Raw genomic sequence first — 57,671 nt, forward strand, 5'->3', positions numbered from 1 at the left:
ACCGGACTCCGCCTCCCCACCACCCTCATCTTCGACCACCCCACACCCACCGCCCTCGCCACCTACATCCACACCCACATCCCCACCACCACGGAAGAGACCTCACTTTCCGTTCTGGATGAACTGGACAGGCTGGAAAAGGCACTCGCGAAACCCGCGACGGACCAGCAGCAGCAAGAACAGATCACGGCACGCCTCAACGAGCTCGTGCGGCGCTGGAACAGGGCCCACCAGGCGTCGGAGGAATCGCTCGACGACGATCTGACATCCGCGACCGACGAAGAGCTGTTCGAAGCCTTTGACAACAACTTCGCTTGATCCACGCTCCGTCAACGGAACTCCCTACGAGGTGACACGCATGTCAAATGAGGACAAGCTCCGCGATTACCTGCGCCGTTCGATGGCCGAACTGCGCCAGGCCCAACGGCGTCTGCGCGAGTTGGAGGAGGGACAGCAGGAGCCGATAGCCATCGTCGGAATGGCCTGCCGGATGCCGGGAGACGTGTCGTCCCCGGAGGACCTGTGGGACCTGGTCGCGTCCGGGACCGACGCGATCGTCGAATTCCCCGACGACCGCGGCTGGGACCTGGAGGGGATCTACGACCCCGATCCCGAGGTCCCCTGGAAGTCCACCGTCCGGCACGGCGGTTTCATGCGCGACGTCAGCGGATTCGACACCGAGTTCTTCGGGATCAGCCCGCGCGAGGCGCTGGCCATGGACCCCCAGCAGCGCCTGATGCTCGAATGCGCGTGGGAGACCTGCGAGCGCACCGGAATCGACCCGGCCACCCTGCGCGGCAGCCGCACCGGGGTGTTCGCGGGACTCGTCCAGTCGTACGCGCCTCAGATCAGCCGCCCGCCGGAGGAGTTGGAAGGCTTTCTGCTGACGGGCAGCACCGCCAGCGTGGCGTCCGGACGGGTGGCCTATGTGCTCGGGCTCGAAGGCCCGGCGGTGACCATCGACAGCGCCTGCTCGTCCTCCCTGGTCGCCCTCCACCTCGCCGCCCAGGCCCTGCGCAACAACGAGTGCGACCTCGCCCTCGCGGGTGGCGTCGCCGTGCTGTCCGAGCCCGACGGCTTCGCCGAGTTCAGCAGGCAGCGCGGGCTCGCCGCCGACGGCCGCTGCAAGCCGTTCGCGGCGGCCGCCGACGGGACCGGGTTCTCCGAGGGTGTCGGCCTGGTCATGCTGGAGCGCCTCTCGGACGCCCAGCGCAACGGCCGCACCGTGCTGGCCCTCATCCGGGGCAGTGCCGTCAACCAGGACGGCGCCAGCAACGGACTCACCGCGCCCAACGGCCCCTCCCAGGAGCGGGTGATCCGCCAGGCCCTGGCGAGCGCGGGCCTGACCACCGATCAGGTGGACGCCGTCGACGCCCACGGCACCGGAACCCGCCTCGGCGACCCCATCGAGGCCCAGGCGCTCCTCGCCACCTACGGCCAGGACCGCCCCGCCGACCAGCCCCTGCACCTCGGCTCCATCAAGTCGAACATCGGCCACACCGCCGCAGCGGCCGGCGTCGCCAGCGTCATCAAGATGATCCTGGCCATGCAGCACGGCACCCTGCCCCAGTCGCTCCACATCGACGAGCCGACCCCGCACGTCGACTGGACCGCCGGCAACATCAGCCTGCTGACCGAGCAGACCCCGTGGCCGGTCACCGACCACCCACGCCGCGCCGCCGTCTCCTCCTTCGGCATCAGCGGCACCAACGCCCACCTCATCCTCGAACAACCCCCCGCCACCGAGGCCGACACGGCCGACGACACCATCCCGGATCCGGCCGACGACGAGGCGACGGACGGACCGCACGTCTGGCTCGTCTCCGGCAAGTCCGCCGACGCCCTGGCCGACCAGGCGGACCGGCTGCACACCTTCGTCGCCGGTCGTCCCGACGTGGACGCCCGTGACATCGCCCATGCCCTGGCCACCACCCGCACCGCGTTCGAGCACCGCGCCGCCGTCATCGCCCACGACCGTACCGACCTGCTCGACGCACTCGCCGCGCTGAAGGAGGGCCGGCCCTCACCCCACCTGGTGACCGCCGACCAGCGCCCGCAGGCCAACGGCAGGACGGCGTTCGTCTTCCCCGGTCAGGGCTCGCAGTGGGCCGGCATGGGCCGCGACCTGTTCCGGACCAGCACCGTCTTCCGCGACCACATCCATGCCTGCGCCGAGGCCTTGGCCCCGCACGTCGACTGGTCGCTCCTCGACGTCATCCAGGACCACCCCGACGCGGCCTCCCTGGAGCGGATCGACGTCATCCAGCCGGTCCTGTTCGCCACCATGGTCTCCCTCGCCGCCCTCTGGCAGTCCCACGGCGTCCAGCCCCACGCGGTCATCGGTCACTCCCAGGGTGAGATCGCCGCGGCCCACATCGCCGGCATCCTCACCCTGCCCGACGCCGCACGCATCGTCGCGCTGCGCTCCCAGGCCCTGCGCCAGATCTCCGGCGAGGGCGGCATGGTCTCCCTGCCCCTGCCCGCCGACCAGGCCGAAGCCCTCCTTGCCCCTTGGACCGACCGCATCAGCGTCGCCGCGTTCAACGGCCCCGCCACCACCATCGTCTCCGGCGACACCTCCGCCCTCGCCGAGCTCGTAGCCGCCTGCACCGATCAGCACATCGACGCCCGCACCGTCCCTTCGGACGTCCCCGGACACTCCTTCTACCTGGAGAAGTTCCGCGACCGTCTGCTCCATGACCTGCGCGACGTCACCCCCCAGGTCGGTCACACCCCCTTCTACTCGACCGTCACCGGCGCCCTCGTCACCGACACCACCACCCTGGACACCGAGTACTGGTACCGGAACCTCCGCCAGACGGTCCGCTTCACCGACACCGCCAACGCGCTCATCACCGACGGCCACCACCAGCTCATCGAGATCAGCACCCACCCCGTCCTGACCACCAGCATCCAGGACATCCTCGACCACACCGACCACACCGACACCCCCACGCTCACCACCGGCACCCTCCGCCGTCACAAGGGCGACTGGGCCCAGTTCCTCGCCTCCGCCGCCCAACTCCACGCCCACGGTGCGCTCGTCGACTGGAGCACCCACACCGCTCCCGCCACCAAGCACCCCGTCGACCTGCCCACCTACGCGTTCCAGCACCAGCGCTACTGGCTCACCCACACGCCGACCACCTCGGGCGACGCCTCCACGTTCGGGCTCGACACCACCGACCACCCCTTCCTCACCGCGAACCTCGAACTCCCGGACGGCGGCCGCGTCTTCACCGGCACCCTCTCCACGAACACCCACCCCTGGCTGAGCGACCACGCCATCACCACCACCACCCTCCTGCCCGGCACCGCCTTCGTCGACCTCGCCCTCCACACCGGCCACCACACCGGCCACCCCCACCTCGAAGAACTCACCCTCCACGCCCCACTCCTGCTCAACGGCACCCACCCCCTCGACCTCCAGGCCACCCTCTCCCCGCCGCAGGACGAGCGCCGCACCCTCACCATCCGCTCCCGCCCCCACACCACCACTCCCGACGACGCGGTCGCCTGGACCACCCACGCCACCGCCACCCTCACCACCACCGGCCCCGCCGGCGACCAGGCAGCCGACCTGACCACCTGGCCACCCGCCAACACCACCCCGGTCGACGTCACCGACGCCTACCCGCTGCTGGCCGACCACGGCTACACCTACGGCCCCGCCTTCCAAGGCCTCACCGCCGCCTGGCGCGACGAGCACCACACCTACGCCGACATCACCCTCCCCGAGGACCTCGAAGCCGACGCCTTCGACATCCACCCCGCCCTCCTCGACGCCGCCCTCCACGCCATCGGCCTGGACACACTGGACGGCCGGCCGGGATCGATGCGGCTGCCGTTCTCCTGGTCCGGTGTCGACCTGTACTCCACCGGAGCCCGCCGCCTGCGCGCCAGGCTCACCCCGACCGGCCCGGACACCATCCGCATCCACCTCGCCGACGCGGGCGGCGCCCCCGTCGCCGCCATCGAGGCCCTCACCACCCGCCCCCTGCCGGCCGAGCAGCTCGCCGACCTGGCCTCCCGCCAGTCGCCGTCGCAGCCGCTGCTGCTGGTGGACTGGACGACGGTCCCCGTCGCGGCCGAAGCGGCATCGCCCTCCGCCACGTGGGCGGTCCTCGCCGGCCGGGTCAACGGCGCGGACTCCGGCTTCGGGCAGGTCCCCGTGGCGGACCTCGGCGCGGCCGGCTACGCGGACCTCGCCTCGCTGCGTACCGCGATCGAGGCCGGTGCGCCGGTCCCGGACCTGGTGCTGCTGCCCTACGCCTCCGCCCCCGACGGCGACGGCCCGGTCGGCGGGGCGCACACGGCGGTCCGCGAGGTGCTGCCGGTCGTCCAGGAGTGGCTGGCGACAGAGGCGTTCACGGCGTCGCGGCTCGTGGTGGTGACGCGCAACACGGTCTGGGGCCGACCCGGCGGGGACGGGTCGATCTCGCTGGCGGACACCCCGCTGTGGGGGCTGCTGAGGTCGGCGCAGTCGGAGCACCCCGGCCGGTTCGCGCTGCTCGACATCGACGACGCGACCTCCTCCCTCGGCGCCATGACCTCGGCCCTGGCCACCGACGAGCCGCAGCTGGCCCTGCGGGACGGCACCGTGTACGCGCCGCGGCTGACCCGCCTGGACTCCCGGAAGGCGCTGTGGGTGCCTGAAGGGGCCGCGGCGTGGCGGATGGAGCTGAACGGGGAGGGGACGCTGGACCACCTCACCCTGGCGGCGCTGTCCACCGGCGACGACGTCCCGCTCGCGCCGGGCGAGGTGCGGCTCGCGGTGCGGGCGTCCGGGATGAACTTCCGCGACGCCCTCATCGCCCTCGGCATGTACCCGGGCGAGGGGGCCCACCTCGGCAGCGAGGCCGCGGGTGTGGTGCTCCAGGTCGGTCCCGGCGTCGACGAGTTCGTGCCGGGCGACCGGGTGATGGGCCTGGTCCCGCACTCCATGGCCTCCGAGGCGGTCACCGACCACCGGATGCTCGTCCGCGTGCCGGCCGGGTGGTCCTTCGTCGAGGCGGCCGCCGTGCCGGTCGTCTTCCTGACCGCCTACTACGGCCTGGCCGACCTGGCCCGGCTGGCCGCGGGCGAGAAGGTGCTGGTGCACGCCGCGGCCGGTGGCGTGGGCATGGCCGCGGTGCAGCTGGCCCGGCACTGGGGTGCGGAGGTCTTCGCCACCGCCAGTCAGGGCAAGTGGGCCGCGCTGCGGGAGATGGGGCTCGACGACGCCCACATCGCCTCCTCCCGCACCCTCGACTTCGAGGAGCTGTTCCTGACGGCCACCGGCGGCCGGGGTGTCGATGTCGTGCTCAACTCCCTGGCCCGGGAGTTCGTGGACGCGTCGCTGCGGGTGCTGCCGGAAGGCGGCCGATTCGTGGACATGGGCAAGACGGACGTCCGGGACCCCGAGGCGGTCGCCGAGGCGCATCCGGGGGTCGCGTACCGGAACTTCGACCTGTTCGAGGCGGGGCCCGAACGGATCCGGGAGATCCTGACCGAGCTGCTGGGCCTCTTCGAGGCGGGGGTGCTCCGGCCGCTGCCCGTCACGGCCTGGGACATCCGGCAGGCGCCCGAGGCGTTCCGCTTCCTCAGCCAGGCGCGTCACGTCGGCAAGATGGTGCTGACCGTGCCGCGCGCGCCGGCCCCCGAAGGAACCGTGCTGATCACCGGCGGCACCGGCACCCTGGGCAGCCTCCTCGCCCACCACCTGGTCGGCCAGGGGCACACCCGGCTGCTCCTGGTCAGCCGCAGCGGCCTCCGGGCCGAGGGCGCCGAGCAGCTGCGCAAGGAGCTGAACGACCTCGGCGCCGAGGTCACCATCGCCGCCTGCGACACCGCCGACGCCGGCCAACTCGCCACCCTCCTCGCCGGCATCCCCGACGAGCACCCCCTCACCGCCGTCGTCCACACCGCGGGCGCCCTGGCCGACGCCACGGTGGAGAAGATCACCCTGGACAGCCTGGACACCGTCCTGGCGCCGAAGGCCGACGCCGCCTGGAACCTGCACGTCCAGACCCGGCACCTCGACCTCGCCGCCTTCGTCCTCTACTCGTCCGCGGCCGGCTCGCTGGGGAGCCCGGGGCAGGCGAACTACGCGGCCGCCAACACCTTCCTGGACGCCCTGGCCCACCACCGGCAGGCGCTCGGGCTGCCCGCCACCTCCATGGCCTGGGGATTCTGGGAGCAGACGAGCAGCCTGACCGGGCACCTCAACACGACCGACCTCAGCCGCATCAACCGCAACGGCATCGCGCCCATGACCAGCGCCGAGGGACTGGCCCTGTTCGACCGGGCCCTGGCGGCCGGCAACGCCGCCCTGGTCACCGCGCACTTCAACCTCGCCGCGGTGAGGGATGCCGCCGCCGAGCTGCCGCCCTTCTTCCGGAACCTCGTGAAGGGCGGGCGCCGGGCGCTCGCCGCGACCTCGGTCGACGGCGGGGGGCGCAACAGCCTGACCGAGCGGCTCGCTCCGATGAGCGACCGCCAGCGCGACCAGCTGCTGGTCAACCTGATCCGCGACCAGCTCGCCGCCACGCTCGGCCGCATCGACCCGTCCACGATCGAGACGGACAGCGCCTTCAAGGAGCTGGGCATCGACTCGCTGACCGGCGTGGAGCTGCGCAACAAGCTGAGCGCCGACACGGGTATCCGGCTGCCGGCGACCCTGGTCTTCGACCACCCGACCCCGATGGCGCTCGCCCGGTACCTGCGCGAGCAGCTCGCGCCCGGCCTGCCGGAGGCCGAGCCGCCGGTGCTCTCCGAGCTGGCGGGCCTGGAGTCGGCCCTGGCCGGGCTGACCGAGGAGCCCGACGAGCAGACCCACGCCCGGGTCGCCCAGCGGCTGGAGGCGGTCGTGGCGAAGTGGAAGCGGCTGCGGACGAGCGAGGCCGAGCCGGAGCAGGACGTGGCCCGGCGGATGGAGTCGGCGTCGGCCAGCGAGATCCTGGACTTCATCAACAAGGAGCTGCGCGTCCAGCCCTGACGGGCGGCCCCGAGCAGGACGGCGAAGGGCCCCGGTCCAGGAGACCGGGGCCCTTCGCCGTGAGCGGACCGCCCTGTGCGCGCCCGAGGGACGGTGTCAGCTCCGCGGCGCGGCCGGCACGTCGTCCAGGTGCGCGGCGGCCGGCTCCGCGGCGGCCTCGGACCCGAACTCCTCCAGCCGCGTCTTCAGGTCGGTCAGCACGTCCGCCGCCTCCGCGCCGTCGATGACGCGGTGGTCGAAGGCGAGGCTGAGGCGCATCATCGGGGCGACGGTGATCGATCCGTCCCGGACGACCGGGCGGTCGGACATCCGGCCGACGCCGAGCGTGATGGTCGTGCCGCCCACCGAGTGGAAGCCGTCCACGGCCCGGTGCCCCAGCGAGGTGACCGCGAAGGTCCCGACCAGCTGCGGCCGCTTGCCCAGGCCGCGGATGCCCGCGCGGAAGGCCAGCCGTCCCAGCGGGACGGGCAGCCTGCGGAGCGCCCTGACCTTCGCGAACTGCGGCATGGTCTCCGGATCGCCGTCCCGGACGACCTCGATCTGCCGCTGGATGTCCGCCTGGTCGGCCACGTGCACGTCCGGCAGCACGGTGGACAGGACCACCCGCCGGCCGTTGACCGTCTTGTCGAACGTGACCTTGCCCGAGACGCCGGAGAACCTGGCGACCTTCGGCGCGAACGTGCCCCGGACGGCCGCGTTGGCCTCGGGGTGCGCCGCCAGCACGCGTCCCGCGGCGTGGACGATGTAGGAGACGAGGGAGAGGTGCTCCCCCGCCGCGCGTGCGGCGGCCCGGTGCCGCCGCACGGCCGTCATGTCGACCTCCGTGTCCAGGAAGACCGGGGCGAACGATCTGATGTGTTCGAGGAAGTACAGGGTGGGTCGCCGCTCCGGGGCCAGGGGTGCGGCGTTCACTGGGCCACCACGAGGGTGTGGAGCCCGGCGAGGCTGGGGGCCTCCAGCATGTCCGGCAGGGAGAGGCTCTTGCCCGTGCGCTGTTCCAGGATGGTGAGCAGCCACAGCATCTGCACGGAGTCCCAGCCGGGCAGTTCGTCGAAGCTCAGCTCGACGTCCTGTTCCGTGAGGGGGATTCCGAGCTCGTCGCGGACGATCGAGACGAATTCATCGATGTTCATCACATTCCACCTACAGTTCCTCGTGGAGCGACACGTGTTCCGGTCGGTCGGGTATCTGACGAAGGTCGTGGCGGAACACGAGCGCGGCCCCGTCCTCCGCCGCGGGTGTGAATCCGTAGCGCGGATAGAGGTCCTTCACCGCGCCGTTCTTCTTGGTGGGGCGGTAGGTTCCGTACACGGCCTGGACGCCGTCGGCCTTGGCCCGTTCCAGGACGGCGGCGAGGGCGGCCTGTTCGATGCCGCGTGAGAACACCCGGCAGCTCAGGACGAAGTTGTCGATGTGCAGGATGTCCCCGTCCTGCCTGGTGAACACGGCGCCGACGAGGCCGTTGTCGCCGAAGCGGTCCCCGGAGTGGATCGTCAGCACCCGTGCGGCCGGGTCGTCCGCCAGTTCCCGGACCTGGGCCTGCTGGAGGCGGCGGGTCGTGAGGTTGAACTGGTTGGTGCGCAGGGTCAGTTGCGACACGCGCGGGATCTCGGCGTCCTGGACGGCGGCCAGCCGGACGGTGACCTTCAGTTCGCGCAGGAAGTCCTGGACCGAGTCGAAGCTGTCCAGGAAGTCCTTCCGGACGAGTTCCTCCTGGTACCTGACGACCCGCCGGCGGTCCTCGACGGTCAGTACCGGGGTGTCGAACCAGCCGTCCCGCAGGATCTTCCCGACGTGCAGTGCGGGGTCGCCGTCCACCCGTACGACGGCGACGCCGGGCAGTTCGCTCCGGACGAGGCCGCATTCGAGGGCGCTGTCGTCGACGAAGACGAAGCTGTCCACGCCGAGGTTGAGCGTCTGCGCGAGTTCGGTCAGGTTGTCGTGCTTGGGGCGCCAGTTGGCGATGATGCGGACCATGTCGTCCTCGCGCAGCACCGAGTCCTGGCGCTCCCGGAAGGCCTCGCGCACCAGCGTGATCTCGTTCTTGCTCACCACCGCGACCAGGACGCCCTGGGAGCCGATCTGCTTGACCACGCGCTGGACGCCGTTGAACGCCTCGCCCTTGGGGCTGCCGGACAGTTCGACGCCCTCGACGCCGTCGTCGCCGAGCACCCCTCCCCAGAGCGTGCCGTCCAGGTCGAGGACGAGGCACTTCTTGCTCCTCCCCGCGGTGTGCCGCGCCAGGTGGCCGATCTCCCTGGCGTAGCGGGCCAGCAGTTCGGCCGACAGGTGGGCCTTGGCGTAGGTGCTCATCCGCGGGTCGGTGACCGCGATGCCCTCGGCCACCAGCGGGTCCAGGTCGATCACGACGAGGCCGGGCGCCTCGGCCGCCATCCGCAGCAGCCGGGCGTTGGCCTCGCGCCAGACCGCCCCCAGTTCGCTCCTGGAGCGGTGGTCGACGAGTTGGGCGGTGAACCGCCGGGGCAGCGGCATGGTGTTGAGGACGAGCGTCCCGTGGGCGCCGGCCGTGAAGGCGGCCGTGATCCGCTCCAGGGTGCGGAGCTTGTCGTCGAGGACCCGTTCGACGTCGGCCGGCCGCCAGGGGACCGGCACCTCGTCGAAGACGATCATCGGATCGAGCACGCAGAGCGTCAGGTCGGCGCCGCGACGGTAGAGCTCGCTGTCCTGGTCCAGGAGGTCGAAGACATAGCTGTCGAAGTCGCTCACGAACGGGCGCAGGAGCAGTCCGTGCCTGGCCAGCTCGCCGGTGAGCGGCGGTACGAGCGTCGACAGGGTGCCGTGGCCGGTGACGGCGACGGTGACGGCCGTGCTGTCGGGATGGGCCTTCAGCACGTCGTCGGGGTCGAGCCGCGCGAGCTGGTGGCACGCGCGCGCGAAGTCCGCCGGTTCCGCCGCCGAGAGCAGACCGGCCAAGCGTGGATAACTCGCCACCGCCTGGCCGGATGAAAACAGCCGGAGCAGCTCATCTGTGATATCGGGCACGGAGCCCGAGGGCACGACAGGTTCCACCATTCTCCTCATTTCCGCCCGCAACGGAGGAAAACCGGTCGCCCACAGTGAGACCGTCCCGGCCCTTCCAGCGCGGATATCGTAGGTTTCCGCGCTAACAGCCATCTGTCACAAAGCTTCCAGCGGACCGGCCGGCGAGGCGTCCGCGCCTGGTCAAGGGCCGGTCGGCCGGCGCCGCGAGCCGCAAAAGAGACATTCCAGACCGGGAATGCGGACGGCGGCACTCGATGAACGCCCGAGTGCCGCCGATCGACGGTTCGCGGACCCGGCCCGGTGTCCGGTGGCCGGGGCCCCCGCTTTACAATCTCCAGTACTTGTGCGACCGTTCGCGATGTTTGTCCGAAGGGGCACGCTGCGATTGTCCGAAAGGGCAAGCTGCCTGCGGTTTCGGGTGGCGCAACGCGCTCCGCAGCCCCTTCGTGCTTGAATTCCCTTCAGATGTCCCCGAGAGAAGCCCGCCAAAAGCAGCCACGCCCGCTGCCCTGGAAGGTAACGAAGGTTCGTCAAATGCGATATGAGATTCTGGGGTCTTTAAGGATAAAATCGGGAGAGAAAGAGTTCGCTTCCAGCACTCGAAAAGTCGAGATCATACTGGCGACGATGCTCATCAGATCCGATCAGATCGTCCCGACAAAGGATCTCCTCGCAGAACTGTGGGACGAGGACCAGCCGAAGCACGCCTCGGCCAGTCTCTACGCCTACGTCTCACAGTTACGCAAGCTGCTCGCCCAGGCGAGCGAACGCGATGACATGATCGCCACACGGACTTCGGGCTACGTACTCCACCTCGGAGCCGACGAACTCGATCTCCACGTCTTCGAGCAGGCCCTCAAACGGGGCCGCCGCGAACTCGCGTCCGGCAGAGCGAAAGAGGCCAACGCCGCCCTCAAGGAAGCCCTGTCCATCTGGCGCGGGTCTCCGCTCGACGGTCTGCAGGGGGGCCCGACCGTCAACAGCTTCATCCAGCGCATCAACGAACTGCGACTGGAATGCCTGGAGATGCTGATCGTGTCGAACTTCCTCCTCGACCGCCACCGCGAGATGATCAGCCTGCTGTATTCACTGATCGCCGATCACCCGCACCACGAGGTGTTCTACCAGCACCTGATGCTCGCCCTGTACCGGTCCCAGCGACAGGCGGACGCCCTCCACGTCTACGAGCGGGCCCGCGCCCTCACCGACAGTCTCGGACTGCGTCCGGGACGGTCGTTGCGCCAGCTCCACGAGGCCATCCTCAACAAGGACAGGAGAGTCCTCCGCACCTCCTATCCAGCGAGTTGGACGCCCCGCTCCCTGTAGACCGGTTCCGGTTCCGAATCACCCTCACAGCCCTGCAAAGGCCGTACCCCTTCCTCGCGTCGGGCCTCCCCTCCGCCCTCGACATCGCCCGCTGAGGTAATCGTTCGACCATCAGTGTTCCAAACGCTTCTCGCATCATGCTTGCACCTCGCTAACCTCGCCGATCATGGACTCCGCCGGCCCGCCGGCCGGGGCCGTGGGCAACACGGCCCCGACCGGCCAGGAGCGGGATGTGCGACCCCGCGACCGGTGACCGGACGGCGTGCACGTCCGCGGAAAACCGTGCTTGTTCGTGATCGGTGTCCGCTGCTAGCGTGAGAATGCGTGTCGAAAAAGCACCCAGACGCCGCCTCCTCCGCACGCGGCTCCTCCTCCGCCGGCCGGTGTGTCTGATACGCGCCCTCTTTTCGTGAGCCCCCTTGTTGGCGTGGACAAACGGCTGTTTCCCCGGTACTCCGTCGAATTCGACAGGCCGGCCCGGCCGTCGCCTGTCCCAGTTCTCACCGAAATTCGACAGAGAGGTCCGTGATGCAGCACATCATCGAGGCGGTCGAGTCGCCCGAAGCAGTCTCCGAAGACTTCGCCGCACTGGAGATTCCCGAGTCGCACCGGGCGGCCGTACTGTTCCGCAGCGAGCGCGACATGTTCGAGGGCATACCGGCCCCGGAGCGCGACACCCGGAAGTCCATCCACCTGGCCGAAGTCCCCACCCCGGAGCCCGGGGTGGGCGAGGTCCTGGTCGCGGTCATGGCCAGCGCCATCAACTACAACACCGTGTGGAGCGCGCTCGGCTCGCCGGTGTCCACCTTCGCGTTGCTGGAACGCTACGGGCGCACCGGCGGTTCGGCCGCGCGCCACGACCGGGAGTACCACGCGATCGGTTCCGACCTGGCCGGCGTCGTCCTGCGCACCGGCCCCGGCGTCCGGCGGTGGCGGCCCGGCGACCGGGTGGTGGCGCACTGCCTCTCGGTCGACCTGGAGGGTTCGGACGGCCACAACGACTCGATGCTCGACCCCGAGCAGCGGATCTGGGGCTACGAGACCAACTTCGGCGGCCTCGCCGAGATCGCGCTGGTCAGGGCGAACCAGCTAATGCCCAAGCCCGAGCGGCTGACCTGGGAGGAGGCCGCCGGCTCCGGGCTGGTCAACTCGACCGCCTACCGCCAGCTCGTCTCCCGCAACGGCGCGGGCATGAAGCAGGGCGACAACGTCCTCGTCTGGGGCGCCAGCGGCGGCCTGGGGTCGTACGCGACACAGCTCGTCCTGGCCGGCGGCGCCAATCCGATCTGCGTGGTCTCCAGCGCGCGCAAGGCCGAGCTGTGCCGGGCGATGGGCGCCACGGCCGTCATCGACCGCTCCGCGGAGGACTTCCGGTTCTGGAAGGACGAGCGGACGCAGGACCCCAGGGAGTGGAAGCGGTTCGGCTTGCGCATCCGCGAGCTGACCGGCGGCGAGGACGTCGACATCGTCTTCGAGCACCCCGGCCGGGAGACCTTCGGCGCCTCCGTCTACGTGACCCGCAAGGGCGGCACCGTCGTCACCTGCGCCTCCACCTCCGGGTACCTCCACGAGTACGACAACCGGTACCTCTGGATGTCCCTCAAGCGGATCGTCGGCTCGCACTTCGCCAACTACCGCGAGGCGTGGGAGGCCAACCGCCTCATCGTCAAGGGCAGGATCCACCCGACCCTGTCGAGGACGTACCCCCTCAAGGACACCGGCCAGGCGGCGTGGGACGTCCACCACAACGTGCACCAGGGCAAGATCGGCGTCCTCGCCCTCGCGCCCCGGGAGGGTCTGGGGGTGCGCGACCACGCCCTGCGGGCCGAGCACCTCGACGCCGTCAACCGCTTCCGCACGCCCGCCCCGGCCGACGGCGCCGGGGGCGGAGCCGCGCCGAGCGGGCACTGACCGGCCCGCCCACCGTACGCAGGTTGATCGATTCACGAAGCTGAGGGGACTCTGAGCGTGGTTCAGCAACACATGGTGGTCGGCATCGTCGGCCTGGGCTCACTGGGACAGAGCCTGCTGCGCGCACTCGACGCGAGCGGTGTCCGGGTGATCGGTGTCGACAGCGATCCGGACGTCGTCGCGAGAGTGCGCGCGCGGGCCGGCACCGCCGACGTGAGCGGCGAGTTCGGGCGGCTGGGCGGGGCCGACGTGGTCATCGAGGCGGTGTCCCGGCACGCGGACGCCAAGGAGGACGTGCTGCGCCGCCTGGGGGCGCTGCGCCCGGGCGTCACCGCGCTGGTCACGACGACGGCCTCGCTGTCGGTGCCGGCGCTCGCCATCGCGTCCGGCCGCCCCGAGCGGCTGGTGGGGCTGCGCTTCGCCGTCCCGTCGTCCCCGAGGGCGGGGGCACAGGTCGTCGGCACCACGATGACCGCGCCCGAGGCGGTCGCGGCGGTCGAGGAACTCCTGTCGCTGCTCGGGCACGCGGTCGCGCCGCGGGGCGCCGACCCGGCCGTCGCCCGGGAACTGCTGCTGCCCTACCTCGGCCGCGCCGTCGCGCTGCACGAGGAGGGGTACGCCTCCTGCGAGGACATCGACACCGCGATGCGGCTCGGGTGCGGCCTGCCCGCCGGCCCGTTCGAGATGCTCGACGCCATCGGCGTCGACACCGTGCACCGGGAACTCGACGACCTGCACCGGCGCACCGGCCTCGCGCACCACCGCCCGCCCGCCTCGCTGGAGCGGATGATCGCGGCCGGACGGCTGGGGCGCCAGAGCGGACGGGGCTTCCACGGCTACGACGAGTCCGGCCGGCGCACCGGGTCCGCGGCGCCGCGCCGTTCGACGGGCGGGGCCCCGGCCGTCGGGCACGTCGGCATCGTCGGCACCGGCACCATGGCCCGCGGCATCGCGCAGTCCCTGGCCCTCGCCGGGGTGGGGACCACGCTGGTGGGCCGGACCCTCGACCGGGCGGAGTTCGCGCGCGCGACCATCGGTTCGTCCCTGGCGCGGTCGGTCGAGCGGGGCCGGCTCGACGCCGACGCCGCGCGCACGGCGCTCGCCCGCGTCCACGCGGACCACGAGCCGTCCGTCCTCTTCGACTGCGACCTGGTCATCGAGGCGGTGGTCGAGGACCTGCCGGTCAAGCGGGCGGTCTTCGAGCAACTCGACAAGGTGTGCCGCCCCGGCGCGGTGCTCGCGACCACCACGTCCAGCCTCTCCGTCGCCGAGTGCGCGGCCTCCACCGGCCGGCCCGAGGACGTGATCGGCATGCACTTCTTCAACCCGGCCCAGGTGATGCGCCTGGTCGAGGTCGTACGCACCGAGGCGACGGGCGACACGGCCCACGCCGCCGTCCACGCCGTCTGCGCCGCCCTCGGCAAGACCGCCGTCGACTGCGCCGACCGGACCGGATTCATCGTCAACTACCTGCTCTTCCCCTACCTGAACCACGCCGTCCAGACACTGGAGAGCAGCCCGTCCCTCGACGTGGCGGAGGTCGACTCCTCCGTCGAGTCGCTGCTGGGCTTCCCCCTGGGCCCGTTCGCCCTCCTCGACACGGTGGGGCTCGACGTGTCCCTCGCCATCCTCCGCCGACTGCACGAGTCCTTCGGCACCGAGGACTTCGCCCCCTCCCCCGCCCTCACCCGCCTGACCGCCCTCGGCCACCTGGGCCGAAAGACCGGCCGCGGCTTCCACACGGTCTGACACCCCACGGCCCCACCGGCGCCTGAACTCCACCACACCCGCGGCGTGGTGGAGTTCAGGCGTCAGGCGGTGAAGTCCTCAGACGTTGAAGCGGAACTCCACGACGTCGCCGTCCTGCATGATGTAGTCCTTGCCCTCGATGCGGGCCTTGCCCTTGGCGCGGGCCTCGGGGAGGGAGCCGGTCTCGACGAGGTCGGTGAAGGAGATGACCTCGGCCTTGATGAAGCCCTTCTGGAAGTCGGTGTGGATCACACCGGCGGCCTCGGGGGCGGTGGCGCCCTTCTTGATGGTCCAGGCGCGGGCTTCCTTGGGGCCGGCGGTGAGGTAGGTCTGCAGGCCGAGGGTGTCGAAGCCGACGCGGGCGAGGGTGGCGAGGCCGGGCTCGTCCTGGCCCATGGACTGGAGGAGCTCCAGGGCCTCGGCGTCCTCCAGCTCGATCAGCTCGGACTCGATCTTGGCGTTGAGGAAGATCGCCTCGGCGGGGGCGACCAGCTCGCGCTGGGCCTGCTTGAAGTCCTCGTCGCCCAGCTCGTCCTCGTCGACGTTGAAGACGTAGAGGAAGGGCTTGGCGGTCAGCAGGTGCAGCTCGCGGATCGGGGCGGTGTCGAAGCCGGCCTCGAAGAGGGTCTTGCCGGTCTCCAGGATCGCCTGGGCGGCCTCGGCGGCGGCCAGGACGGGGGCGGTGTCCTTCTTGAGGCGCGCCTCCTTCTGGAGCCGGGGCAGGACCTTCTCGACGGTCTGGAGGTCGGCCAGGATCAGCTCGGTGTGGATGGTCTCGATGTCGTCCTTGGGGGACACCTTGCCGTCCACGTGGACCACGTCGGGGTCGGTGAAGGCGCGCACGACCTGGCAGATGGCGTCCGACTCGCGGATGTTCGCGAGGAACTTGTTGCCCAGGCCCTCGCCCTCGCTGGCGCCGCGGACGATGCCCGCGATGTCGACGAAGTCGACGGTGGCCGGGAGGATGCGCTGCGAGCCGAAGATCTCGGCGAGCTTGTCCAGCCGCTCGTCCGGGACGCCGACGACGCCGACGTTGGGCTCGATGGTGGCGAACGGGTAGTTGGCCGCCAGCACGTCGTTCTTGGTCAGGGCGTTGAACAGGGTCGACTTGCCGACGTTCGGCAGGCCGACGATTCCGATCGTGAGCGACATGAAGCGCAGTCCCGTGGGCTTGGAGGAGTTGGGCCGGCCCGGACGCCGGACCGGTCCCCCAGTCTACGGGCAGCGGGTCGGGCGTCCGCCGCCCCGGCGACGGCGGCCCGGCCGGGCGGCGGTCACACCAATACGCCGTCCGGAGACACGGACCAAGCCCCGACAGCCCATTACACAGTGTGGCGATGATCGGACCGTACGTTGGGTGGGTGGAGCAGAGCATCCGTACCCAGCCGCCAGGGCCCAGACGCCGATCGCCGAACGGCGCGGCCGGGGCCGCCGTCCCCGGGCCGGGAAGGGCCCGTGAGAGCGCGGGGGAGCCGGCCGAACCGCCCGGGCGGGCCCGCGGGAGGAACGCCGGGAAGTCCGCGGGCAAGGCCGCCGGTCGGGGCGGCGGACCGGGGTCCCGGCTACGCGCCGTGTCCGCGCCGCCCGACCGGCCCCGGCTCGCCGGACGGCTCTACGGGCGGCGGCGCAGCGGCCGGCCGGCCCGGCTGACCGCGGTCGGCGCCGGGGTGGTCGCGCTGGCGGCGACGGTGGCGGTGGCGGGCCTGGACCGGCTGGTCTTCGGCACGCCCGGGGTCCTGTTCGGCGTCGGCTACCTGCTGGTCTGCTTCCAGCTGGCGGTCCGGGTCCGGTACGCCGACCTGCTGGCCGCGCCGATCAGCGGGCCGATCGCCTTCGCCGTGGCGCTGCTGCTGTTCGGGCCGGTCACCTCCACCGGGTTCACCGCGCAGCTGGTGGCGCTGGCGACCAACCTGGCCACCCGTTCCGGCTGGCTGTTCTCGGGGACCGGGCTGGCCGCCGTGATCGCGCTGGCCCGGTTCGTCGCCCAGCGGCGGATCCACCGCGCGCGCTGATCCACCGCCCGCCGGGGAGGGGCGGGACGGAGGGTCAGGCGGTGGCGCGGGCCGCCGCCATGGCCGCGCCGACGATGCCGGCGTCGTTGCGCAGCTCCGCCGGGACCACCCGCGCCGTGCGCTCGCGCAGCAGCGGCAGGAACTTCTCGTGCTTGCGGCTCACCCCGCCGCCGATCACGATCAGCTGCGGCGAGAAGAGCATCTCCACCATGTCCAGGTACTCGTCCACCCGCCCGGCCCACTGCGGCCAGCTCAGCCCGTGCCGCTCCCTGGCCGCCGAGGAGGCGCGCCGTTCGGCGTCCTTTCCGCGCATCTGCAGGTGGCCGAGTTCGGTGTTGGGCACCAGCACGCCGTCCACGAACAGGGCGCTGCCGATGCCTGTGCCGAAGGTGAGCACCAGGACCACCCCGGACTGTCCCCGGCCGGCGCCGTGGGCGGTCTCGGCGAGGCCGGCCGCGTCGGCGTCGTTGAGCACCACGGCCGGCAGGTCGAGCGCCTCGCGGAACAGGCCGGCGGCGTCCAGACCGACCCAGCCCTTGTCGACGTTGGCGGCGGTCGTGGTGCGGCCGTCGACGACCACGCCGGGGAAGGTGAGGCCCACCGGACCCTGGTGGTCGAAGGTGCGGACCACCTCGCGGACGGCGGCGACGACGGCCTCCGGGGCGGAGGGCTGCGGGGTGAGGACCTTGCACCGCTCCTGGGCGAGCACGCCGCGGGCGAGGTCGACGGGGGCGCCCTTGATGCCCGAGCCGCCGATGTCCACACCGAATACCGCCGTCATCACGACCGCCCTCCGCCGAAGTCGTCCACAGGCCTGTGCACGGAACAAAACCTACGAGAACCCGCCCGGCCCCGCACAGCGGAGGACCCGGCACCCGAACGGGCCACCGGGTCCCGCGCCGGGGGTACGGCCGGGAAGGCCCGGCCGGAAGGCCTAGAGCTTGCCCGCGGCCTCGGCGCGCAGGTCGCGGCGGAGCTCCTTGGGCAGCGAGAAGACGAGGTGCTCCTCGGCGGTCTTGACGGTGGAGACGTCGTCGTAGCCGCGCGCGGCCAGCCACTCCAGCACGCCCTCGACCAGGATCTCCGGCACCGAGGCGCCGCTGGTCAGGCCGACCGTGGTGACGCCCTCCAGCCACTCCTCGCGGACCTCCTCGGCGAAGTCCACCAGGTGGGCGGCCTTGGCGCCGTACTCCAGGCCGACCTCGACCAGGCGCACGGAGTTGGAGGAGTTCTTCGAGCCGACCACGATCAGCAGGTCGGTCTCGGGGGCCATCTGCTTGACGGCGACCTGGCGGTTCTGGGTCGCGTAGCAGATGTCGTCGCTGGGCGGGCTGACCAGCAGCGGGAAGCGCTTCTTCAGCTCGCCGACGGTGGCCATGGTCTCGTCCACCGAGAGGGTGGTCTGGGAGAGCCAGACGACCTTGGACTCGTCGCGGACCTGCACGTTCTCGACGTCCTCGGCGCCGTCCACCAGGTGGATCCGGTCCGGGGCCTCGCCCATGGTGCCGATGACCTCCTCGTGGCCCTCGTGGCCCACCAGCAGGATGTCGTAGCCCTCGTCGGCGAAGCGCACGGCCTCCTTGTGCACCTTGGTCACCAGCGGGCAGGTGGCGTCGACGGTGGCGAGCTTGCCGGCCCGGGCCTCGTCGTGCACCGAGGGGGCGACGCCGTGGGCCGAGAAGACCACGATCGAGCCCTCGGGCACCTCCTCCGTCTCGTCGACGAAGATCGCGCCCTTCTTCTCCAGGGTCTGCACCACGTACTTGTTGTGGACGATCTGCTTACGGACGTAGATGGGGGCCCCGTACTGGTCCAGGGCCTTCTCCACGGCGATCACGGCGCGGTCGACGCCCGCGCAGTAGCCCCGGGGGGCGGCGAGCAGGACACGGCGCTGCGCGGTGTTGGAGGACATGGCTCCATCGTACGGGCGGAGCGCGGCCGCGCCGACGGGCGCCGCGTTCCCGCCGGAACCGGTCACAGGTGCTCAAATGTGGAAGCTATGAGCGAGCGAGTCGAACCGGGCGGCCCGGACCGGCCGGACGGGCTGCGGCGCAGCCTGGGTGTGCGCGACCTGATGGTGTACGGGCTGCTGTTCATCGCCCCGATGGCCCCGGTGGGCGTGTTCGGGGTGCTCGACGCCAAGAGCCACGGGGCGGTCGCCGCGGTCTACCTGGCGGCCACCGTGGCGATGGGATTCACCGCCGTCTCGTACGCCCGGATGGTGCGGGCGGTGCCGCGGACCGGTTCGGTCTACGCCTACGCGCGGGCCGGGCTGGGCGACGCGGCCGGGTTCGTGGCCGGCTGGATGGCGATGCTCGACTATCTGCTGATCCCCGCGGTCGCCTACCTGTTCTCGGGGATCGCGCTCAACTCGCTGGTGCCGGACGTCTCGCGCTGGGTGTGGACGGCGCTCGCGGTGGTGCTGACCACCGGCCTCAACCTGGCCGGGGTGCGGACGGCGGCCGTGGTGGGCTTCGCGGTGCTGGTGATGGAGCTCGCGGTGCTGGCGGTGTTCGTGGTCGCGGCGGTGGTGGTGCTGGCGCAGGGCGGCGCGCAGCGCGGCTGGGCGACCCCGTTCACGGCGGTCGGCGGCTTCTCGCTGACGGCGGTGCTCGCGGCGGTCTCCGTGGCGGTGCTGTCCTACCTGGGCTTCGACGCGATCGCGACCTTCGTGGAGGAGGCGGTCGGCGCGTCGGCGGCGGTGGCGCGGGCGGTGCTGTGGTGCCTGGCTCTGGCCGGCGTGCTGTTCGTGGCGCAGACGTACCTGGCGGCGCTGCTGGAGCCGCTCACCCCGCAGCAGCTGGCGGCGGACCCGGCGGCGCAGGGGTCGGCGTTCTACGACACGGTGGAGGACTCGGTCGGGCACTGGCTGCACGTGCTGGTCGCGGCGAGCAAGGCGATCGGCGCGGCGTTCGCGGCGCTGGCCGGGCAGGCGGCGGCCGGGCGGCTGCTGTTCGCGATGGGCCGCGACGGGCGGCTGCCGCGCTTCCTGGGCGCGGTGGACCCGGGCTCGGCGGTGCCCCGCCGGGCGCTGCTGGTGTCGGCGACGGTCACCCTGGTGGCGGCGGTCTGGGCGGCCGGCCGGGACGACGGCCTCGACCGGCTGACCTCGGTGGTGAACATCGGCGCGCTCACCGCGTTCACGCTGCTGCACGCCTCGGTGGTGGGCTGGTACGCGGTGCGGCACCGCTCGCGCAACCGGCTGGCGGACGTGGTGGTGCCGGTGCTGGGCGTGGCGGTGATCGGCGCGGTGGTGGCCGAGGCCTCGGGGACCGCGCAGGTGGTGGGGCTGGTCTGGCTGGCGGTCGGCCTGCTGGTGCTGCTCGGCCGGCGGGCTTCCGCTGTCGGCGGACGCCGATAGCCTCGTACGCATGGCGAATCCCAGTTCCCCCGAAGCTCCGCTCCCGGTCGGCAAGGTCTCCGCGCTGATCGGGGGCTGGGTCGACCGGCTCGGCGCGGTCTGGGTGGAGGGGCAGATCACCCAGCTCAGCCGGCGACCGGGGGCGGGCGTGGTGTTCCTGACGCTGCGCGACCCGCAGGCCGACGTCTCGCTGACCGTGACGTGCTTCCGCTCCGTCTTCGACCAGGTCGCGGACGCGGTGCAGGAGGGCTCGCGGGTGATCGTGCACGCCAAGCCCGAGTGGTACGCGGCGCGCGGCCAGCTCTCGCTGCGGGCCGCCGAGATCCGGCTGGTCGGGCTGGGCGAGTTGCTGGCCCGGCTGGAGCAGCTGAAGCGGCGGCTGGCCGGCGAGGGGCTGTTCGCCGCGGACCGCAAGAAGCCGCTGCCGTTCCTGCCGCAGTGCGTGGGGCTGGTGACCGGCCGGGGTTCGGCGGCCGAGCGGGACGTCCTGGAGAACGCCCGGCGGCGCTGGCCGGCGGTCCGCTTCGAGATCCGCAACGTGCCGGTGCAGGGCGTCAGCGCGGTGGAGCGGGTGAGCGCGGCCGTCCGCGAGCTGGACGAGCACCCCGAGGTGGACGTGATCGTGGTGGCCCGGGGCGGCGGCAGCGTCGAGGACCTGCTGCCGTTCTCGGACGAGGGCCTGGTGCGGCTGGTCGCGGCCGCCCGGACGCCGGTGGTGAGCGCGATCGGCCACGAGCCGGACCAGCCGCTGCTGGACTTCGTCGCCGACCTGCGCGCCTCCACGCCGACCGATGCCGCCAAACGGGTGGTTCCGGACGTCGGCGAGGAGCTGGCCAAGGTCCGCCAGCTGCGCGACCGGGCCCGGCGGCACGTGCAGGCGCGGGTGGAGCGCGAGCAGCACGGGCTGGACGGCGTGCGCAGCCGCCCGGTGCTGGCCGCGCCGCAGCGGATGCTGGACGGGCGCGGGCAGGAGGTGGCCGGGCTGCTGGAGCGGTCCCGGCGCACGCTGCGCCACCGGCTGGACCACGCGCAGAGCGACCTGGGGCACACCCTGGCCCGGGTGGTGGCGCTCTCCCCGGCGGCCACCCTGGAGCGCGGCTACGCGGTGCTCCAGCGGGGCGACGGCACGGTGGTGACCGATCCGGCGCAGGCCGTGGCCGGCGAGGGGCTGCACGCCCGGGTGGCGGGCGGCGGCTTCGACGTCACGGTGGCCGGCGGCTGAGCCGCGGCCGACGGCGGTCGCGCGGGGGCGGTCCGCGCTGTCGGCCCCGGCCCCTACGCTGGCGTCATGGCAGATCAGGAGCAGGACGCGACGGCCGCGGCCGCGCAGACCCCGACGGCGGACGACGCGCTGGGCTACGAGCACGCGCGGGACGCACTGCTGGAGGTGGTCCGGCAGTTGGAGAACGGCGGCACCTCGCTGGAGGAGTCGCTGGCGCTGTGGGAGCGCGGCGAGCAGCTGGCGAAGGTCTGCCAGCGCTGGCTGGACGGTGCCCGGGAGCGGCTGGACGCGGCGCTGGCCGCCGAGGAGGGGGCCGCGCCGCAGGGCTGATCCGGCGGGCCCCGGCCGGAGTGATACAGGTCACATTCAACGGTGGAATAGTTGAATCTTCATTTATGCTGAAACTCAACGATCGGCCGTGGTCGATCACCGACAACAGCCGTACCCCACCGTTTCTTCCTCCCCGAGGTGCATTGATCATGACCACCGACGCGCTGGTTCTCGACGCCGCCGCCCAGGACCTGCTGTTCCGCGAGGCCCGCACCGCCAACACCTTCACCGACGAGCCGGTCTCCGAGGAGCAGGTCAAGGCGATCTACGAGCTGGTGAAGTTCGGCCCGACGGCGATGAACCAGCAGCCGCTGCGCGTCGTGCTGGTCCGCTCGGCCGAGGCGCGCGAGCGCCTGGTCCAGCACCTCGGCGAGGGCAACAAGGCCAAGACCGCCGCCGCCCCGCTGACCGCCATCCTGGCCGTGGACAACGAGTTCCACGAGGAGCTGCCGACCGTCTTCCCGCACTTCCCCGGCGCCAAGGACTACTTCACCGAGCGCCCGGCCCGTGAGCGCTCGGCCGCGATGAACGGCGCTCTGCAGGCCGGCTACTTCATCATCGGCGTGCGCGCCGCCGGCCTGGCCGCCGGCCCGATGACCGGCTACGACGCCGAGGGCATCAACAAGGAGTTCTTCGCCGACGGCGAGCACTCGGTGCTGGCCGTGGTGAACATCGGCAAGCCGGGCGAGAACGCCTGGTACCCGCGCTCGCCGCGCCTGGCCTACGACGAGGTCGTCACCACCGTCTGAGCCTGAGGCCGACGGACGAGGGCCCCGCACACGGCGTGTGCGGGGCCCTTCGCGTTCGCTCCGGCGGGAACGGACTACTTCAGCGCCCGGGCCAGCTCGGCCAGCTCCTCGTAGGAGGCGGTGCCGGTCAGCACGGTCGTCGCCCCGCCGGACTGCACGGTGAGCGCCCGCGCCTTGGGACCCTGCACCCGCTCCCAGGCCTGCCCGGCGATGTCCACGGTGCCGTCCGGCTTCCCGTCGGCCACCGCCGCCTTCACCATGTCCTCGGGCTTGGCGTCGCTCTGCTCCACGGCCGCGTACTGGCCGGAGGGGGTGACGAAGCCCAGGTGCCAGGCGTTGCCCTTGCCGAGGCCCATCGACGCCGGGTTGTACGTCACCGAGGTGGCCCGCCACTGCGCGGGCAGGCCCTCCGGGGAGACCAGCGGATACGGCGCGGCCCGCTTCGCGGAGGCCGCGGCCACCGAGTACTCGACCGTGCGGACCCCGTCGCCGTCCGCGTCGTGCGGCAGGAACAGGTACCCGACCCAGACCACGACGCCGACGGCCAGCATCGACAGGACCATGTCCCGTACGGTCTGCCGGCCCCTCATGCCCTTGCTCTCTCCAGCCACCCCCACATGGTGACTCATGCCGACGCGCAGCCGCGCACCCGGGGTCTGCACGTCCGGGTGAACAGGGGCGGGACCCGCCGCCCGGGCCCCGCGGGGGGACCCGCGCCACAGACACCCGTCCCGGGGGCAGATACGATCGCAACACCCTCACCACGGCGTTCGACCAGGCAGTAGTCGGGCGCTCACTGGCCGTCGCGTACAGAGAGGTAACGACGATGACCACGCAGTACCCGCACCACCTGCCCAGCGCCCTGGAGGTCGCGCCGGAGGCTCCGGACCGGAACCTCGCGCTCGAACTCGTCCGGGTCACCGAGGCCGCCGCGCTCGCCGCCGGCCGCTGGGTCGGGCGCGGCGACAAGAACGGCGCCGACGGCGCGGCCGTCCGCGCCATGCGCACCCTCGTCTCCACCGTCTCGATGAACGGCATCGTCGTCATCGGCGAGGGCGAGAAGGACGAGGCACCGATGCTCTACAACGGCGAGCGGGTCGGCGACGGCACCGGCGCCGAGTGCGATGTCGCGGTGGACCCGGTCGACGGCACCACCCTCACCGCCAAGGGCATGAACAACGCGGTCGCCGTCCTGGCCGTCGCCGACCGCGGCACCATGTTCGACCCGAGCGCGGTCTTCTACATGGACAAGCTGGTCACCGGCCCGGAGGCCGCCGACTTCGTCGACATCACCGCGCCGCCGGCCGTCAACATCCGCCGGGTCGCCAAGGCCAAGGGCGTCGCCGTCGAGGACGTCACCGTCGTCGTCCTCGACCGCCCGCGCCACCAGAACCTGGTCCAGGAGATCCGCGAGGCGGGCGCCCGGATCAAGTACATCTCCGACGGCGACGTCGCCGGCGCCATCATGGCCGCCCGCGAGGGCACCGGCGTCGACCTGCTGATGGGCATCGGCGGCACCCCCGAGGGCATCATCGCCGCCTGCGCGATGAAGTGCATGGGCGGCGTGATCCAGGGCCGGCTCTGGCCCAAGGACGACGCCGAGCGCCAGAAGGCCCTGGACGCCGGGCACGACCTCGACCGGGTGCTCTCCACCGACGACCTGGTCAGCGGCGAGAACGTGTTCTTCGTCGCCACCGGCATCACCGACGGCGAGCTGCTGCGCGGCGTGCACTACCGCCAGGAGACCGCCACCACCAGCTCGCTGGTGATGCGCTCCAAGAGCGGCACCATCCGGGAGATCAACTCCACCCACAAGCTGTCCAAGCTGCGGGCCTACAGCGCGATCGACTTCGACCGCGCCAACTGACCCGGCCGCGGGCGCGCACGACACGGCCCGCGGGCTCGGCGAAATCCCCCTTCGCCGAGCCCGCGGGCTTTCTCGTCACCCGACGGGGCCCGCCCCCGGCGGTCAACCGGCGATCCGGCCCCGCGCTCCCGGCACCCGGGCCGCCTCGCGCAGCTCGGCGTCCCGGCGGCGGCGGCGCGCCAGCACCACCCGGCGCTCGGCCGCCGTCAGCCCGCCCCAGACCCCGTACGGCTCCGGCTGCGCCAGCGCGTGCTCCCGGCAGTCCAGCAGCACCGGGCAGCGGGCACAGACCTGCTTCGCCTGCTCCTCGCGCGACAGCCGGGCCGCGGTCGGCTCCTTGGACGGCGCGAAGAACAGGCCCACCTCGTCCCGCCGGCAGGCCGCGGCGGTGTGCCACGGGTTGTCCTCGCCGGCCGGCTGCGGGGCCGGGCGCCGGTCCAGCAACTGGGCCGCGACCACCGGCGAGGCGGCGGCGGACGGCCGCGCGGCCGGCGACGGGGCGGCCTGCTCAGGGGCGGCGGACGAGGTGGTGCGGGACTCGATCGGATGCAGCACGGCCGTACTCCTGACGAGGCTCTCGGACACGGGGAAGCTCGCTCCCCTGCCCAGCTGCGGGCCCCCGTTCACACCCCCGGGCCGGCCTCAGGCCGCCTCCGGTACGCAGCCGTACAAGAAGCGATGTGCCAGAGGAACTACCCCACGCCCGCGCGATTCATGCACACTGCACGCAACCGACTACAGCGTGCACCCGTCACAACGGCGAGTGCCCGGCCGGGAGTTGCCTCCGGCCGGGCACCGGGCCCGTGATCGGCGCGCGGCTCAGTCGGCGCCGAGCTGCTTGCGCACCCACTCCTTGAGCTTCTTGCCCCGGCGCGGCTTGGCCTCGCAGCCGCCGAACACCGCGGTGCCCTTCACCCGCACCACCGGCGCGTACGGGTCGGCCGCGGTCTGCTCCTTGACGTCGAAGCCGCCGAAGATGCCGACGCCGCCGCCGTGCAGGCTGACGTTCTCCGGCACCTTGATCTCCACCCCGCCGAAGATCGCCACCACGTCGATCACCACCTCGGGCGACTCGAAGACGGCGTCGGTCAGGTCGATCTCCACCCCGCCGAAGATCGCCACCGCCCGCAGGTGGGAGCCCACCCGCCAGCGCCCCTTGCGGGAGGAGCCGCCGAAGACCGCCAGCATGGTCGGCGCCTCGTTGCGGGCCGGCAGCCGCACCGGACCGTCCGGCCGGGGACCGGCCGCCGGGTCCGGGGCGCCCAGCGGGGCCTTCTCGAAGGAGATCTCGCGGTGCACCGGGAGGTCCCGGGTCAGCGGCACGAGCTCGCCCAGCGTCTTGGCCGCGTAGGCCGCCTCGATCCGCTCGGCGTGCTCCTCGACGTCCAGCCGTCCCTCGGCGTAGGCGTCGCGCAGCAGCTCCGCCACCCGTTCGCGGTCCGCGTCCGACGCCCGCATCTCGGCCTGCGCCACCGGGGCGTGCGCGGGCCGCGCGGGCGGCGTCGCCGCGGGCTTGGTCATCGGTACGGGCCCCTGCCCCTGATCGTCCATCTGCTGGTCCTGCGGGTCCTTCGACGGCGTGTTGTCCACGGGGTCAGCCTAGTCAACGGGGCAACCCCCGTACCCACCCGCGGGTGACCCTGGTCACGCAGGCGGACCTTCCCGCGTGCGGGAAATCGCCGGGTCCTACCCTTGAGGGTGGTTTCGCCCCTCCAGGGTGCTTCGCCGACGCAGCCGGAACACCGGCAACACTGGACACCTAAGGACCGCCCCCATGGCTCCCACGCCGGACTTCGAGTACAGCGACCTGCTCCCCCTGGGCGCTGACCCGACCCCCTACCGCAAGCTCACCTCCGAAGGCGTCTCCACCTTCGAGGCCGGCGGACGCACCTTCCTCCAGGTCGAGCCCGAGGCCCTGCGGCTGCTCACCGCCGAGGCGATGCACGACATCTCGCACTACCTGCGCCCGGCCCACCTCGCCCAGCTGCGCCGCATCCTGGACGACCCGGAGGCCAGCCCGAACGACCGCTTCGTGGCGCTGGACCTGCTGAAGAACGTCAACATCTCGGCCGGCGGCATCCTGCCGATGTGCCAGGACACCGGCACCGCCATCGTCATGGGCAAGCGCGGCCAGAACGTGCTCACCCGGGGCGGCGACGAGGCCGCCGTCGCGCGCGGCGTCTTCGACGCGTACACCAGGCTCAACCTGCGGTACTCCCAGATGGCCCCGGTCACCATGTGGGACGAGAAGAACACCGGCAACAACCTGCCGGCGCAGATCGAGCTGTACGCCACCGACGGCGACGCCTACAAGTTCCTCTTCATGGCCAAGGGCGGCGGCTCGGCCAACAAGTCGTACCTGTACCAGGAGACCAAGGCGATCCTGAACGAGGCGAGCATGCTCTCGTTCCTGGAGCAGAAGATCCGCTCGCTGGGCACCGCGGCCTGCCCGCCGTACCACCTGGCGATCGTGATCGGCGGCACCAGCGCGGAGTTCGCGCTGAAGACCGCCAAGTACGCCTCCGCGCACTACCTGGACAACCTGCCGACCTCCGGCGACGCGAAGACCGGCCACGGCTTCCGCGACCTGGAGCTGGAGGCCAAGGTCACCGAGCTGACCCAGAAGATCGGCATCGGCGCCCAGTTCGGCGGCAAGTACTTCTGCCACGACGTGCGCGTGGTCCGCCTGCCGCGCCACGGCGCCTCGCTGCCCGTCGCGATGGCCGTCTCCTGCTCGGCCGACCGCCAGGCGCTCGGCAAGATCACCGCCGAGGGCGTCTTCCTGGAGCAGCTGGAGACCGACCCGGCGAAGTACCTGCCGGACACCACCGACGAACACCTCGACGACGACGTGGTGCGCATCGACCTCGACCAGCCGATGTCCGCGATCCGCGCCGAACTCTCCAAGTACCCGGTGAAGACCCGGCTCTCGCTCACCGGCACCCTGGTCGTCGCCCGCGACATCGCGCACGCCAAGATCAAGGAGCGCCTGGACGCCGGCGAGGGCATGCCCAAGTACCTCCAGGACCACCCGGTCTACTACGCCGGCCCGGCCAAGACCCCCGAGGGCTACGCCTCCGGCTCCTTCGGCCCCACCACTGCCGGCCGGATGGACTCCTACGTCGACCAGTTCCAGGCCGCCGGCGGCTCGATGGTCATGCTCGCCAAGGGCAACCGCTCCAAGCAGGTCACCGACGCCTGCGCCCAGCACGGCGGCTTCTACCTCGGCTCCATCGGCGGCCCCGCCGCCCGCCTCGCCCAGGACTGCATCAAGAAGGTCGAGGTCCTGGAGTACGCCGAACTGGGCATGGAGGCCGTCTGGCGCATCGAGGTCGAGGACTTCCCGGCCTTCATCGTGGTCGACGACAAGGGCAACGACTTCTTCCGCGAGACGACCGAGGGCCCGCTGATCACCAGCCTGCGCGTCCGCTCCAAGGAGTAACCCTCCCCTTGCCCCCGCCCCGCCCCGGCCGCCCCCCGCGCCCGGGGCGGCGGCGTCGGAGGGGGTTCCGTTCCGGGCGGTCAGGCGTCGAAGTCGTACTCCAGGACGTAGGAGGCGGCGTCCAGGGTCATCTCGTTCAGCTCGACGACCTGGCCCTCGTCGGCGAAGGCGGTGCGGCAGATCAGGATGACGGGGGTGCCGGCCGAGAGGTCCAGGCGGGCCGCCTCGTCGGCGCTGGGCATCCGGGAGCGGACCTCCTCGCGGAAGTGCACCGGCTTGGCGCCGATCTCGGCGAGGCGGGCGTAGGTGCCGCCCGGGCCGGTGTCCTCGCGGGTGATGGCGGTGCCCGCGACCAGGCCGGCCGGCAGGTAGGACGTGGAGAGCAGGACCGGCTTGCCGTCCAGGACGAAGCGGCGGTGCCGGACGCACATCGGCTCGCCCGGGTCGACGCCGAGCACCCGGGCGACGTGCTCAGGCGCGCCCTGCTCGGTGACCGCGACCTGGTCGACGACCAGGCTGCGGTGGGCGGTGTCGGCCGACCATATCGAGCGGCCCGAGCCCCACTGGCCCTGGGCGAGCCGCTGGATCCCGCGCCGGCGCAGCGGCCGGAAGTCGCGGACGAAGACGCCCGCCCCGCGGCGGGCCTCGGCGATGCCCTCGCTCTGCAGCACGCCGAGCGCCTGGCGGGCGGTCATCCGGGCCACGCCGTAGGTGTCCATCAGGTCGTTCTCGCCGGGGAGCCGGTCGCCCGCGCGGTACTCGCCGGCGTCGATGGCCGCCTTCAGGGTGTCGGCGATCCGTTGGTACTTGGGCTGCTTCTCGCCGCTACTGCTGCCGACCATCGCCTTCTCCCTCGTCCTTCGCTGGAAATCGTAGGCGCGCCTTCGGTCTGCGGTAAGCCGATAGGACCGGTTCGACCGTTGACATCTCTAGAGATATTAGCTTCTCTAGAGATGCTGGGTAGTCGCCGAGCAGAGCCGAACCAAGCCAAGCCACGACAGCGACCAGGGCCGGCCACCACCGTCGCCGCGCCCGCACCGGAGCAGCAAGGAGCAGCGCGGTGAGCATCCGAAAGCGCGCCGCCGCGGCCTACCGGCCGCGCGTGGGGGAACCCGTCCTCGACACCAGGACCGGACGCACCGGCATCTACATGGACACCATCGGTGGGGAGCACTACCTCCGCCCGCCCGAGGGCGGCCGCGAGTGGACCGCCCGCCCCGAGCACCTGGCCCCCGCGGCCCCGGCCGGCGGGGGCGCCCCGGAGGCCGACCCGGCGGAGCGGAGCGGGCCGGGCGGCCGCGCCGACCCGGGGCCCGCCGCCCCCGCCCACGCGGCCTGAGACAGGCCCGCGGGGCAACCCCACCGGTGAATTCCGGCCACCGGACCCGTCCCGGACGTGCGAGTGCCCCGCACCGCCGGGACGGCGGGGTGCGGGGCACTCGGGTGCTGTGTGGGGCTACGGGTGACCGGCGATGACTCCGGCGGAGGCGCCGGTGGCCGTCACGAGGTAGCCGGTGGTCACCACGATCGTCGAGACGGCGACGACCGTGAGGCGACGAAGCCTGTTCAAGCGTTCCCCCCTGGAACCGCTGATGGGACGGATTACGGGTGGCTGGAGATGACGCCCTGCGGCTCACGACGGGTGCCGGGCTCGTCGACGGCCGGGGTGCCCTGCTCCAGCAGGTACTCACCCTCGTCGCCGAAGAGGTCGTCCTCCAGGTCGGTCTTGCGGTCGGCGGAGGGCTCGGCGTACTCGGTCTGCTCCGAGGTCGCGGCGACCGCGCCCTCGACGGCCTGGCCGGCCTCCGCGGTAACGGCGTCGTCGGCCGGCACGGGGGTCTCGCTCTGGTCGTTGGCCATACGTGGGCCGCCTTTCGGTCACAGGTGTCTTCCGCCCCACCGACTTGGCGCGGGCTCGGGGTCAGTATCGTAGGGTTGATTAAATGTCCGATAAACATCGTGCGGCTGACCGTGCCGTCCGGCAGAGTCGGCCCCCCGCCTAAGCTGAGGCCACCACACAAGGGCGGAACCGCCGAGCGCCCTACCGGGAAATCGACACCAGGCCATCGGGGGACCACATGGAGTTGCGGGAAACGCCGCCTGCACCGGCGCTGCGATTCCAGGTACTCGGTCCGGTCCAGGCCTGGCTCGACGGCAGGCAGCTCGCCCTCGGCTCCCCGCAGCAGCAGGCCGTCCTGACGATGCTCCTGCTGCACGCCGGACGCCCCGTCACCACCCAGGACCTCGTCGACGGCCTCTGGGGCGACCGGCCGCCCACCCAGGCCGTCGCGGCGCTGCGCACCTACGTCTCCCGGCTGCGCACGGTGATCGAGCCCCGCCGCGAGGTGCGGCGGCCCGCCGAGTTCCTCGTCTCCGTCGCCGACGGCTACGCGCTGCACATCCCGGCCGAGGCCCTCGACATGACGGTCTTCGAGCACCTCGCCGCCGAGGCCGCGACCGCCCGCAACGCCGGGGACCTCGACAACGCCCACCAGCTGCTGGTCCGCTCGCTCGCGCTGTTCGCCGGCCGCCCGCTCACCGGCGTTCCCGGCCCGTACGCGGACGCCCAACGGCAGCGGCTGGGCGAGCGGCAGGTCTCGGTCGCCGAGGACCGCTGCGCGCTCGCCCTGGACATCGGCCTGCACGCCGAGGTGGTCGGCGAGTTGAACTCGCTCACCGCCGAGCACCCGCTGCGCGAGCGGCTGCGCGAACTGCTGATGCTGGCGCTGTACCGCTGCGGCCGGCAGGCGGAGGCGCTCGGCGTCTACACCGACACCCGCAAGCTGCTGATCGACGAGCTGGGCGTCGAACCGGGCGCCGGGCTGTCCACCATGCACTCCCGGATCCTGGCCGCGGACCCGGCGCTGACCCTGCCGGCCGTGCCCGCGCCGCCGGCCGCCGCCCGCGAGGAGGGGCCCGCCGCCCCGCCGGCGCCCGCCCAGCTCCCGGCCGACGTCTCGGACTTCAGCGGCCGTGCGGAGATGGTCTCCGATCTCTCGGCCGTACTGATGAACGCCACCGGCCAGGCCGTCGTCGTCACCTCGCTGGCGGGCATCGGCGGCGTCGGCAAGACCACGCTCGCCGTGCACGTCGCCCATCGGGTGCGCGCGGAGTTCCCGGACGGGCAGCTGTACGTCGACCTGCGCGGCGCGGGCGCCTCGCCCGCCGACCCGGCCGTGGTCCTCGGCGACTTCCTGCACTCCCTCGGCGTCACGGAGAACCCGGACTCGCTGGAACAGCGCGCCGCCCTCTACCGCTCGCTGCTCGCCAGCCGGCGGATGCTGATCCTGCTCGACAACGCCCAGGACTCCGAGCAGATCCGGCCCCTGATCCCGGGAGTCTCCGGCTGCGCGGTGCTCGCCACCAGCCGCTCCCGGCTGGCCGGCATCCCCGGCGCGCACCTGGTGGACGTCGAGGAGCTGACGCCGGAGGAGGCGCTGGCGCTGTTCTCCGCGATCGTCGGCGAGCAGCGCGTCGCCGCCGAACCGGAGGCGGCCATGGCGGTGGTGACCGCCTGCGGCTTCCTGCCGCTCGCCGTCCGGATCGCCGCGGCCCGGCTCGCCAGCCGTCCCCGGTGGAGCGTCTCGGACCTCGCCCGCCGCTTAGCCGATCAGCGCCGGCGCCTGGACGAGCTCCAACTCGGCAACCTCGCCGTGGAGACCACCATCGGGCTCGGCTACGGACAGCTCTCCCCCGCCGAGGCCCGGGCCTTTCGCCTGCTCTCGGTCGTGGACTCGCCGGACCTGCCGCTGCCGGCGGTGGCGGCGCTGCTCGGAACCGACGAGGCCGAGGCCGAGGACCTCGCCGAGGCGCTCGTCGAGGCCAACATGCTGGAGACCTTCTCCCCCGGCCGCTACCGGTACCACGACCTGCTCCGGCTCTACGCGCAGCGGCAGAACGAGCGGTCCGGGGACGACGCGGAACAGCAGGCGGCGGTGCTCCGGCTGCTCGACCTCCTGCTCGCCACGGTCCGGAACGCGGCCCGGGCCATCGAGCCCGACGACCAGCTGCCCGAGCCGCTCAACGTGCCCGGCTCCGCCGGCATCGCGCTGATCACCAACGCGTTCGCCCGGGAGTGGCTCCGGACCGAAACCGCGCTGCTGCTCAGCTCGGTCGAGGCCGCGGTTCAGGGCCCGGGCCTGTTGCTGCGGCCCGCCGTCGACCTGCTGATCATCCTCGGCAGCCTGGTGGAGGACCCGACCCACGGAATGCGCGTGCGCCGCATGCTGGAAGCGGCGGAGCACAACGCCGGACGGTACGGGGACCCGGCGGCGCTCGCCCGGGTCCACTTCGTCTTCGGGACACTGCAGTCGATCACCAACGACTTCCAGGGTGCCGAGCAGTCGCTCCGCAAGAGCCTCGGGCTCCAGGACGCGGACGACATGACCGTCCTGCAGTCCATGGCGGCCAACGACCTCGGCATCGTCCTGAGCCTGGCGAACCGCCCCGGCGAGGCGCTGCCGTTCTTCGAGCAGGCCCTCGCCATCAGTCGGGTGGTGGGCGCGCCGATCGGCGAGGCACGGCTGCTCGGCAACATGGCCCGGGCCCAACTCGGCCTGGGCATGGTCGAGACGGCCGTCCGCTCGGTCACCGAGGCGGTCGCCACCGCGCGCGCCTCGAAGAACGGCCCCTGTCTGGCCGACACCCTGTACCAGCTCGGCGTGGTGCTCTCCTCCGCCGACAATCCCGCGACCGCCGCCGAGCACCTGCGCGAGTCCCACCGGCTCTACCAGTCGCAGCAGAACCGGCTGCGCGAGGGCTACACCCTCGCCCGGCTGTCCTCCGCCCTGCTCGCCGCCGGCCAGCAGGCCGAGGCGGCCGAGGCGGCGGAGGAGTCGCTGGCGATCGGCCTGGAGATGGACTCCGCCTACTGCCAGGGCCTGGCCAGTGCCGCGCTGGGCGAGGCCTTGCTCGCCCTCGCCCAGCCCGCACGCGGCCTGGCGTGTCTGCGCGGAGCGCACGCCATCTTCACGCGGCTCGGTGTGCCCGAGGCCTCCCCCGTGGCGGACCTCATCTCCCAGCAGCACACCGAGCCCCTCTCTCCCCCCGCGCCGTAAGGCCTCCGTTCCCCCGTGCTCCCCCGGGAGGCCTTTCCCCCGTGAGCGTCAGGTGGTCCCGCAGCCCCCCGGCTGCGGGACCACCTTCAACGCTTCCCCGGCGCTGGACTCCACTGTGCACCGACCGGATTGACGTTCAATAAACGCCCGGTTGTCGGCCCGTCCGTCGACGAAGCAGCAGGTCGGCGAGGGTGCGGCAGCCCACCGCGCGGCGTGCGGGGCCGGACCGCACCACCCCGGGGCGCGCCCCGCGCCTCCGGGCAGGGGGGCATCCTCGGCCAAGCGCCACGAGTTGGCCGGAAACGGACCCCATCGCGCAGTGATCACGCATATTCTCGGAGTCCAGTACACACACAAGTGCACTTCTCCGGTGAAGCAATCCGGAAAAGGCAGCGCGGCGGCGCTCCCGCAGTGCAGAGTGTCTCTGTGCAAAGAGTCTGTGCAAAGTGTCAGCGTGCAGTCAGCGTGGCAATGCAGTCATTGTGACGCGGGGAGCGTGACGTACCGCCACCGGCAGCGGGCCGGCGGGGCAGCGCGGACGCCGGGAGGAGACGGCGGCCCGGCCCCGCGCCTCGTCCAGCCGACCGGAGGCCCGGCCGGAAAGGTGCCTCGATCGTGACGACCGGACAGATATCGGATCCGTTCCCCGTCGGCGAGGACGCGGGTGGCGACGACGGGTCCGACGTCCTGCGCCGCCGGGCCGCGCGCGCCCTGCAAGCGGTCGCCTTCGACACCATCGGCACCGGCTACGCCGAGGCGTTCCCCTCCAAGGACGGACAGCTGGCCTGCGGGCGCCGGCTGCTGGCCGGGCTCGCGCCGGGCGCCGAGGTGCTGGACGTCGGCTGCGGCAACGGCGACCCGACCGTCCGGCAGCTGGTCGCGGCCGGGATGCGGGTCACCGGTGTGGACCTCTCGGACGTCATGCTGAACCTGGCCCGGCAGGCCGGCCACCCCGGCCCGCACCCGCCCGTCCTGCACCGCATGGACATGTTCGACCTCGCCACCGAGCGCGCCCGCTCCGCCTGGAACGCGCCCCTGCTCGGGCCCGCCGGGCGCGGCACCTTCGACGCGGTCACCGCCTTCTTCTCGCTGATCCTGCTCCCCCAGGACGAGATCCCCGTCGTGCTGGGCCGGCTGCGCGAGCTGCTGCGGCCCGGCGGACGGCTGGCGCTGGGTATGGTCGAGGCGGATCTCGATCACGTTCCCCTGCCGTTCCTCGGCCGGGAGCTGCGGATCAGCGGATACCTGCGGGAGGATCTCGAACGGGTCCTGCTGGCCGCCGGGTTCGCGGTCGAGGAGCTGGAGGGGCGTCCGTACGCTCCCGCCAGCACCTCGCTACCGCCGGAGGAGCAGCTGTTCCTCCACTGCCGGCGGACCGGCTGACGGGCCGGACCGCAGGTCCCGGCAGACCCAGGCAGACCCCGACAGACCCCAGACCGTAACGATCCCCAGGACAGGCACCCGTGCGCGACCAGCTCAATCCCGAGGCCGGAGAGCCGCCTGCCCTGCCCACCCCGCGCCGCCCGTCGTCACCCCCGGAGCAGGTCCCCGAGCGCCTCGCCTACCTCGACTCCGCGACCCGGCGGATCAACAGCGCGCTCGACCTGGCCGCCACCCTGCGCAACGTCGGCCGGGTGCTCGTCCCCGCCCTCGCCGACGCCGTCGTCGTCCACCTGCGCGACCCGCTGCCCAACGTCGAGCGCGAGCCCGGCTTCCCCGAGCAGCTGCGGATCCACCACAGCCAGGGCACCCGGCTGGGCCGGCGCGGCCGTCCGACCGGCGACGACCGCCGCGACCGCTACGGCAGCCGGTACGGCGCCCGCTCCGCCGCCGACCCCGGCCCGGCCACCCCGGTCACCCGCGGCGGCGCGCTCGCCCACACCTTGCTCAGCCGCCGCCCCGCCGAACCGGTCGTGCTCGGCGCCGCCGGGGACACCGGCAGCGCCCGCACCACCGGACTGCTGCGCGAGCTGTACGGCGCCCGCGGCCTGGCCCGGCTCAGCCCGGGGACGTCGGTGCTCGCCCTGCCGCTGCGCGGGCGCAAGACCGTGCTGGGACTGCTGGTGCTGATCCGGCGTCCGTCCGCGAAGAGCGGGCGGCCGGGCTTCGACGCCACCGACACCGCTACCGCCGCCCACCTCGCCACCCAGGCCGGGCTGGCCGTCGACACCGCGCTGCGGTACGCCCGCGAGTGGGAGATAGCCAACGAGCTCCAGCGCAGCATGCTGCCGCTGCGCCTGCCCCAGCCGCACGGCGTCCGGCTCGCCCAGCGCTACCTGCCCGGCGAGCGCGGCGCCCAGGTCGGCGGCGACTGGTACGACGCCGTGCCGCTGCCCGGCAACCGGGTGGCCCTGATCGTCGGCGACGTGATGGGCCACTCGCTGACCTCGGCCGCCATCATGGGCCAGCTGCGCACCAGCGCGCAGACCCTGGCCGCGCTCGACCTGCCGCCGCACGAGGTGCTCTACCACCTGGACGAGCAGGCCCAGCGGCTCGGCCGCGAGCAGCACCTGGCGACCTGCGTCTACGCGGTCTACGACCCGATCGCCAACCGGGTGGTGCTCGCCAACGCCGGGCACGTGCCGCCGGTGCTCGTCCAGCCGGACGGCGCGGCCGAACTGCTCGACCTGGAGGCGGGCGCGCCGATCGGCGTCGGCGGGGTCGACTTCTCCTCCGTCGAACTGCCCGCGCCGCCCGGCTCGGCCCTGCTGCTGTTCACCGACGGCCTGGTGGAGACCCGCAACCGCCCGCTCAGCGACGGCCTCGAACTGCTCCGCGCCCGGCTCGCCGGAGCCCACCGCCATTCGCCCGAGCACCTCTGCCAGGAGGCGCTGCGCATCCTGCCGCCCGGCGACCGGGGCGACGACATCGCGCTGCTGGCCGCCTGCTTCGACGGCATCCCGGCCGGGGACGTCGCCCACTGGTACCTCCAGCCGCGCAACGAGACGCCGGGACGGGCGCGCCGGCTGGCCGCGCACACGCTGCGCCGCTGGGGTCTGGAGGAGCTGACCGAGGCGACCGAACTGATGGTCAGCGAGCTGGTCACCAACGCCGTCCAGCACGCCACCCGCCCGGTGACGCTGAGCCTGGTCCGCACCACCCGGCTGCGCTGCGAGGTCGGCGACGACAGCCCGCTGCTGCCCCGGCCGCGCCGGGCCGGACCGGAGGACGAGCGCGGGCGGGGGCTGCAGATAGTGGCCCGCTGCGCCGAGCGCTGGGGCGCGACCCGGCTGGGCACCGGCAAGGTGGTCTGGTTCGAGCAGCGCCTGCCGTGACGGGGGCCGCCCCGGCGCAGCACGCCGGGGCGGCCCCTCGGTCCGTCAGACCCGCTCGGGCACCTTCGCCTCGGGGGCGGCGCCGCTCGCGGCGGGCTCCAGCCGGGCCATCAGCCGCTCGCCCTCCATGTCCACCCGGGGCACCACCTTGTCCAGGCTCTTCGGGAACCACCAGGCGGCCCGGCCGAACAGCGTCATCGCGGCCGGCACCAGGGCCATCCGCACCACGAAGGCGTCCACCAGCACACCCACCGCGAGCGCGAAGCCGATCGGCTGGACGATCGGGTCGTGGCCGAAGACGAACGAGCCGAAGACCGCGATCATGATCAGCGCCGCCGCGGTGACCACCCGGGCGCCGCCCCGCACCCCGGCCACCACCGCGTCCCGCGGTGTCATGCCGTGCGCATGGTGCTCCTTCATCCCGGAGACCAGGAACAGCTCGTAGTCCATCGCCAGCCCGAACAGCACGCCGATCAGCAGGATCGGCAGGAAGCTGACCACCGGGCCGACCTTCGGCACGTCGATCAGGCCGTCCAGCCAGCCCCACTGGTAGACCGCGACGACGGCGCCGAGCGAGGCGGTGATGGAGAGCAGGAAGCCCGCCACCGCCTTCAGCGGCACCAGGACCGAGCGGAAGGCCAGCGCCAGCAGCACCAGCGCGATGCCCGTGATCACCGCGACGAACGGCGGCAGCGCGTCGGCGAGCTTGGCGGAGACGTCGATGTTGGCGGCGGTGGTGCCGGTGACGTCGATCCGCGCGCCGGTCCCGGCCTGGACCGCGTCGCGCTGGTCGCGGATGTCGGTGACCAGCTGCCGGGTGTCGGCGTGGTCCGGGCCGGTCTTCGGGATGACCGGGACGAGCGCGGTGCCGCTCGGGGAGTCGACCTGCGGCGGGAGCAGCGTCTGCACACCGGGCAGGGCGGCGAGCCGGCCCGCCACGTCCTGCACCGCCTGCTCCGGGTGCTCGGCGCCGGCGGCGTCGACGACGACCACCAGCGGGGCGTTGAAGCCGGGGCCGAAGCCGCGGTCGACCAGGTCGTAGGCGGTGCGGGCGCCGGTGCCCTCGGCCTGCGAGCCGCCGCCGGGCAGGCCGAGGGTGAGGCTCGCGGCGGGCACGGCGAGCGCGACCAGCGCGGTGAGGCCGGCCAGCAGGACGGCGAGCGGACGGCGCACCACGAAGCCCGCCCAGCGCTCGCCGAGCGTCGTGCGCCCGGTGGTCCGCAGCGCGCGCCGCCAGACCGGCAGACGGTCGATGGCACGGCCTGCGAAGCCGAGCAGGGCGGGCAGCAGGGTGATCGCGACGAGCACCGCGACGACCACGGCGCCCGAGGCGGCCAGGCCCATCACGGTCAGGAACGGCACCCCGGCGACGGCCAGGCCGGCCAGCGCGGCGACGACGGTGAGGCCGGCGAAGACCACGGCGCTGCCGGCGGTCGCGTTGGCCCGGGCCGCGGCCTCCTCCGGCTCCAGGCCTTCGGTGAGGTGGCGGCGGTGCCGGGAGACGATGAACAGGGCGTAGTCGATGCCGACCGCCAGGCCGACCATCAGCGCCAGCACCGGCGCGGTGGAGATGATCTCGAACGAGCCCGCCACCGTGAACACCCCGGCCATCGCGACACCGACCCCGATCAGGGCGGTGACCAGCGGGAGCCCGGCCGCGACCAGCGAGCCCAGGGTGACCATCAGGACCACCCCGGCCACGATCAGGCCGATCACCTCGCCGCCCTCGACCTGCGCCATCTCGTTGTAGGCGTCGCCGCCGAAGGCGACCGTGACCCCGGCCGCGCGGGCCGGGTCCGCCGCCGCCTCGACGGCGTCGCGCTGCTGCGCGGTGATGTCGCCGAGTTCGCGGTCGAAGGAGACCAGGCCCAGCGCGATCCTGCCGTCCGGGGAGACGGCGCCGGTGGCGTACGGGTCGGGGATGCCGGCGACGCCGGGGACGGCGGCGATCCGGGCGACCGCCTCGCCGACCGCCTCGGCGGTGCCGGGGGCGGCGATGCCGCCGGGCGCCTCGGTGGCGAAGACCACCTGGGCGGAGCCGTGGCCCTGCTCGGGGAAGGCGCCCTTGATCCGGTCCAGGGTGTCCTGGGCCTCGGTACCGGGGACCTTGAACTCCTCGGAGGTCGCTCCTCCGAAGGCCGTCGCCGCACCGCCGACGGCGATCAGCAGCGCCAGCCAGACGGCGAGCACGGTGCGCCTGCGGCGGAAGCAGAGGCGTCCCAGGCGGTACAGGTACGTGGCCATGCGTGCACCTTCGGTCGGTCGTTCGGGACGTGATCGGGATTGCCCGGGACGTGCCCGGAAGGCCGTTCGGGCAGGTCGTGCCGACGGACGGCGCGGGCACCGGACCCGGTCGCCCGCACCACCGTACGCGCAACTTGTTCACGTGACAAAGTCGGATGACGAGAGCATGTGACCCGATCGTCCGATCCAGTTGTCCGAACATGGCGATACCCTGGCCCAATGGCTCATGTCCCGGCCGCCGAACGGCGCCCCCAACTCATCCAGGCCGCCATCGACCTGATGGCCCGCGAGGGCGTGGCCGCCGGCAGCACCCGCGCCATCGCGGCCGAACTGGGCGTGGCGCAGGCGACGGTGCACTACACCTTCGGCACCAAGAAGGACCTCTACCGGGCCGTCGTCGAGCAGCTGACCGCCGAATTCATCGGCCAGGTACGGGCGGCCGCGCCGGATGACGGGCCGTTCGGCGAGCAGGTCCGCACGATGGTCCACGCCCTGTGGGACAGCGCCGTCGGCGAGCGCGGCAAGTGCGCGCTGATCACCGAGTTCTCCGCGATGGCGCTGCGCGACCCGGACCTCCAGGAGATCATGCGGGCGCTCCAGCACGAGATCGAGGCCACCGCCGCCGAACTCCTCACCGGGCTCGCCGCCGCCCACGGGCAGCCGCTGCCGCTGCCCGCGCAGGAGGTCTCGGTCTACTTCCTGGCCGGCTTCAACGGGCTGACCGACCGCTACCTGGTCCTCAAGGCCGCCGGCGAGGACCCCGAGGAGGAGTCCCGCCGGGCGCTCGACCTGCTGGTCGCCACCACGGTCGGACTCTGCCTCGGCACGCCCGCCGCAGGCTAGCGGGCCCTACGGCTCGACGATCCGCACCGGCAGCCCGGCCAGCACCTCGCGCAACGAGGCGGCGAAGCGGTCGTACTCGCCACTGCGGGCCGAGCCCGGCCGGGTGGCGAGGCCGATCCGGCGCCCCGGCGCGGGCGCGGCGAAGCGGACGGCGGCCAGCCGGTCGGCGCGGCCCGCCTCGACGTCCAGCGCGGTGGCGGGCAGCAGGGTCACCCCGAGGCCGCCGGCCACCAGCTGCACCAGGGTGGACAGGCCGGCCGCCCGGGTGGTGGAGCCGGCCGGGTCGGCGCCGACCTCCCGGCAGATGTCGAGGGCCTGGTCGCGCAGGCAGTGGCCCTCCTCCAGCAGCAGCACGTCCAGGTCGAGCAGCACGTCGCGCGGCACGTCGACCCGGCCGGCCAGCTCGTGGCCGGGCGGGGCGACCAGGACGAAGTCCTCGTCGAACAGCGGGATGTCCCGGGTCGGCGCGCTGCCGCCGGCCGGCAGCGCCAGCAGCAGCACGTCCAGCCGCCCGGCGGCCAGCCCCTCCAGCAGCGAGGGCGTCCGCTCCTCGTGGACGTGCAGCTCCAGCTCCGGGTAGCGGTCACGGACCAGCCGCAGCACGGTCGGCAGCAGGTAGGGCGCGACGGTCGGGATGACGCCCAGGTGCAGCGGCCCGGTGAACGGGCGGCGGGCGGCCTCCACCTCCTCGGTGAGCGCCTGGAGGGAGGCGAGCACCCGGCGCGAGTGTTCCAGTACGCGCTCCCCCAGTGGAGTGATCATCACCCGGCGCGTCGTACGCTCGACGAGCTGCGCGCCCAGCGACTCCTCCAGCGCCGCGACCGCCCCGGAGAGCGCCGGCTGGCTGGTTCCGGTGGCCGCCGCGGCCTCCCGGAAGTGCCGGTGCTCGGCCACCGCCACGAAGGCCTTGAGCTGGGCGACCGTGGGTGTCCGGGGGCTGCGCGCAGTGGCGTTCGCCACAGTCGCCTCGGGTTTACGGGCGGGGGCCCTGCGACGGGCGGGGCGGGAGGGGGGCGTGGGGGTGTTGATAACTCTCTCCGATCAGACACATCGAGTGTAGCTATTTCCCTGATCAGTCCACGATGTGGAATGGTGGAACCCGTTCCGCAAACCGGACAAAATCCCCTCACCTCACCTCAGGAGAAGCGAACGTGCTCACGATCGGTGACCAGTTCCCGGCCTACAACCTCAAGGGCGTGGAAGGGCCGTCCGCGGACAAGCTGGAGTTCAAGGACTACTCGTCCGAGGGCCAGAACGGCTGGCGGGTCGTCTTCTTCTGGCCGATGGACTTCACCTTCGTCTGTCCGACCGAGATCGCCGCGTTCGGCAAGCTGAACGAGGAGTTCGCCGACCGCGACGCCCAGATCCTCGGCGTCTCCGGCGACTCGGAGTTCGTGCACCACGCCTGGCGCAAGGACCACAAGGACCTGAACGACCTGCCGTTCCCGATGCTGGCCGACGTCAAGCACGACCTGATGCGCGCCTGCGGCGTCGAGAACGCGGACGGCACCGCCCAGCGCGCCGTCTTCATCATCGACCCGAACAACGAGGTCCAGTTCGCCATGGTGACCGCCGGCTCCGTCGGCCGTAACCCCAAGGAGGTCCTGCGGGTGCTGGACGCCCTGCAGACCGACGAGCTGTGCCCCTGCAACTGGAACAAGGGTGACGACACCCTCGACGCCCAGGCCCTCCTGGCGGGCTGACCCATGGCCCTCGACGACCTGAAGTCCGCCCTCCCGGACTACGCCAAGGACCTCAAGCTCAACCTGGGCTCGGTCATCGGCAACTCCGACCTCCCCGCCCAGCAGCTCTGGGGCACCGTCCTCGCCTGCGCGATGGCCACTCGCAGCCCCGCGGTCCTGCGCGGGCTGGAGCCCGAGGCCAAGGCCAACCTCTCCCCGGAGGCGTACAACGCCGCCAAGGGCGCGGCCGCGATCATGGGGATGAACAACGTCTACTACCGGACGCTGCACCTGCTCTCCGACAAGGAGTACAGCAGCATGCGGGCCGGTCTGCGGATGAACATCATCGGCACTCCGGGCGTCGAGAAGATCGACTTCGAGCTCTGGTGCTTCGCGGTCTCCGCGATCAACGGCTGCGGCCAGTGCCTCGACTCGCACGAGGCCGTCCTGCGCAAGGCCGGCGTCGACCGCGAGGTCGTCCAGGCGTCGATGAAGATCGCCGCCGTTCTCCAGGCCGTCGCCGGCGTCCTCGACTCCGAGGCCGCCCTCGCGACCGTCACCGCCTGACCCGCACCACCCCTGACGGGCCCCTCGCCCGGACTCCTCCCGAGTCCCGGAGAGGGGCCCGTCCGCGTGTCCGGAACCGCGGCGCCGGGGCGGGCGTCCAAGGAGGGTGAACCATCTCCGGGGGGAGCTTGCGATGGCGGGGACGGGCCGGGTGCGCGCGTCGGCGGACGGCTGGGTGCCGGTGGCCTTCGGCCTGTGGACCGTGGTGCTCCTGGTCTGCTCGGGCTGGGTCGTGATCACCGGACTGGTGCTGGCGGTCGCGCCCGGCGGGGAGACCACCGCGGGCGACGCAGCCCGGGTCCTGCTGTTGCCACTGGTCCCGCCGGCGGCGGCGACCGCGCTGGCGCCCCTGCTGATCCGGCGGACCCCCGCACGCCACGAACCGCCCGCGGGCAGGACCGCGCTCACCGGCCTCGCGGCACTGACCGGGTGCGCGGTCTCGTTCGTCTGGCTGGCCGTCGGCGCCCCGGGGCTCTGGCCCTAGGAGCCGGTGCCGGGCCGGGCGGCGGCCTCGCGGGCGGCTTCGAGGGCGGTGAAGACCGCCTGGCCGGCCTCGTTGCGGCGGCGGAGGTGGGTGACCACGGTGTTGGTGACGGCGATCAGGGGGACGGCGACGATGGCGCCGCCGATGCCGCCGATGATCGAGCCGGCGGCCACACCGAGGACCACGCCGAGCGGGTGGACCCGGACGGCGCGGCCCAGGATCAGCGGCTGGAGGACGTGGCCCTCGATCTGCTGGACGGCGATCAGCACCACCAGCACCATCAGCGCCGTCCAGGGCGTCGTGGTGACCAGCGCGATCAGCACCGCCACCGTCCCGGTGACCAGCGCGCCGACCAGCGGGACGAAGGCGCCCAGGAAGATGATCACCGCGAGCGGCAGCGCCATCGGCACACCGAGCAACTGGATGCCGATGCCGATGCAGACCGCGTCGATGAAGGCCACGCAGACGGTGCCGCGGACGTAGGCGGTGAGCGTGGCCCAGGCCTTCGGGCCGGCGCCGGCCATCGCGTAGCGGGAGTGCCGGGGCAGACCGCGCAGCGCCCAGTTCCAGATCCGCTCGCCGTCGTAGAGGAAGAAGAAGGTGGTGAAGAAGGCGAGCAGGACGGCGGTCAGCACCTCGACGGCGATCTGCGCGCCGGTGAGGCTGGCCGAGGTGATCTGCTCGGTGTTGGTGCTGATCGCCTTGGTGATCTGGTTGGCGAAGTCGGTGATCTGCTGCTCGGTCAGGTGCAGCGGCCCGGTGATCAGCCAGTCCCGCAACTGGTCGACACCGGCCTTGACCTTGCTGGTGACGGTCTCCAGGTTGGTGGTCACCTGCCAGACCACGAACCAGCCGACCAGCCCGATGCCGGCCAGGCCGCTCATGAACACCCCGCCGGCCGCCAGTGAGCGCGGGACGCCGTGGCGGCGCAGCCAGGAGACGGTGGGCTCCAGCAGCGCGGAGATCAGCAGCGAGGCGAGCACCGCGAAGGCGACCAGCCGCAGCATGTCGACGATGTAGAAGACGACGTACAGCGCGGCGCCGAGCAGCAGCAGCCGCCAGGTGGACTCGGCGGCGACCCGCAGGCCCCACGGCACCGCCTCGGCCGGGGTGGCGGGCCGGCCGAAGTGCCCGTGGGACGGGGAGGCGGAGGGAACGACGGGCGGCACGGGGCCGGGGCCGGGGTCGGGCACCGGCGCGGACGCGGGGGCCGGGACGACGGGCGGCGGGGCGGACTCGGTCCGCGGTCCCGGCAGCGGGTCGGCCGGCAGCGGGTCGGCCGGGCGTGGCCCGGCCGCGAGCGCGGGCAGCGGGTGCAGCGGCGGTTCGTGGAAGTCCGCCGCCATCGCGGCCCGCCGGCGCCGTTCGATCACGGCGGCCGCGCTCGCCACCACGGCCATGCCCTTGGCCACGGCCTTGAAGGCCTTTCCGCCCCGCGCCATGCTCGCTACCACTTCTCCCCGCCGGAGCCGCCCGGTACGGCGGCACGCCGTGGGTCCCGCCACGGCCGTCAGGAAGACGCTACCCGGACGGCGGGCGGTGAGTCCGCCCGCCGGAGCGATCCGTGCGGCTTGTTCGGGGCCGATTCCGGGGCAAAACCGCATGTCCCGGGTGGTTTCAGGCACCGGGCAGCGGGGAGGAGTCGGTCGGGAACCCGAAGCCGCCTGTCGGCGGACCGGCCGGTGCGGGGAGTTACCAGGACCCCTCCCCGTCCCCGCGTCCGCACCCGGGACCGCACCGCCCGTGGGCGCACTGGTCAGCGCAGCCCGGGCGGCGCGGCCCGCCCGTGAACGGGAAACGCCGCGGCCCCGGTCACGGCGGAAGCGTGACCGGGGCCGCGGCGGTGCTCCGGGTACCGGGGGTTCCGGCACCGGGTGCTCCTAGTACCAGTGGTGCGACTGCCAGAACGACCAGGCGCCGCAGGGGCTGCCGTAGCGGCTGTTCATGTAGTTCAGGCCCCACTTGATCTGGGTGGCCGGGTTGGTGCGCCAGTCGGCACCGGCCGAGGCCATCTTGGTGCCGGGCAGCGCCTGGACCAGGCCGTAGGCGCCGGAGCTCTTGTTGGTGGCGGTGTAGTTCCAGCCGCTCTCGCGCTTCACGATCTGGCTGAAGCACTGGAACTGTGCGTCATTGCCGACGATCTGCCGGGCCAGCTCCTGCACCGAACCGGGAGTGACCGAGACGGCGGGGGCGGAGCTGTCGGTGGCGGCCATCGCCGAGCGGGCCTTGGAGCGGTTCGCGGCGGCCTCGTCGGCCTTGCGCTTCTCCTCGGCGGCCTTCGCGGCCTTCTCCGCCTCGGCCTTGGCGGCGGCCTCGGCGGCCTCCTTGGCCGCGGCGTCGGCCTTGGCCTGGGCCTCGGCTGCGGCCTGCTGGCGGGCGGCCTCTTCGGCGGCCTTCTGCTCGGCGGCGGCCTTGGCGGCGGCGTCGGCTGCGGCCTGCTGGGCGGATGCCTGCGTGCCGATGTTGTCGCTGATGGTCTGCGCCTGGGCGCCGGAGGGGACTTCGGCAAGCAGGGTCGCGCCGGCGACGTCGACCGTCTGCGTCGTCTTGCCCTCGCTGCCCGAGGCCATGCCCACGACGGCACCGACAGCGGTGACGGCGGTGGCGGAGGCGACAGCAACTCCCCGGACCGAGATCCGAGTCACATGGATTCCTTCCAGCATCGCCCACGCGTGACCGTACGGGCGCAACATGCCCCTTGGCGCTGCCCTCCGTACGGTGCTGGTCACGGGAGGGACTGACCCGGCGTCCGGCCGCGGTGAGGCGACCGGGCGTTGTGATCGGGCGGCGTACGGCTCACGGTCTTCAATTGTGCGTCCACCGACCGGAGTTGGCGGACCGTCCGGGCCGGACTCCCGGTCTCCCGGAAGCCCTGCCATGCCGTACGCGGGGCCTGACAGAACCCTCACCATGCCGCAAGGGGCCCTGTCGACGCAATTCCCTGTTGCGTGGCGGATCTCACATTCACCGAACCGGCGTTCGTCGAACACAAAGCACTCGATGTGATGAAAGGAAGGGGCCCGCTCCGTCAGGAACGGGCCCCATGCCATGAATTGACGTCTTTGTCCGTTGATGTCCGGATGATCCGGATATCAACGGCTCACGGGCTGACGTCCTCCAGCATCTCCGTCACCAGCGCCGCGATCGGCGAGCGCTCCGAGCGGGTCAGCGTGATGTGCGCGAAGAGCGGATGCCCCTTCAGCTTCTCCACCACCGCCACCACGCCGTCGTAGCGGCCGACCCGGAGGTTGTCCCGCTGCGCCACGTCGTGGGTGAGCACCACCCGCGAGCCCTGGCCGATCCGGGACAGCACCGTCAGCAGGACGTTGCGCTCCAGCGACTGCGCCTCGTCCACGATCACGAAGGCGTCGTGCAGGGAACGCCCGCGGATGTGGGTGAGCGGCAGGACCTCCAGCATCCCCCGGGAGATGACCTCCTCGATCACGTCCGGGGTGGTGACCGCCGAGAGGGTGTCGAAGACCGCCTGGGCCCACGGGCTCATCTTCTCCGTCTCGGAGCCCGGGAGGTAGCCGAGTTCCTGGCCGCCGACCGCGTACAGCGGCCGGAAGACCATCACCTTGCGGTGCTGCTGGCGCTCCAGGACGGCCTCCAGACCGGCACACAGCGCCAGCGCGGACTTGCCGGTACCGGCCCGGCCGCCCAGCGAGACGATCCCGACCTCCTGGTCCAGCAGGAGGTCCAGCGCCACCCGCTGCTCGGCGCTGCGCCCGCGCAGGCCGAAAGCCTCGCGCTCGCCGCGCACCAGCCGCACCCGGCCGTCGCCGGTGACCCGGCCGAGCGCCTTGCCTCGCTCGGAGGTGAGCACGAGTCCGGTGTGCACCGGCAGCTCGGCGACGCCCTCGACGTCCACCCCGGCGTCGTGGCCGGCCGCGAACAGCGCGTCCACGTCGTCGGCGGGCACGTGCAGCTCGGACATGCCCGTCCAGCCGGAGGTGATCGCCAGCTCGGCCCGGTACTCCTCGGCGAGCAGGCCGACCGAGGACGCCTTGATCCGCAGCGGGAGGTCCTTGGAGACGACGGTGACGTCGTACCCCTCGGCCTGGAGGTTGCGGGCCACCGCCAGGATCCGGGTGTCGGCCTCGCCGCCGCCCGCCCGGTAGCCGGCCGGCAGTATCGACGTGTCGGAGTGGTTGAGCTCGACCCGGATGGTGCCGCCGAGCTCGCCGACCGGGATGGGCTCGTCGAGGCGGCCGTACCGGATCCGGTAGTCGTCGAGCAGTCGCAGCGCCTGGCGGGCGAAATACCCCAGCTCCGGGTGGTGCCGCTTGGCCTCCAGCTCGGTGACCACGACCACCGGGAGGACGACCTCGTGCTCCTCGAAACGGGTCATGGCGAGCGGGTCCGCCAGGAGCACACTGGTGTCGAGAACGTACGTGCGCCGGTCTGGTGTCCGGCGGCTCTTGGAACTGACCACTAGGCCTCCAGGGCGGATGACCCTGCGTCATCCGCGGCAAGCCGGCCCCCGCTGCCCCGGTGGCCTCGGGGCCGGTCTGATCGGAGTATTCCCAGGCGGGGGGCGGTGCATTCGCGCCCCTGGAGAACTGACGGATCATTGCGGGTGAACGTTTGGCCTCGCCCCGCAGCCGGGTAGGCCAGCCCCTACGGTGGTCAATCCCGGTCACCCGGGGCGCCGGCCCCGGTGTCCCGGGACGCGCCGGCCCTCCGTCAGAGGCCCATCCGCCGGTTGCGCTGCTCGTAGGCGCGCAGCGCCCGCAGGAAGTCGACCTTGCGGAAGGCGGGCCAGTACGCCTCGCAGAAGTAGAACTCGCTGTGCGCGCTCTGCCAGAGCAGGAAGCCGGAGAGCCGCTGCTCGCCCGAGGTGCGGATGACCAGGTCGGGGTCGGGCTGGCCCTTGGTGTAGAGGTGCTCGGCGATGTGCTCGACGTCCAGGATTCCGGCCAGTTCCTCGATCGAGGTGCCCCGGCCGGCGTGCTCCTGGAGCAGCGAGCGGACGGCGTCCGCGATCTCGTGCCGGCCGCCGTAGCCGACGGCCACGTTGACGGTGATGCCCTCGATGCCCGCGGTCTCCTCGGCGGCCCGCTTCAGGACGTCGGCGGTGTGCTGCGGCAGCAGGTCCAGCGCGCCGACCGGGTTGATCCGCCAGCGGCGGGCGGCGGCGAGGTTGGTGACGGCGTCCTCGATGATGCCGAGCAGCGGGACCAGCTCGTCGGCCGGGCGGTCGAGGTTGTCGGTGGAGAGCATCCACAGGGTGACGACCTTGACGTGGGTCTCATCGCACCAGCCGAGGAACTCGCTGATCTTGTCGGCGCCGCGCTGGTGGCCGTACGCGGTGGAGCCGCCGGTGGCCCGGGCCCAGCGGCGGTTGCCGTCGAGGATCACGCCGATGTGGCGCGGGGTGCGGGCGAGGTGCACCTCGACCCGGCGACCGTAGAGGCCGTACATCCCGTTCAGCAGGACGCGCAGACCCGGCGTGCGTTCGACGACATCGCGCAGACCCATGGTTTTTCGGCCCCTCCGTGCTCACTTCGACGGGTGCTTCAGAACCCCCGGCGCAGCCTACTCCCGCGCCGTGGTGGCAGGAAAAGCCGCAGGTCGCGGGAGGGTCACGGTCCTGTACGAAGTCTGTCGCGACGGGCGTGGCGGCGATGGCCGGAACGCACCCGCACGGCGCCCCGGGGACGCTCCGGGGAACGTCCGGCGGCCGGATACGGAACGGTCTCCGATTCCTTAAGGAATCCGTAAGCCGACGGTTCAATGCTTGACGACCCCCAATGGTCTAGTCCAGCTTTTGTTCCCAGGGCGGAACAGAACACCGGACCCGCCCTCGTCAAGGCAGTACTTCGGACGCAATGCCCTCCCCCACACGCGGCCGCCGCGCCCCCCACCGCGGCGGCCGCTCCTCCCCCACAGGAGCGCACCTCCATGGCCCGTACGCTGAACCGGCCCGTGTCGCACAAGCGCCGCCGCGGCCCCGTCCCGGCCCTCGCCGCGGGCGCCACCGCCCTCGCCCTGGCCGGCTCCGGCCTCGCCCTCTTCGCCGGCGGTGCCAACGCGGCCGCCGGGAACCTGGTCGCCAACGGCGGCTTCGACGGCTCGCTGTCCGGCTGGGTCTGCACCGGCGCCGCGAGCGCCGTCACCACTCCGGTCCACTCCGGCTCGGGCGCGCTCCAGGCCACCCCGGGCGCGGCGGACACCGCCGAGTGCACCCAGACCATCAGCGTGCTGCCCAACACCAGCTACACCCTGAGCGCCTGGGTCCAGGGCCCGTACGCCTACCTCGGCGCGCGCGGCACCGGCGGCACCGACCCGAGCGTCTGGTCCAACCAGAACAGCTGGAACCAGCTCTCCACCACCTTCACCACCGGCGCGAGCGCCAAGAGCGTCACCGTCTACCTGCACGGCTGGTACGGCCAGAGCGCCTTCCTCGCCGACGACGTCGTGCTGAGCGGCCCGGGCGGGCCCGTCACCCCGAGCCCGACCGCGACGGTCACCCCCACCCCGACCGTCACCCCCACGGTGACGCCGACCGTCACGCCGACCCAGACCGTCACGCCGACCCCCACCCAGACGGTCACCCCGACCCCGACGGTCACGCCCACGGTGACCCCCACGGTGACGCCCACCGGCAACCCGAACCCGGCCCTGCCGAAGCACCTCATCACCGGTTACTGGCACAACTTCGACAACAAGGGCAACAACCTCCAGAAGCTGTCCGACGTCTCCAGCGCGTACGACATCATCGCGGTCTCGTTCGCCGACGCCGTCGCCAACCGCCCCGGCGCCATCACCTTCAAGCTGGACCCGGAGCTCGCGTCCGGCCTCGGCGGCTACACCGACGCCCAGTTCCGCGCCGACGTGAAGGCCAAGCAGGCGGCCGGCAAGAAGGTCATCATCTCCATCGGCGGCCAGAACGGCGCCATCCACATCAACGACGCCACCGCCGCGTCCGCCTTCGTCGAGACCGCCTACTCGGTGATCAAGGACTACGGCTTCGACGGCCTCGACGTGGACCTGGAGAACGGCCTCAACCCGAACTACCTGGCCGACGCGCTGCACGCGCTCCAGGCCAAGGTCGGCTCCAGCTTCATCCTGACGATGGCCCCGGAGACCATCGGGATGTACTCCACCGCCGGCTCCTACTTCCAGCTGGCGCTGAAGACCAAGGACATCCTGACCGTCGTCAACACCCAGTTCTACAACTCGGGCGGCATGAACGGCTGCGACGGCAAGGTCTACACCCAGGGCACCATCGACTTCATCACCGCGCAGATCTGCACCCACATCCAGGGCGGTCTGCGGCCCGACCAGGTCGGCATCGGTGTCCCGGCCTCCGGCAAGGCCGCCGGCGGCGGCTACGTCGCGCCGAGCGTCGTCAACAACGCGCTGGACTGCCTGGCCACCGGCAACAACTGCGGGAGCTTCGTCCCGCCGGCCAAGTGGCCGACCATCCGCGGCGCGATGACCTGGTCCACCAACTGGGACTCCGTGAACGGGAACGCCTTCGCCAACACGGTCGGCTCGTACGTCCACCAGATGCCGTAACTCCCCCCGGCGCGCCGCTCCTTGAGGGTGGGGCCTGCGCGTCGGCGGCGGGCCCGTCGTACCTGACCGGTACGGCGGGCCCGTTCGCGTTCCCGGCCGCCCCCGTCCCGGCCGGGGCCGGGGGCGGCGAGGGCGGCGAGGCCTCACGAGTGGCCGAGCACCGCCAGCAGGGTGCCGAGCAGCATGAACGGCCCCAGCGGCACCTCCCGGCCGCGCACCGGGCGGCGCCGCACCAGGGCGGCCAGCAGCACGCCTACCGCCCAGAGCCCGGCCAGCAGCACGAAGGCGGCCAGGCCCGCGAAGGCGGCCGACCAGCCGTACCGGCCGAGCAGCGCGCCGAGGCCGAGCGCCAGCACGGTGTCCCCCGCGCCCACCAGCCCCAGCTGGACCGGGACTTCGAACAGCACGCCGGCGACCAGCGCGACCAGGAGGCAGCGCAGCAGCGTTCCCGGGGCGTCCTCGGCCAGTTGCACCACGGTCAGCAGCACCGCCAGGCCCGCCGCCAGCGTCCAGGTGAGCGGGTAGGGCAGCCGGTGCACCCGGGCGTCGATGAAGCCCAGCACCACGCCCGGCCCGGCCAGCCAGAGCAGCAGCAGCGCGTCCGCCGGGTGCGCGGCGGCGAGCGCGGCGGCGGCCGCGGCGGCGGTGACCGCCTCCACCCACCAGGGGCCGGGGCCCAGACCGGTCCGGCAGCCCGGACACCGCCCGGTGGGCGGCAGCCCGCGCAGCCCCCGCCCGCAGGACGGGCAGGCCAGGCACCACGGTTCGTCCTGCGGCACGGCGTACCGCACCACCAGGCCGCGCAGCGCCGGTGCCACCAGCAGTCCGGCCAGTACCGCTCCCAGCGCGCTCGCGATCACGTTCCGCCCCTCCGTCCTCGTCGCGCGGTGGCCGGCGGCCGGCGCGGGCACCAGTGTGCCGTCCGTCTCGTTCCGGACGGCACCCCTGCGCGGTTCCTCGTCTTCGGCAGCGTTCCGGGCGGCCCGCCGCCGATCCGGAAGGCCGGCCCCGGCCTGCGCCTCCTGATCGAAGGCGGCCCGGAACGGCGGTGTCCGGGCGGTCCGGCGGATGTCCGACGACACGCGCCGGACCGCCCGTTCGTGCCCCTAAAGTAGGCAGGCATGCAGGTCATCCAGTCCAGCAAGCTCGCCAATGTCTGCTACGACATCCGCGGTCCGGTACTCGACGAGGCGATGCGGCTGGAGGAGCAGGGCCACCGCATCCTGAAGCTCAACACCGGCAATCCCGCCCTGTTCGGGTTCGAGGCGCCGCCCGAGATCCTCCAGGACATCCTGCGCAACCTCTCCACCGCGCACGGCTACGGCGACTCCAAGGGCCTGCTCTCCGCGCGCCGCGCCGTGGTGATGCACTACGAGGAGCGCGGCCTGAACGGCCTCACGGTCGAGGACGTCTTCCTCGGCAACGGCGTCTCCGAGCTGATCCAGCTGGCGATGACCGCGCTGCTGGACGACGGCGACGAGGTGCTCGTCCCGGCCCCGGACTACCCGCTGTGGACGGCGTCCGTCTCGCTGGCCGGCGGCACGGCCGTGCACTACCGCTGCGACGAGCAGTCCGAGTGGTACCCGGACCTCGCCGACATCGAGGCCAAGGTCACCGACCGGACCAGGGCGCTGGTGGTGATCAACCCCAACAACCCGACCGGCGCGGTCTACCCGCGCGAGGTGCTGGAGGGGCTGGCCGGGATCGCCCGCCGGCACCAGCTGGTGATCTACGCGGACGAGATCTACGACAAGATCCTCTACGACGACGCCGAGCACGTCCCGCTCGCCACCCTGGCGCCGGACCTCTTCTGCGTCACCTTCAACGGCATGTCCAAGTCCTACCGGGTGGCGGGCTTCCGCTCCGGCTGGATGGTGCTCTCCGGCGACCGCACCCGGGCCCGCAGCTACGTCGAGGGCCTGACCGTGCTCGCCTCGATGCGGCTGTGCGCCAACATGCCGGCCCAGCACGCGGTGGCCGCGGCGCTCGGCGGACGGCAGTCGATCAAGGACCTGATCCTGCCCGGCGGCCGGCTGCTGGAGTCCAGGGACGCCGCGTTCCGGCTGCTCAACGAGATCCCCGGGGTCAGCTGCGTGAAGCCGAAGGGTGCGCTCTACGCCTTCCCCCGGCTGGACCCGAAGGTCTTCAAGATCAAGGACGACGCCCGGATGGTGCTCGACCTGCTGCGGGCCGAGCGGATCCTGCTGGTCCAGGGCAGCGGCTTCAACTGGCCCGAGCCGGACCACTTCCGGCTGGTCACCCTGCCGCGCGCGGAGGAGATCACCGACGCGGTCACCCGGATCGGCGACTTCCTGAGCGGCTACACCCAGCCGTAGCCCGGGCCGTGGCCGCCCGGGCCGCAGGACCCGCGTCATGGGACCCGCGCCATGGGGCCCGCGCCATGGGGCCCGGAAAAGAGCTACGGCCGGAGTCCCGGTGCGGGCGATCTCCTTGGTCGGGGAAAGATCGTCCGCCGGGGCTCCGGCCGTCCTGTCGCCGGCCGGTGCGCGGTTCGTGCAGCGCACCGGCCTCTCTACCGCTCCTGCTGAGGCTCAGGCTCAGCCGAGGCGGGCGACCAGGTCCCGGTACTCGTCCCACAGCGCCGCGGGCGTGTGGTCACCGAACATCTCCAGGTGGGCCGGGACGAGCGCGGCCTCCTGGCGCCAGATGTCGGCGTCGACGGTGAAGAGCAGGTCGAGGTCCTCCTTCGACAGCTCCAGGCCGTCCAGGTCGAAGCCCTCGACGGTCGGCAGCACGCCGATCGGGGTCTCGACGCCCGCGCCGGTGCCGTCCAGGCGCTCGACGACCCACTTCAGCACGCGGCTGTTCTCGCCGTAGCCCGGCCAGACGAACTTGCCCTCGGCGTTCTTGCGGAACCAGTTCACGTAGTAGATCTTCGGCAGCTTGCCGGCGTCCGCCTGGGCCCCGACCCTCAGCCAGTGGGCGAAGTAGTCGCCCATGTTGTAGCCGCAGAACGGCAGCATCGCGAACGGGTCGCGGCGCAGCTCGCCGACGGTGCCCTCGGCGGCGGCGGTCTTCTCGGAGGCGATGTTGGCACCGAGGAAGACGCCGTGCTGCCAGTTGAAGGACTCCGTCACCAGCGGGACGGCGGTGGCCCGGCGGCCGCCGAACAGGATCGCCGAGATCGGCACGCCCGCCGGGTCCTCCCACTCGGGGGCGATGGTCGGGCACTGCGCGGCCGGGACGGCGAAGCGGGCGTTCGGGTGGGCGGCCGGGGTCCCCGACTCCGGGGTCCAGTCGTCGCCGCGCCAGTCGGTCAGGTGGGCCGGCTTCTCGTCGGTGAGGCCCTCCCACCAGACGTCGCCGTCGTCGGTGAGCGCGACGTTGGTGAAGACGGTGTTGCCCCAGAGGGTGTCGATCGCGTTGGCGTTGGTGTCCACGCCGGTGCCGGGGGCGACGCCGAAGAAGCCCGCCTCGGGGTTGATGGCGTACAGGCGGCCATCGGCGCCGAAGCGCATCCAGGCGATGTCGTCGCCGATCGTCTCGACCTTCCAGCCCGGGATGGTGGGCTGGAGCATCGCCAGGTTGGTCTTGCCGCAGGCGGAGGGGAAGGCGGCCGCGACGTACTTGGGCTCCGCCTCGCCCGCGGGGCCCGCCGGCGGGGTGAGCTTCAGGATGAGCATGTGCTCGGCCAGCCAGCCCTCGTCGCGGGCCATGGTCGAGGCGATGCGCAGCGCGTAGCACTTCTTGCCGAGCAGGGCGTTGCCGCCGTAGCCGGAGCCGAAGGACCAGATCTCCCGGGTCTCCGGGAAGTGCGAGATGTACTTGGTGCTGCTGCACGGCCACGGCACGTCCGCCTGGCCCTCGGCGAGCGGGGCGCCGACGGTGTGCACGGCCTTGACGAAGTCGCCGTCCTCGCCGAGCTGGTCGAGCACGGCCCGGCCCATGCGGGTCATCACGCGCATCGACACGGCGACGTAGGCGGAGTCGGTGATCTCGACGCCGTAGGCGGCCAGCGGGGAGCCGACCGGGCCCATCGAGAACGGGACGACGTACATGGTGCGGCCCTTCATGGCGCCGCGGAACAGGCCCTGCTCGCCCTGGAAGATCTCGCGCATCTCGGCGGGAGCCTTCCAGTGGTTGGTCGGGCCGGCGTCCTTCTCCTGCTCGGAGCAGATGAAGGTGCGGTCCTCCACGCGCGCCACGTCGGACGGGTCCGAGGCGGCGTAGTAGGAGTTGGGTCGCTTCTCCTCGTTGAGCTTCTTGAAAGTGCCCTGGGCGACGAGCAGGTCCGCGAGGCGCTGGTACTCCTCCTCGGAACCGTCGCACCATTCGACGCGGTCCGGCTGGGTGAGCTCCGCGATCTCGCGCACCCACGCCAGCAGGCGCTGGTGGCGGGTGGGCGCGGCGCTGAGAGCAGCCGAGTTCTCGTTCGACACGATCGCTCCGTTTCACGCCATCCCGGCGGGGAGACGGCGTAGCGGGGGTTGAGGGTGCTTGCAGCGTAGCTCCGGACCTCCGGCCGGATAGCGGCACAACGGCAGAATTGACGCATCTTTTACTACAGTACGGATGATTACTGGTTGGTAGGACCGTCGATCCAACACCTCCGGCGACCGATCGACCCCTCTTCCAATACTCCAAAACGTCCAAGTCGTGATGAGCGCCACTTCCTACGACTCAGTAACCTACGGACCCGTAGGTAGCGGGTAGCATGCCGCTCATGACTGCTGAGCTCCTGGAGAGCACGGAGCGTGCCGAGAGCAAGCCCAAGTGGCGCGGCTGGCTGCACGCCGGAATGTTCCCCGCCGCGGTGGCCGCCGGGATCGTGCTGATCTGCCTGGCCGAACCGGGGCCCGCGAGGATCGCGTGCGCGATCTACTCCGTCAGCGCGTGGCTGCTCTTCGGGGTCAGCGCGGTCTACCACCGCTTCCACTGGGGCCCGCGCGGCGACGCGATCCTGCGCCGGCTGGACCACGCGAACATCTTCCTGATCATCGCGGGGACCTACACCCCGTTCACCATCCTGCTGCTGGAGGGCGCCGCCCGGCAGGTGCTGCTCTGGGCGGTCTGGGGCGGTGCGCTGGCGGGGATAGCCTTCCGGGTCTTCTGGGTCGGCGCGCCGCGCTGGCTCTACACCCCGGTGTACCTCGCGCTGGGCTGGGCCGCCGCGTTCTTCCTGCCGGACTTCCTGCGCGCCGGCGGCGTCGCGGTCCTGGTGCTGATGCTCGTCGGCGGCGTGCTCTACAGCATCGGCGGCGTGGTGTACGGGCTCAAGCGGCCCGACCCCTCACCGCGCTGGTTCGGCTTCCACGAGGTGTTCCACGCCTTCACCCTCGGGGCCTTCATCACGCAGTACGTCGGGGTGTCACTGGTGGCCTACAGCACGGCCGGCTGAGCCCGGCGCCCCGTGACGGGCGGTCGGCCGGTCGTGCGACCGGACGGCCGCCCGTTCCGCCGTCCACTCCCGGACCGGGTGCTCGTGGGCCCGCTCGTGCACCGCCCGCTCGTGGGTCGCCCGCTCGTAGGCCGTGTCGTGCCGGTGCTCCCGCGGCCGGTCGACGCGCTCGTGGGGATGCCGGCCGCGGACCGGCGGCCCGGCCCGCCGCGCGTCGATCGCCTCCCGCGCCCGGCGGCAGCGCTCGCAGTGCGCGGCGTCCACCGTGCCGCCGGCCGTCCGGTGCCCGCGCGGCGCCGGCCGGCGGTCCGGCTCGGGCGCCTGGCGCAGCAGCCGCCAGCGCCGTCCCACGTACACCATCAGCAGCAGCACCTCGATCCCGGCGACCACCAGCACCAGCACGGCGCCGTGGATCAGATAGGCCGCGACCACGGCCAGCGCCGAGCCCACCACCACCGCGGCACCCCAGATCTGGGCACCCGACTCCCGAACGGCCATTACGGCTTCCCCTTCCTGCGCCGGGCTCGTGGTCGGCCCCTGCCGCCCCACCCCTTCTCCGCTCTCGGCACGCACCGGCCCGCACTGACCGACGGCCACATGGTATCTACCGACAGTCACCCGCAACCGCCGGAAAGCGGCGAACGACAGATCAACGTTGCGTCAATTCCCCGTGCGGAACGCGCACTTCCAGGACACATCACGGAGAGTGACGAAATGTCCACACCATCCGGACATTGACGGTGGCCACCTTTTGGGAGTTACTGTCATTTGACAGAGACTCCCTTCACAGGTCTCCGGAGGTTCCCGTGCCCACTCGGCCCACCGACCAGGCTCTCCCGCCCGGCCCGGACCCACGGCGCTGGCTGGCGCTCGTCGCGGTCGCACTGAGCGTCCTGGTGATCAGCCTCGACATGACGGTCCTGAACGTGGCCCTGCCGACCCTGGCCTCCCGGCTCCAGGCCACCACCGGGCAGCAGCAGTGGATCGTCGACTCCTACACCGTGGTCTTCGCCGCCGTGATGCTCCCGGCCGGGCTGATCGGCGACCGCTTCGGCCGACGCTTCACCCTCACCCTGGGCCTCGCCCTGTTCGGCCTCGCCTCGGCGGTCGGCATGCTGGCCGACAGCCCGGCCACGCTGATCGCCGCCCGCGCCGCGATGGGCCTGGCCGGGGCGCTGGTGATGCCGATGTCCATGGCGGTGATCCCCGGCCTCTTCCCGCCCGGCGAGCAGCGGCGCGCCACCGCGATCCTGGCCGCTTCGCTGGCCGTCGGCACCCCGCTCGGCCCGCTGCTCGGCGGCTTCGTCCTCCAGCACTACTGGTGGGGCGCGATCTTCGCGCTCAACCTGCCGCTGGTGGTGATCGGCATCACCGCCTGCGTCGTCCTGCTGCCGGAGACCCGCGACCCCGCCGCGCCCCCGATCGACGTGCCCGCCACCCTGCTCGGCGCCGGCGGGCTGGCCGCACTCACCTACGGCATCATCGAGAGCCCCGAACGCGGCTGGAGCGACCCGCTGGTGCTCGGCACCGTCGGCGGCGCGCTGGTGGCGCTCACCCTGCTGGTCCTGCGCAGCCGGCGCCGGACCGCCCCGATGCTCGACCTGTCGCTGCTCGCCGACGCCGCCTTCCGCTGGTCGACGGTGGCCGCGACGCTGGTGTCGCTGGTCCTGTTCGGCGCGTTCTTCGTCCTGCCGCTGTACTTCCAGAGCGTCCAGGGCGCGGACGCCCTCGGCACCGGCCTGCGGCTGATGCCGATGATGCTCGGCCTGATGGTGACCGCCCGGCTCAGCGACCGGCTGGTCGTCAGGACCAGCCCCCGCACGGTGATCTCGCTGGGGCTGGGCGTGCTGGCCCTCGCCCTGCTCATCGGCGGCCGGACGTCGGTGTCCGACGGCTACGGCCTCGCCGCCGTCTGGCTCACCCTGCTCGGCGCCGGCATGGGCCTGTCCCTCATCACCGCGCAGGCCACCGCCCTGCTCACGCTGCCGCCCGCCCGGGCCGGCGTCGGCGCCGGCCTGCTGCAGACCTTCCGCCAGGTCGGCGGGGCCGTCGGGGTCGCCGCCTTCGGCAGCCTGCTCGCCAACGCCTACCGGGGCGCGCTGGACACCGGCGGGCTGCCGGCGGAGGCGGCCGAGCGGGCCGACGGGTCGGTGGTCGCCGCGGACGCGGTCGCCGCCGCGACCGGCGACCCGGCACTGGCCGCCTCCGCGCACAGCGCCTATGTGCACGGGATGACGGTGGTGCTGCTGTCCTCCGGGGCGATCGCGGTGCTGTCGGCCGTCCTCGTCGCCCTGCGGATGCCCGCCGTCGAACCGGCCGGCCCGCCCGCCGGGGCCACCGCGGTGCCGGCGACGGATCACGGATAATCGAAGGCATGAACGCAACGCGGCCGGCGACGGCACCTCCGGCGGGACCGGGCGACCCGATCCAGGCGATGCCGGAGGCGCCGCTGTCGCTGCGTGAGCGCAAGAAGCTGAAGACCCGCCGGACCATCCGCCGCGAGGCGTACCGGCTGATCACCGAGCAGGGGTACGAGAACACCACGGTCGACCGGATCGCGGCCGCCGCCGAGGTCTCCCCCTCCACCTTCTTCCGGTACTTCGCCACCAAGGAGGATCTCGTCCTCACCGACGAGTACGACCCGGCGCTGATGGAGGCGCTGCTCGCCAGACCCTCCGACGAACCGTT

The 57,671-nt window shown here is 72.5% G+C and carries 44 protein-coding genes and 1 pseudogene (1 of these 45 running past the window's edge); 25 read left to right on the forward strand and 20 right to left on the reverse strand.

The genetic code is table 11. From position 1 onward, the window contains the following. Both ACFZBX_RS00005 and ACFZBX_RS00010 read left to right on the forward strand, forming a co-directional pair. Positions 1–318 (forward strand): annotated as a pseudogene (locus tag ACFZBX_RS00005) (beta-ketoacyl synthase); the annotation flags it as partial. A 40-nt stretch (positions 319–358) separates the two neighbouring features. Continuing rightward, positions 359–6,976: an SDR family NAD(P)-dependent oxidoreductase gene (locus ACFZBX_RS00010; protein ID WP_391530352.1), complete on the forward strand. Its 6,618-nt coding sequence runs from the start codon at positions 359–361 to the stop codon at positions 6,974–6,976. A 96-nt stretch (positions 6,977–7,072) separates the two neighbouring features. Here ACFZBX_RS00010 and ACFZBX_RS00015 read toward each other — a convergent pair whose 3' ends face one another. The 3 genes from ACFZBX_RS00015 to ACFZBX_RS00025 are packed head-to-tail and all read right to left on the reverse strand — an operon-like array spanning position 7,073 to position 10,018. Then, positions 7,073–7,888, reverse strand: coding sequence for a 2-oxo acid dehydrogenase subunit E2 (locus ACFZBX_RS00015; RefSeq protein ID WP_391530353.1), 816 nt, complete (start codon positions 7,886–7,888; stop codon positions 7,073–7,075). Continuing rightward, positions 7,885–8,109: an acyl carrier protein gene (locus tag ACFZBX_RS00020; protein ID WP_380762188.1), complete on the reverse strand. Its 225-nt coding sequence runs from the start codon at positions 8,107–8,109 to the stop codon at positions 7,885–7,887. Before ACFZBX_RS00020 ends, ACFZBX_RS00015 begins: the two co-directional genes overlap by 4 nt. A gap of 10 nt (positions 8,110–8,119) precedes the next feature. Then, positions 8,120–10,018 carry an HAD-IIIC family phosphatase gene (locus ACFZBX_RS00025; RefSeq protein WP_391530354.1) on the reverse strand — a complete coding sequence of 633 codons (1,899 nt, stop codon included), beginning with the start codon at positions 10,016–10,018 and terminating at the stop codon, positions 8,120–8,122. 495 nt (positions 10,019–10,513) lie between these two features. Between ACFZBX_RS00025 and ACFZBX_RS00030 the strand changes: the two genes are divergently transcribed. From ACFZBX_RS00030 to ACFZBX_RS00040, 3 genes are all read left to right on the forward strand, one after another. Beyond that, positions 10,514–11,305: a BTAD domain-containing putative transcriptional regulator gene (locus tag ACFZBX_RS00030; protein ID WP_391530356.1), complete on the forward strand. Its 792-nt coding sequence runs from the start codon at positions 10,514–10,516 to the stop codon at positions 11,303–11,305. 528 nt (positions 11,306–11,833) lie between these two features. Further along, positions 11,834–13,216, forward strand: a complete 1,383-nt coding sequence (gene ccrA / locus ACFZBX_RS00035; protein WP_391530357.1) for a crotonyl-CoA carboxylase/reductase — start codon at positions 11,834–11,836, stop codon at positions 13,214–13,216. A gap of 57 nt (positions 13,217–13,273) precedes the next feature. Then, positions 13,274–14,965 carry a 3-hydroxyacyl-CoA dehydrogenase family protein gene (locus ACFZBX_RS00040; RefSeq protein WP_391530359.1) on the forward strand — a complete coding sequence of 564 codons (1,692 nt, stop codon included), beginning with the start codon at positions 13,274–13,276 and terminating at the stop codon, positions 14,963–14,965. 78 nt (positions 14,966–15,043) lie between these two features. On the opposite strand, the gene ychF is transcribed toward ACFZBX_RS00040, so the two are convergent. Continuing rightward, the gene (gene ychF, locus ACFZBX_RS00045; RefSeq protein WP_391530360.1) at positions 15,044–16,117 is read right to left on the reverse strand and encodes a redox-regulated ATPase YchF; all 1,074 of its coding nucleotides are present in this window, start codon (positions 16,115–16,117) and stop codon (positions 15,044–15,046) included. 419 nt (positions 16,118–16,536) lie between these two features. On the opposite strand from ychF, the gene ACFZBX_RS00050 reads away from it, so the two are divergent. After that, on the forward strand, positions 16,537–16,977 hold the full coding sequence (locus ACFZBX_RS00050) for a DUF6542 domain-containing protein (RefSeq protein WP_391530361.1): 441 nt from the start codon (positions 16,537–16,539) through the stop codon (positions 16,975–16,977). Positions 16,978–17,011: 34 nt separating this feature from the next. On the opposite strand, the gene ppgK is transcribed toward ACFZBX_RS00050, so the two are convergent. Then, entirely contained in the window at positions 17,012–17,758 is a 747-nt protein-coding gene (gene ppgK / locus ACFZBX_RS00055) for a polyphosphate--glucose phosphotransferase (protein ID WP_391530363.1), read from the reverse strand. A gap of 153 nt (positions 17,759–17,911) precedes the next feature. Continuing rightward, positions 17,912–18,889, reverse strand: coding sequence for a 4-hydroxy-3-methylbut-2-enyl diphosphate reductase (locus ACFZBX_RS00060; RefSeq protein WP_391530364.1), 978 nt, complete (start codon positions 18,887–18,889; stop codon positions 17,912–17,914). 87 nt (positions 18,890–18,976) lie between these two features. Between ACFZBX_RS00060 and ACFZBX_RS00065 the strand changes: the two genes are divergently transcribed. From ACFZBX_RS00065 to ACFZBX_RS00080, 4 genes are all read left to right on the forward strand, one after another. Continuing rightward, a complete protein-coding gene (locus ACFZBX_RS00065; RefSeq protein ID WP_391530366.1) occupies positions 18,977–20,338 on the forward strand; it encodes an APC family permease in 1,362 nt (453 codons plus the stop codon). A gap of 10 nt (positions 20,339–20,348) precedes the next feature. Then, entirely contained in the window at positions 20,349–21,560 is a 1,212-nt protein-coding gene (gene xseA / locus ACFZBX_RS00070; protein WP_391530368.1) for an exodeoxyribonuclease VII large subunit, read from the forward strand. A gap of 66 nt (positions 21,561–21,626) precedes the next feature. Next, complete coding sequence (locus ACFZBX_RS00075) at positions 21,627–21,890, forward strand: exodeoxyribonuclease VII small subunit (protein ID WP_391530369.1); 264 nt, start codon at positions 21,627–21,629, stop codon at positions 21,888–21,890. A gap of 149 nt (positions 21,891–22,039) precedes the next feature. Then, positions 22,040–22,639, forward strand: a complete 600-nt coding sequence (locus ACFZBX_RS00080; protein ID WP_391530371.1) for a malonic semialdehyde reductase — start codon at positions 22,040–22,042, stop codon at positions 22,637–22,639. A 74-nt stretch (positions 22,640–22,713) separates the two neighbouring features. On the opposite strand, the gene ACFZBX_RS00085 is transcribed toward ACFZBX_RS00080, so the two are convergent. Then, entirely contained in the window at positions 22,714–23,250 is a 537-nt protein-coding gene (locus tag ACFZBX_RS00085; RefSeq protein WP_391530372.1) for a DUF4245 domain-containing protein, read from the reverse strand. Between the two features lie 215 nt (positions 23,251–23,465). On the opposite strand from ACFZBX_RS00085, the gene glpX reads away from it, so the two are divergent. Next, the gene (gene glpX / locus ACFZBX_RS00090; protein WP_391530374.1) at positions 23,466–24,506 is read left to right on the forward strand and encodes a class II fructose-bisphosphatase; all 1,041 of its coding nucleotides are present in this window, start codon (positions 23,466–23,468) and stop codon (positions 24,504–24,506) included. A gap of 102 nt (positions 24,507–24,608) precedes the next feature. On the opposite strand, the gene ACFZBX_RS00095 is transcribed toward glpX, so the two are convergent. Together ACFZBX_RS00095 and ACFZBX_RS00100 are read right to left on the reverse strand one after the other, a co-directional pair. Next, entirely contained in the window at positions 24,609–24,965 is a 357-nt protein-coding gene (locus ACFZBX_RS00095; RefSeq protein ID WP_391531011.1) for a WhiB family transcriptional regulator, read from the reverse strand. A 360-nt stretch (positions 24,966–25,325) separates the two neighbouring features. Continuing rightward, positions 25,326–26,057 (reverse strand): DUF1707 domain-containing protein, encoded by a 732-nt coding sequence (locus ACFZBX_RS00100; protein ID WP_391531012.1) that lies wholly within the window; start codon positions 26,055–26,057, stop codon positions 25,326–25,328. A 223-nt stretch (positions 26,058–26,280) separates the two neighbouring features. On the opposite strand from ACFZBX_RS00100, the gene ACFZBX_RS00105 reads away from it, so the two are divergent. Then, positions 26,281–27,948 carry a fumarate hydratase gene (locus ACFZBX_RS00105; protein WP_391530375.1) on the forward strand — a complete coding sequence of 556 codons (1,668 nt, stop codon included), beginning with the start codon at positions 26,281–26,283 and terminating at the stop codon, positions 27,946–27,948. An 80-nt stretch (positions 27,949–28,028) separates the two neighbouring features. On the opposite strand, the gene ACFZBX_RS00110 is transcribed toward ACFZBX_RS00105, so the two are convergent. Continuing rightward, entirely contained in the window at positions 28,029–28,790 is a 762-nt protein-coding gene (locus tag ACFZBX_RS00110; protein WP_380757601.1) for a GntR family transcriptional regulator, read from the reverse strand. A gap of 218 nt (positions 28,791–29,008) precedes the next feature. On the opposite strand from ACFZBX_RS00110, the gene ACFZBX_RS00115 reads away from it, so the two are divergent. Further along, complete coding sequence (locus ACFZBX_RS00115) at positions 29,009–29,287, forward strand: hypothetical protein (RefSeq protein WP_391530377.1); 279 nt, start codon at positions 29,009–29,011, stop codon at positions 29,285–29,287. 263 nt (positions 29,288–29,550) lie between these two features. Here the strand turns inward: ACFZBX_RS00115 and ACFZBX_RS00120 are convergent, their stop codons facing one another. Beyond that, the gene (locus ACFZBX_RS00120) at positions 29,551–29,808 is read right to left on the reverse strand and encodes a hypothetical protein (RefSeq protein ID WP_391530378.1); all 258 of its coding nucleotides are present in this window, start codon (positions 29,806–29,808) and stop codon (positions 29,551–29,553) included. Positions 29,809–30,026: 218 nt separating this feature from the next. Here ACFZBX_RS00120 and ACFZBX_RS00125 point away from each other — a divergent pair, with 218 nt between their 5' ends. The 3 genes from ACFZBX_RS00125 (at position 30,027) to ACFZBX_RS00135 (ending at position 36,280) form a co-directional block, all read left to right on the forward strand. Continuing rightward, positions 30,027–33,005, forward strand: coding sequence for a BTAD domain-containing putative transcriptional regulator (locus ACFZBX_RS00125; RefSeq protein ID WP_391530380.1), 2,979 nt, complete (start codon positions 30,027–30,029; stop codon positions 33,003–33,005). A 687-nt stretch (positions 33,006–33,692) separates the two neighbouring features. Beyond that, the gene (locus ACFZBX_RS00130) at positions 33,693–34,388 is read left to right on the forward strand and encodes a class I SAM-dependent methyltransferase (RefSeq protein WP_391531014.1); all 696 of its coding nucleotides are present in this window, start codon (positions 33,693–33,695) and stop codon (positions 34,386–34,388) included. A gap of 80 nt (positions 34,389–34,468) precedes the next feature. Beyond that, positions 34,469–36,280 carry a SpoIIE family protein phosphatase gene (locus tag ACFZBX_RS00135; protein WP_391530382.1) on the forward strand — a complete coding sequence of 604 codons (1,812 nt, stop codon included), beginning with the start codon at positions 34,469–34,471 and terminating at the stop codon, positions 36,278–36,280. 45 nt (positions 36,281–36,325) lie between these two features. On the opposite strand, the gene ACFZBX_RS00140 is transcribed toward ACFZBX_RS00135, so the two are convergent. Next, positions 36,326–38,524 (reverse strand): MMPL family transporter, encoded by a 2,199-nt coding sequence (locus tag ACFZBX_RS00140; RefSeq protein ID WP_391530384.1) that lies wholly within the window; start codon positions 38,522–38,524, stop codon positions 36,326–36,328. A gap of 219 nt (positions 38,525–38,743) precedes the next feature. Between ACFZBX_RS00140 and ACFZBX_RS00145 the strand changes: the two genes are divergently transcribed. Continuing rightward, positions 38,744–39,367, forward strand: coding sequence for a TetR/AcrR family transcriptional regulator (locus tag ACFZBX_RS00145; RefSeq protein WP_391530385.1), 624 nt, complete (start codon positions 38,744–38,746; stop codon positions 39,365–39,367). 6 nt (positions 39,368–39,373) lie between these two features. Here the strand turns inward: ACFZBX_RS00145 and ACFZBX_RS00150 are convergent, their stop codons facing one another. Continuing rightward, positions 39,374–40,327, reverse strand: coding sequence for a LysR substrate-binding domain-containing protein (locus ACFZBX_RS00150; RefSeq protein WP_391530387.1), 954 nt, complete (start codon positions 40,325–40,327; stop codon positions 39,374–39,376). Positions 40,328–40,518: 191 nt separating this feature from the next. Between ACFZBX_RS00150 and ACFZBX_RS00155 the strand changes: the two genes are divergently transcribed. The 3 genes from ACFZBX_RS00155 to ACFZBX_RS00165 all read left to right on the forward strand — a co-directional run bounded on the left by ACFZBX_RS00155 (position 40,519) and on the right by ACFZBX_RS00165 (position 42,100). Continuing rightward, positions 40,519–41,070: a peroxiredoxin gene (locus ACFZBX_RS00155; protein WP_344324154.1), complete on the forward strand. Its 552-nt coding sequence runs from the start codon at positions 40,519–40,521 to the stop codon at positions 41,068–41,070. Between the two features lie 3 nt (positions 41,071–41,073). Continuing rightward, on the forward strand, positions 41,074–41,616 hold the full coding sequence (locus ACFZBX_RS00160) for an alkyl hydroperoxide reductase (RefSeq protein ID WP_391530388.1): 543 nt from the start codon (positions 41,074–41,076) through the stop codon (positions 41,614–41,616). A gap of 133 nt (positions 41,617–41,749) precedes the next feature. Then, complete coding sequence (locus ACFZBX_RS00165) at positions 41,750–42,100, forward strand: hypothetical protein (protein WP_391530389.1); 351 nt, start codon at positions 41,750–41,752, stop codon at positions 42,098–42,100. Here ACFZBX_RS00165 and ACFZBX_RS00170 read toward each other — a convergent pair. From ACFZBX_RS00170 to ACFZBX_RS00185, 4 genes are all read right to left on the reverse strand, one after another. Continuing rightward, a complete protein-coding gene (locus ACFZBX_RS00170; protein ID WP_391530390.1) occupies positions 42,097–43,542 on the reverse strand; it encodes an AI-2E family transporter in 1,446 nt (481 codons plus the stop codon). The genes ACFZBX_RS00165 and ACFZBX_RS00170 overlap by 4 nt on opposite strands. A gap of 438 nt (positions 43,543–43,980) precedes the next feature. After that, the gene (locus ACFZBX_RS00175; RefSeq protein ID WP_391530391.1) at positions 43,981–44,745 is read right to left on the reverse strand and encodes a transglycosylase SLT domain-containing protein; all 765 of its coding nucleotides are present in this window, start codon (positions 44,743–44,745) and stop codon (positions 43,981–43,983) included. A gap of 455 nt (positions 44,746–45,200) precedes the next feature. Then, positions 45,201–46,535 carry a PhoH family protein gene (locus ACFZBX_RS00180; protein ID WP_391530393.1) on the reverse strand — a complete coding sequence of 445 codons (1,335 nt, stop codon included), beginning with the start codon at positions 46,533–46,535 and terminating at the stop codon, positions 45,201–45,203. A gap of 251 nt (positions 46,536–46,786) precedes the next feature. Beyond that, positions 46,787–47,581 (reverse strand): isoprenyl transferase, encoded by a 795-nt coding sequence (locus ACFZBX_RS00185; RefSeq protein WP_380757626.1) that lies wholly within the window; start codon positions 47,579–47,581, stop codon positions 46,787–46,789. 423 nt (positions 47,582–48,004) lie between these two features. On the opposite strand from ACFZBX_RS00185, the gene ACFZBX_RS00190 reads away from it, so the two are divergent. Continuing rightward, a complete protein-coding gene (locus tag ACFZBX_RS00190; protein ID WP_391530394.1) occupies positions 48,005–49,624 on the forward strand; it encodes a chitinase in 1,620 nt (539 codons plus the stop codon). Between the two features lie 143 nt (positions 49,625–49,767). On the opposite strand, the gene ACFZBX_RS00195 is transcribed toward ACFZBX_RS00190, so the two are convergent. Then, positions 49,768–50,484, reverse strand: coding sequence for a prepilin peptidase (locus ACFZBX_RS00195; RefSeq protein WP_391530395.1), 717 nt, complete (start codon positions 50,482–50,484; stop codon positions 49,768–49,770). Between the two features lie 261 nt (positions 50,485–50,745). On the opposite strand from ACFZBX_RS00195, the gene ACFZBX_RS00200 reads away from it, so the two are divergent. Then, a complete protein-coding gene (locus ACFZBX_RS00200; protein ID WP_391530397.1) occupies positions 50,746–51,960 on the forward strand; it encodes a pyridoxal phosphate-dependent aminotransferase in 1,215 nt (404 codons plus the stop codon). Positions 51,961–52,182: 222 nt separating this feature from the next. Here the strand turns inward: ACFZBX_RS00200 and ACFZBX_RS00205 are convergent, their stop codons facing one another. Continuing rightward, positions 52,183–54,024 (reverse strand): phosphoenolpyruvate carboxykinase (GTP), encoded by a 1,842-nt coding sequence (locus ACFZBX_RS00205; protein WP_391530398.1) that lies wholly within the window; start codon positions 54,022–54,024, stop codon positions 52,183–52,185. A gap of 284 nt (positions 54,025–54,308) precedes the next feature. On the opposite strand from ACFZBX_RS00205, the gene ACFZBX_RS00210 reads away from it, so the two are divergent. Beyond that, on the forward strand, positions 54,309–54,983 hold the full coding sequence (locus ACFZBX_RS00210) for a hemolysin III family protein (protein ID WP_391530400.1): 675 nt from the start codon (positions 54,309–54,311) through the stop codon (positions 54,981–54,983). Here the strand turns inward: ACFZBX_RS00210 and ACFZBX_RS00215 are convergent. After that, positions 54,954–55,481: a hypothetical protein gene (locus tag ACFZBX_RS00215; RefSeq protein ID WP_391530402.1), complete on the reverse strand. Its 528-nt coding sequence runs from the start codon at positions 55,479–55,481 to the stop codon at positions 54,954–54,956. The genes ACFZBX_RS00210 and ACFZBX_RS00215 overlap by 30 nt on opposite strands. A gap of 308 nt (positions 55,482–55,789) precedes the next feature. On the opposite strand from ACFZBX_RS00215, the gene ACFZBX_RS00220 reads away from it, so the two are divergent. Together ACFZBX_RS00220 and ACFZBX_RS00225 are read left to right on the forward strand one after the other, a co-directional pair. Further along, entirely contained in the window at positions 55,790–57,349 is a 1,560-nt protein-coding gene (locus ACFZBX_RS00220; RefSeq protein ID WP_391530403.1) for an MFS transporter, read from the forward strand. 8 nt (positions 57,350–57,357) lie between these two features. Beyond that, a protein-coding gene (locus tag ACFZBX_RS00225; RefSeq protein ID WP_391530404.1) for a TetR family transcriptional regulator crosses the window boundary here: on the forward strand, positions 57,358–57,671 show its 5' portion. It continues 343 nt past the right edge of the window; only the first 314 of its 657 coding nucleotides appear in the window; the start codon lies at positions 57,358–57,360; its stop codon lies beyond the right edge, outside the window.

This window comes from Kitasatospora sp. NPDC008115, from assembly GCF_042957205.1.
Taxonomy (GTDB): domain Bacteria; phylum Actinomycetota; class Actinomycetes; order Streptomycetales; family Streptomycetaceae; genus Kitasatospora.

Coding starts and splice junctions, on each gene's coding strand:
- ychF (WP_391530360.1), bottom strand. CDS start 16,117: ATGTCGCTCACGATCGGAATCGTCGGCCTGCCGAACGTCGGCAAGTCG.
- ACFZBX_RS00030 (WP_391530356.1), top strand. CDS start 10,514: ATGCGATATGAGATTCTGGGGTCTTTAAGGATAAAATCGGGAGAGAAA.
- ACFZBX_RS00075 (WP_391530369.1), top strand. CDS start 21,627: ATGGCAGATCAGGAGCAGGACGCGACGGCCGCGGCCGCGCAGACCCCG.
- ACFZBX_RS00200 (WP_391530397.1), top strand. CDS start 50,746: ATGCAGGTCATCCAGTCCAGCAAGCTCGCCAATGTCTGCTACGACATC.
- ACFZBX_RS00210 (WP_391530400.1), top strand. CDS start 54,309: ATGACTGCTGAGCTCCTGGAGAGCACGGAGCGTGCCGAGAGCAAGCCC.
- ACFZBX_RS00145 (WP_391530385.1), top strand. CDS start 38,744: ATGGCTCATGTCCCGGCCGCCGAACGGCGCCCCCAACTCATCCAGGCC.
- ACFZBX_RS00125 (WP_391530380.1), top strand. CDS start 30,027: ATGGAGTTGCGGGAAACGCCGCCTGCACCGGCGCTGCGATTCCAGGTA.
- ACFZBX_RS00215 (WP_391530402.1), bottom strand. CDS start 55,481: ATGGCCGTTCGGGAGTCGGGTGCCCAGATCTGGGGTGCCGCGGTGGTG.
- ACFZBX_RS00010 (WP_391530352.1), top strand. CDS start 359: ATGTCAAATGAGGACAAGCTCCGCGATTACCTGCGCCGTTCGATGGCC.
- ACFZBX_RS00110 (WP_380757601.1), bottom strand. CDS start 28,790: ATGGTCGGCAGCAGTAGCGGCGAGAAGCAGCCCAAGTACCAACGGATC.
- glpX (WP_391530374.1), top strand. CDS start 23,466: ATGACCACGCAGTACCCGCACCACCTGCCCAGCGCCCTGGAGGTCGCG.
- ACFZBX_RS00065 (WP_391530366.1), top strand. CDS start 18,977: ATGAGCGAGCGAGTCGAACCGGGCGGCCCGGACCGGCCGGACGGGCTG.
- ACFZBX_RS00160 (WP_391530388.1), top strand. CDS start 41,074: ATGGCCCTCGACGACCTGAAGTCCGCCCTCCCGGACTACGCCAAGGAC.
- ACFZBX_RS00105 (WP_391530375.1), top strand. CDS start 26,281: ATGGCTCCCACGCCGGACTTCGAGTACAGCGACCTGCTCCCCCTGGGC.
- ACFZBX_RS00120 (WP_391530378.1), bottom strand. CDS start 29,808: ATGGCCAACGACCAGAGCGAGACCCCCGTGCCGGCCGACGACGCCGTT.
- ACFZBX_RS00100 (WP_391531012.1), bottom strand. CDS start 26,057: ATGGACGATCAGGGGCAGGGGCCCGTACCGATGACCAAGCCCGCGGCG.
- ppgK (WP_391530363.1), bottom strand. CDS start 17,758: ATGACGGCGGTATTCGGTGTGGACATCGGCGGCTCGGGCATCAAGGGC.
- ccrA (WP_391530357.1), top strand. CDS start 11,834: ATGCAGCACATCATCGAGGCGGTCGAGTCGCCCGAAGCAGTCTCCGAA.
- ACFZBX_RS00025 (WP_391530354.1), bottom strand. CDS start 10,018: ATGAGGAGAATGGTGGAACCTGTCGTGCCCTCGGGCTCCGTGCCCGAT.
- ACFZBX_RS00185 (WP_380757626.1), bottom strand. CDS start 47,581: ATGGGTCTGCGCGATGTCGTCGAACGCACGCCGGGTCTGCGCGTCCTG.
- ACFZBX_RS00140 (WP_391530384.1), bottom strand. CDS start 38,524: ATGGCCACGTACCTGTACCGCCTGGGACGCCTCTGCTTCCGCCGCAGG.
- ACFZBX_RS00190 (WP_391530394.1), top strand. CDS start 48,005: ATGGCCCGTACGCTGAACCGGCCCGTGTCGCACAAGCGCCGCCGCGGC.
- xseA (WP_391530368.1), top strand. CDS start 20,349: ATGGCGAATCCCAGTTCCCCCGAAGCTCCGCTCCCGGTCGGCAAGGTC.
- ACFZBX_RS00020 (WP_380762188.1), bottom strand. CDS start 8,109: ATGAACATCGATGAATTCGTCTCGATCGTCCGCGACGAGCTCGGAATC.
- ACFZBX_RS00170 (WP_391530390.1), bottom strand. CDS start 43,542: ATGGCGCGGGGCGGAAAGGCCTTCAAGGCCGTGGCCAAGGGCATGGCC.
- ACFZBX_RS00080 (WP_391530371.1), top strand. CDS start 22,040: ATGACCACCGACGCGCTGGTTCTCGACGCCGCCGCCCAGGACCTGCTG.
- ACFZBX_RS00165 (WP_391530389.1), top strand. CDS start 41,750: ATGGCGGGGACGGGCCGGGTGCGCGCGTCGGCGGACGGCTGGGTGCCG.
- ACFZBX_RS00060 (WP_391530364.1), bottom strand. CDS start 18,889: ATGTCCTCCAACACCGCGCAGCGCCGTGTCCTGCTCGCCGCCCCCCGG.